We start from the raw sequence: 55,324 nt of genomic DNA, 5'->3' as shown, positions 1-55,324 counted from the left end.
TCGTCTCGCCGAAGCCGTCGGTCCCGTAGAGGTCGCGGAGATACGGCCAGAGGTGGTCGTACTCGCGGATGAGCCTGTGGTTGCACATGAAGTGGGTGTGGTAGACCTCGTCGAAGCGGACCAGCGTGGTGTACATCGCGATATCGGCCTCGGTGAGGCGGTCACCGACGAGATAGCGCTGGTCGGCGAGCACGTCGTCCCAGTAGTCGAGAGCGTCGAACAGTTCGGTCACGGCCTCGTCGTAGGCCGCCTGCGTGTCGGCAAAGCCGGTCCGATAGACGCCGTTGTTGATGGGTTCGTAGATGTCGTCGAGGGCATCGTCGATGTCGTCACGGAGGTCCACGGGCGCGAGGTCGACGCCGTTGCCCAACTCCGCGAAGGCCGTCGTCAGGTTCCGTATGACCTCGCGGGACTCGTTGTTGACGATGGTTCCCTCTTGGCGGTCCCACAGCACGGGCACCGTCACCCGGCCCGTGTACTCGGGGTCGGCCTCGACGTAGACCTCCCGGAGGTAGTCGGCGCCGTGGATGGAGTCGGTGGTACACCCCGCCTTCTCGGGCGTGAACTGCCAGCCGCCGTCGTCGCGGTAGGGGTCGACCACGTCGACCGAGATGGCGTCTTCGAGACCGAGCAGTTTCCGCGTCACGAGCGTCCGGTGGGCCCACGGACAGGCATAGGAGACGTAGAGGTGATAGCGGCCCGATTCGGCCTCCTCGGGGTCGACCCGGTCACGGAAGCTGGTCGGCTGGCGTTCGAACTCGCCGGCCTCGTTGGTGGGGTCGTAGTCGGTGACCCACTCGCCGTCGATGAACTGGTTGACCATACGGGGTGGAGGCGCTCCCGAGGGATATGCCTGCGGTCGGCGGCCGTCGTTTGCCGACAGCGACGACCCCGATGCCTCCCGGGGGCGTCGACGCGAGGGAACGGGAGCCTTTTACGATGCCGTCGCCGAACTTCAGCCATGACTGACGCGGAGATTCCGGAGTCACATCCCCGCTACGAGTCGCTCATCACGCGACACCGCATCGAGGAGGGGGTCGACCTCGGCATCACCTCCCGGCAGGGACTCATCGCACAGGGCCGCGGCGAGGCCTTCGACTACCTGCTCGGCGAGGAGACGCTGCCGAGCGCCGACGACGCCGAGCGAGCGGCGGCCGCCCACCTCTTGGCGGCCGACCACGCCGTCCTCTCGGTCAACGGCAACGCCGCCGCGCTGGCGCCCGGCGAACTGGTCGAACTCGCCGAGGTGACGGGCGCGGACCTCGAAGTCAACCTCTTCAACCGCACCGAGGAGCGCATGGAGCGAATCGTCGAACACCTCCGCGAGCACGGCGCCGAGGAGGTCAAGGGCCTGCAAGCCGACGGCCGGATTCCCGGCCTCGACCACGAGCGCGCGAAAGTCGACGCCGACGGCATCGGCAGCGCCGACGTCGTCCTCGTCCCGCTGGAGGACGGCGACCGCGCCGAGGCACTGGCCGAGATGGGCAAGACCGAACTCGTCGTCGACCTCAATCCGATGTCCCGGTCGGCGCAGTCGGCGACCGTCCCCATCATCGACAACCTGATTCGAGCGGTTCCGAACATCACCGAGCACGCCCGCCAGTTGGCCGACGCCAGCGACGAGGAACTCGACGCCATCATCGAATCGTTCGACGCCGACGCCGCCCTCGCGGCCGCCGAACGCGCGATTCGCGAGATGGGCGAGGAAGCCGGAAGCATCGACGACTGATACGCCCGCTTATCGACGCTCGAACTCGGAGAAAGTTTCACTATCGGTCCGAACGGGGTGCCGACCGTAACGCTCGGCCTCCGTCTCCGGTTTTCGCTCCTCGTCCGAACCGTCTTCGCCCTCTGTATCCTCGGGACGCTGACGCTGGTTTTGAGCCTCATCATCAGCGTCTTCGGTGCTTTCTTCGGCTTCATCGTGTGGGGGTGGCTCTTCCGAATCTACGAGTTCGTCCTCACGATGCCGCGCGTGTCGGCGATGACGCCGGTGCCGTCGACGGCCGTCGCACCGCTGGCGTTGCTCGTTCTCGTCGGCATCGTCTACGGCTGGGAGCAGATCGCCCGCTATACGAGCGCCGACACGCTCCTGCCGCCGACCGACCCGGCGTCGGCGACCCTCTCGGTCGTCGCGCTCGGAAGCCTCTATCTCCTCGTCGTCGAGGGTATCATCGCCATCGGCGTCGCGCTCTCGGCGGCGCTGTCGGCGCTGGACAGTCTGCTCGTCGTCTTCCTCGTGGGGGCGGCCCTCGCCGTCGTCGGTACCGTCGGCGAGGTGCGCCAGGAGATCGGCAGTCTCCGCGAGAACCTGCTCGATGAGACGGTTCTGGCCGAAGACGCTGCCCCCGAGGTCGAGCGGACCACCCACCGCCTCGCCCAACTCGCGGACGTGCCGCCCCCGGAGGTACGCGTCGCCGAGACCGACCGGCCGGAATCCTTTACCATCGGGACGGGCACGAGCGCCGTCGTCGTCGTCTCCCGCGGCCTCGTCGAGGCGCTCGAGGAGGCGGAACTGGAGGCCGTCCTCGCCCACGAGGTGAGCCACCTCGCGAATCAGGACAGCCGCATCATGGGCGCGGCGCTGGCGCCCGTGCTGGCGGCCGACGACTGGATCGACCAGAACCCGAGCGACTACGACGTCGGCGACTGGCTCTGGAACGCCCTCTTCCGCGGGCTGAAGTGGTTCGGCCAGCTGGGGGTCGCCGTCTTCTCCCGCGGCCGAGAGTTGAGCGCCGACACCGCTGGAGCCGCGCTCACCGGGTCGCCCGCGGCGCTGTCGAGTGCCCTCCGGCGGCTTGACGAGGAGCGACGGACGCCGGAGACCGACCTCCGGGCGTGGGAGGATTCGGTCACGGCCATCGACATCCTGCCGCCCTCCGAACGCGAGGGGGCGACCGGGCCGTTCCGCACCCATCCGTCGACCGACGCGCGCATCGAGCGCCTCCGGCGGATGGCCGCGGAGACCGAGCGGGAGTGAGCGACCGCGGTTCACGGCGGCCGCCGAATCGGCGTTGTGTGGACTCTGACGGCCGCGAATCGCCCGCCGTCTTGCGCGTGTCTGACGTAGTGTTTTGTGTGTTGAGACGGAACGAAACCCTATGGCTAGCCTCACGGAGGTCTACGAGGGAGGAAACGGGGCCAGCCTCCGGCGGCTGTATGCCGGTGTCGCGCTGTTTGGGGTCGGCGCGGTACTGCTCGTTGCCGGCATCGTCATCGCAGCCACCGAACTGTCCCAATCGCTCGGCCTCGACCTGTTCGAGGCGCGGAACTACGCGGGGGTCCTGGGTGGCCTCGGACTTCCAGCGCTGCTGCTCGGTACGATAATCGTCCTGCCGCGGGCCGAACGCCACGTCAGGGTCGGCGCCGCCGCGGGCGGACTCATCAGTCTCGTCGGCGTCGTGCTGTTCAACGCCGCCTACCCCGTCGACTGGGTCGGCGGCTCCGGCAACACCTCGATGACACTCGTCGTCGCGGGCGTCTACTTCACCGGCGCACTCGTCACGAGTTGGAGCCTCTTCGCGTCGGTCGCGAGCTTCAAGGCCCGCAACGACCCCGGCGGCACCGTCAAACTCGAAATCACGAAAGGCGGCGAGACGAAAATCGTCGAAGTCGAGGGCGACGACCTTCGGGGTACGCTCGGCGGCATCGGCCTGCTCGGGGCCGACCCCGACGGCGAAGTGGAGACACAGACCAACCGCGATTCGGCCGGCGGCTCACAGGGGTCCTCCGATTCGGCGGCCGGTTCGGCTGGGTCCCGAAGCCGTTCGGGAACCGATTCTCAGTCGTCGGGCCGGGCCGCAAACCCCGGCTTCGGCGACGACCTGAGCGTTACCGACGGCGGCGCGACGACCGACGACGCCGAGTTCCTCGACGAGAGGCCCGCCAGCGCGCCCTCGCCGGACGACCGCTACTGCGGCAACTGCGGACACTTCCGCTACGTCCGCACCGACGAGGGGATGGTCCCCTACTGCGGCCTCCACGGCGAAGCGATGGACGACATGGAGGCCTGCGAGGAGTGGTCGCCGAACACCCAATCCTAACCGAGCGCCTTCTTCATCCGTTCGTAGTGGCTCCCCTTCCAGAACACCTGTCCACACGCCCGACAGCGCCAGCAGTCGGTTTCGGCGGGGTCCGGCGCGTAATCGGGCGTATCGGCGCCTGCCGGCACCGAATCGAGGCGGCCGTTACACCGTCCACAGCGTGACGGCTCCGCGTCGGCTTCCAGTTCGACGCCCGCCTCGCGGAGTTCCGCCAACTGGTCCTCGACGGGCTTCGCCGACAGCAGGATGGATTCGTCGGCCTGTGCGGCCAACTGCACGTCTCGGGTGAGGAGGATTCTGTCTTCTGCCTCTGCGAGTTCGAGAATCAGGTCGTCCGCCTCGATACCTCGGTCACCGGCATAGGCCGTATCGTACCCCGCGAGTCGGAGATAGACGGCCAGTTTGCCGAGCATCACGTCGAGGAGGAAGGCGTCCGTTTCGGGTCGAACGCCGGCTTCGATTTGCTCGGTTTCGTCCGATTCGTTTCCGGTGGTCATTTCGGAACGACCACTTCTGACAGCACCGCAGTCACCCCGGAAGCCCTCGGAGGGATGGCGGTCGCTGAGAAGGATATCCTCCCTTCGGTCGGATAGGGCCTTCTCAGCGACTCCACTTCGTCGCCATCTCCCCTCGCCCTTCCATTCCACCAGGGGAGAGGTATCTCGTTCGAGCTATGCAGCAAGAAGAGCGCCCCCGTCACAGTCCGAGGAAGTCCCGAAGCCCCTCGACGTCCCGGCAGTTGAGCACGTCGTCGGGTTCACACCAGCCGCGGCGGGCGGTGTGGACGCCGAAGCGCATGTACTCGAAGGCGCCGGGGCGGTGGGCGTCGGTGTTGACGGAGATGGTCGCTCCGGCCTCGATTGCGGCCTTGGCGTTGCTCGACCGGAGGTCGAGCCGGCGCGGGTCCGAATTGATTTCGAGGGCCGTCCCGTTGTCGGCGGCGGCTTCGGCGACCCGGTCGATGTCGATGTCGTGGCCGGGGCGCTGGTTGAGCATCCGACCCGTGGGGTGGCCGATGATGTCGACCTCCGGGTGTTCGATGGCCGCCACGAGGCGGTCGGTGCCGTCGCCGTCGAGGCCGCTGTGCGGCGAGGCGACGACGCAGTCCAGTTCCGCCAGCACGTCGTCGCCGACCGAGATGCCTCCGTCCTCGTCGATGTTGGCCTCGACGCCCGCGAACACCTCGATATCGGTCTCCTCGGCGACGGCGCGAATCGCCTCCATCTGGTCGAGCAGTTCCTCGTCGGAGAGGCCGACGCCGCCGACCATCCCGGGGCCGGTGGCGTGGTCGCCGACGGAGACGTAGTCGTGGCCGAACTCGGCGGCGGCCTCGACCATCCGCTCGATGGACTCGTCGCCATCGGAGTAGTTCGTGTGGAAGTGGAGGTCGCCGTTGATGTCCTCGCCCGTCAGGAGGTCCGGCAGGGAGCCGTCGGCGGCGGCTTCGACCTCACCGCGGTTCTCGCGGAGTTCCGGCGGCATCCAGTCCATATCGACGGCGGCGTAGACCTCCTCTTCGGTTTCGCCGGCGACGCGCTCGCCGACGCGCTGGCCCGAATCCGGGTCCTCCACGCCCGAGACACCGTCGGACGAGTCCGACGAGCCGTCCGAACCGAGTTCGGAGATGTCGAAGACGCCGTACTCGTTGACCTTCAGGTCCATGTCGATAGCCCGGTTACGGACCGCGATGTTGTGGTCCTTGCTGCCCGTGAAATACTGGAGGGCGGCGCCGAACTCCTCGGGCACGACGACCCGGAGGTCGACGCGGAGGCCGTTGGAGCGGACGCTGGCCTTGTTCGTGCCGGCCTCGATGACCTCGTCGGTCTCCTCCCACCCTTCGAAGGCGTCGATGACGGCCTCGAAGTCCTCGCTGGCAGCCAGTGCGTCCACGTCGCCGATGGTCGGCCGCCACCGGCGGATGGAGCCGGCGACGTCGACGCGGTCGACCGCATCGACGCCCTCGAAGAACGCCGTGACGCGGTCGGCGACGGGGCGGGCCTCACCGAGCAGGCTCCGCTCGCGGGACTCGCGGGCGAAGGGGATGTTCTGGACGATGTTCTCCTCGGTTTTCGGGCCGAAGCCCTTGACCTCCTGAATCTCGCCGGCCTCGGCGGCGGCTTCGAGGTCGTCGAGCGTCTCGATTCCCAGCGCGTCGTAGAGGGCGGCGACGGTCTTCGGGCCGACCCCTTCGACCGCCGTCAGGGCGTCCATCTCGACGGGCATCTCCTCGCGGAGTTCCTCCAGTTCCTCGATGTGGCCGGTCTCGATGAACTCCGCCGTCTTCGAGGCGATGGCGTCGCCAACGTCGTCGATTTCCTTGAGGGCCTCCTTGCCGCCCTCCTCGTAGAGGGTCTCGACGGCGACGGTGTGGCCGCGGATGCTGTCGGCCGCACGCCGGTAGATGTTCGGCTTGTAGTCGACGTCGCGGGCTTCGAGGTGGTCGGCCATCGCTTCGAGTTCGGCGGCGACTTCTGCGTTCTTGCTCATGGTCTGTTAGGGGCCGCGAACCTGCGGTCCGTCGTCGTCGTGACCCAGCGCCTGCTTCAGGAAGTTCATCCACCGCTTCTGGTCCATCGCTTCCTGTCTATCGGCTTCGGCCTGCACGTCCTCGTGGCCGAGGTTCTCGAGGGCTTCGAGCGCCCGGTCGATGCCGATGATGCCCTCGGCGATTTCCTCGCCTTCCTCGAAGGAAATGTCGCCGTCCTCGATTTTCTGGCGGCGCTGGAGGCGCTCGCGGCGGAGGTTCTTCTTGGCCTGCTCGACGCGGTCGCGCTCGCCGGGCGGCACCGTCTCGCGGCGCTTGATTTCGAAGACGAACTCCTGTAGCTCCACCTCCTCGCCCTGCACGTCGATGCGCTCGGGGATGTCCACGCCGACTGTCGAACTCTCGCGGTCGACGCGTTCGAGGAGTTGTTTGCGCTGGTACTCCTGCACACCTCGTATTCCGGGTTGGAACGATATATAAGGACCGACGGCCCGCTTATTCGGCCCCGGATTCGTCGCCGAACCGCTCGGCCGCCGTCTCGAAGGACAACTCCTCGTGTTCCTTCGAGCGGCGGCCCTCCGCCGCGGCGATGGCCTCGGGGTCCGGCGAGGCGTCGTCGTCGATGCGTGCCCACGAGTCGTGAATCTTCGCGTGACACCACCGACAGAGATACACCGTAATCTCGTGGGCCAACTCCCGGCGGTCGTCGTCGGGGTATTCGAGGTGGTGTTCCTCCAGCAGGGGCCGCTCGTCGTCGTGGGCGAGTCGGCGTTCCTCGATGCCACAGCGGATGCACTCCTTCGAGCGCTGGCGGGCCCGGAAATGCGGGCAGTCGTCCCAGTCCCATTCCCCGTCAGGGTCGGCTGCCGGACACCGCAAATCGTCCTCGTGGCGCTCGCGGGCGAACTCCGAATCGTGGTGGCCGTGTTCGGCCGCGTAGCGACACCGGCCGTCGTCGGTGAGGTAATCGCACCGCTCGACGACCTCGTAGGGGTCGTCGACGCCGACCGACGTTCCCTGCGGCGTCTTCTCCATATCGGGCGTGAGGCGTCGCGGGATTTCAACGCTTGCGCTCAGGGTGGCTTTTTATCCGTCGCCGTCACAGCAAGCGACGTGCGCGTCGTACACGAGGTCGACGGCGAGAAGCGAACGCTGGCCAGCGACGTCGAACTCGCCGACGGACTCCTCTCCCAGGGTCTCGGCCTGATGTTCCGGCGGTCGATTCCCGACGACTACGCGCTGGTGTTTCCCTTCTCGAAGCCCCGGCAGCGCGGCCTCCACATGGTCTGTGTCCCCTTCGATATCGATACGGTGTGGCTGGTCGACGACGAGGTCCAGCAGGTGAAACGGCTCTCGGCGTGGACGGGCCACGGACGGGCGCGGGCCGATACCGTCATCGAGATGCCGGCGGACGCCGCCGCTGGCGTCGAAACGGGCGATAGAGTCCGCATCGAGGGCCATGACCGCGCTTGAGCGGTTCGGATGCCAATCCTGCGGAAACCCGCACCTTAATCAACACCCATCCCATTGTGGGAGATACAGCCATGCCGAACTCCACCCCGGCAGAGGATAGAGTAAGTCGCCGCAAGGCGGCTGGTCGAGAAATTCGACCGCTCGTCTAATACAGAGGATTCTACCGTGACTCGCTTATTCGAGGACCATCCCACAGCGATGGCTCTCTCAGACCGTGAGGTACAGTTTCTGGATACCACGCTCCGCGACGGCGAACAGGCCCCCGGCATCTCCCTGTCGCCCGAGGAGAAGGCGGAGATCGCCCGCGCGCTCGATGCGGCCAACGTCTCGGTCATCGAGGCCGGCAGCGCCTGCACCGGGCCGGGCGAACGGGAGACCATCGCCCGCGTCACCGACCTCGACCTCGACGCGCGCGTGACGAGTTTCGCCCGCGGGGTCCGCAACGACATCGACCTCGCCTTGGACTGCGGCGTCGACGGCGTCAACCTCGTCGTGCCCGCCAGCGACCGCCACGTCGAGGAGAAACTCGACACCACCCACGAGGATGTCGTCGACACGACCGTCGACCTCGTGGAATACGCCAAGGACCACGGCCTCTGGGTCGAGGTCCTCGGTGAGGATGGCTCCCGCGCCGACATCGACTTTCTGGAGGAACTCATGGGTGCGGCCATCGATTCGGGCGCCGACCGCGTCTGTGCGCCCGACACCGTCGGCCACGCCACGCCCGACCGGATGTTCGAGATATACGACCGCCTCTCCGACCTCGGCCCGACGTCGATGCACACCCACGACGACCTCGGGCTTGCGGTCACGAACACGCTGGCGGGCCTCGCCGCCGGCGCCGACCTCGTCCACGGCACCATCAACGGCATCGGCGAACGGGCCGGCAACGTCGCCATCGAGGAGGTCGCCATGGCGCTGGACCACGGCTACGGCGTCGAGACCCTCGATACCGAGATGCTCTACGAACTCGGCCAACTCGTCTCCTCGGCGACGGACGTGCCGCTGCCGCCGAACAAGGCCGTCATCGGCGAGAACGCCTTCACCCACGAGTCCGGCATCCACACCGACGGTACCCTCAAGGACGACGCCATGTACGAGCCCTACCCGCCCGAGAAGGTGGGCCGCGAACGGCGCCTCGTCCTCGGGAAACACGCCGGTCGCGCCGGCGTCGAGGCAGGCCTCCGGGAACACGACGTCGAGGTCACCGACGACGAACTCGGCGAAATCGTCGCCCGCGTCAAGGAACTGGGCGACCGCGGCAAGCGCGTCACCGACGCCGACCTCCTGACCATCGCCGAGGAGGTCCAGGGTCGCGAACGCGACCGCCGCGTCGAACTGGTCGACCTCACCGCCGCCTCCGGCAGCGGGACGCCCACGGCGTCGGTCCGACTGGAAGTCGACGGCGCGGAACGGGTCGCCTCCGGGACCGGCTCCGGCCCCGTCGACGCCGCCATCGCTGCGGTCCGCTCGGCGCTCGGGTCGGCTGCCAACGCGCAACTCGATTCCTACCACGTCGACGCCATCACCGGCGGCACCGACGCCGTCGTCACCGTGGAAGTCGAGATGACCCGCGGCGACCGCTCGGTCACCGTCGCCGCCTCCGATTCGGACATCACCACCGCCTCCGTCCGCGCGATGGTCGACGCGCTGGACCGGCTGGTTGCCAACGAGGAGACGCCCGTCTTGGCCGACGACTGAAACCCACTCGTAGCCCGCTTTTTGTACGCTCGGCGGATGTCACGCGTGCTTCTTCGACTCGGTTGAACTACTCGAGAGTCTTCAGCAAACCACGAGTTGCCCGTTTCAGTCGCCGGAAACCCCCTCGACCTCTCCGGCGTTCGTTACCTCTATCCCACCTGAGAGTTCCGTATTCGGATAGGGCATGTCGATTCCTTCGCTATCGAAGCGCTGCTTGACCGCTTCGAGGAACTGTGCGCGTATCGCCCCGTAGCTACTCTCGGTCGGGTCGATCCAGATTCGCCCCTGGAGTACGACAGCCGAGTCACCGAGTCCCGTGACGGGCGCGGTGGGCGCCGGCTTCTCGAGAACGCCGTCGATTCGTGTCCCCTCGTCGATGATGGCGTCCCGTGCCTGCTCGATGTCGTCGCCGTATCCGATACCGAAGTCGACCGACACCCGGCGTTGGTCGTTCTCCACGTTATTGATTACCGCCGCGCTGGCGAGGTCGCTGTTCGGAACGGTGACCAGTTGGTTGTCGAACGTGTCCAGTCTCGTCACCCGCAGTTGGATGTCCCGAACCACGCCGCTGTTCCCGTCCCACTCGACCCAGTCGCCGACCGTGAACGGTTCATCCTGAATGATGAACACGCCGGCGACGAAGTTGGCGATGAGGTCCTGGGCGGCGAAACCGACCGCGAGCGCGAGCGCACCGCCGAGGGTGGCAAACGCCGCCAGGACGACGCCGAAGCCCGCCACCGTCGCGGCCAGCGCCACCGCCACGACGGCGACGATTACGACGGTCGTACTGACCACCAACCCGACGAGCGCCTCATCGAAGCCCCGTTGCCTGAGACTGCGTTTCACCGCTCGGGTCACGAAATACTTCCCGAGCAGGTAGATGACGACGAACACGACGACGAACAACACGACCGTGGTGGCCGCACTCACCAGTGCCGGGACGTACTGTTGTGGGTCGAGGGAGATTCCTTGTTGAAGTGGTATCATGCCACACGATGGTTTCTCCCGATGGCGGCTTAAAAATTCGCCACGTCAGGGCCTCGACGCAGGAACGAACCCGGTCGACGACTGAGGGTCTCGACAGGGCCGCTTCTTTATAAATGAAATAAATCAGAGACGTTGTTCAGACCGGCCGAGTTACGGCCACAGCCCGCGTGCGTCGTGGGCCTTCGAGAGCCGTTCGAGGGCGACGACGTAGGCGGCGTCCCGCCACGTCGCATCGGGGTGGTGCTCGTAGGCGTCCTCGACGGCGGCCCACGCCTTCTCCATCTCGGCGTTCAGTTCGCTGTTGACCTTCTCCAGCGACCACGAGCGGCGGTTGATGTCCTGGAGCCACTCGAAGTACGAGACGGTGACGCCGCCGGCGTTGGCGAGGATGTCCGGGATGACCGGGATGTCCCGGTCGGCGAGGACGGTGTCGGCGGCGAAGGTCGTCGGGCCGTTGGCGCCCTCGACGATGATGTCGGCCCGGATGCCGTTGACGTTCTCCTCGGTGATGGCGTTCCCGATGGCACAGGGTGCGAGCACGTCGACGTCGAGTTCGAGCAGTTCGTCGTTGGTGATGAGTTCGCCGTCCTGCTTCGTGACGGCCTCGGGTTCCTCCTCGTGGGTCGGGATGGCCTCGATATCGAGGCCGTCGGGGTCGTAGATGGCGCCGTTGACGTCGCTGACGGCGACGACGTCGGCGCCCCAGTCGTCCAGCAGGCGGGCGGCGTTGGCGCCGACGCTGCCGAAGCCCTGAACGGCGACGGTCGCCTCGTCGAGGGGCTTGTCGTAGTAGTCCAGCGCCTGCCGGGTGGCGATGGCGACGCTGCGACCCGGTGCCTCGTCGCGGCCGTAGCTCCCGCCGATGACCGGTGGTTTGCCGGTGACGACGCCGGGCTGGGTTTCGCCTTCCTGCATCGAGTAGGCGTCCATGATCCACGCCATCGTCTGGGCGTCGGTGCCCATGTCGGGCGCGGGGATGTCGGTGTTCGGGCCGATGACGTCCCGGAGTTCCTCGGTGAAGCGGCGCGTGAGCCGTTCCTTCTCGTCGGTCGAGAGGTCCTTGGGGTCGACGACGATGCCGCCCTTCGCGCCGCCGAAGGGGAGGTCCATGACGGCGCATTTCCACGTCATCCACATCGACAGCCCGATGGATTCCTCGCGGGTGACGTCGGGGTGGAACCGCAGGCCGCCCTTGTGGGGGCCGCGAACGCTGTTGTGCTGGGCGCGATAGCCCGTGTAGGTCTCGACGGTGCCGTCGTCGCGCTCGATGGGGACCGTTACCTCGTGGACGGCGGAGGGGTCTTCGAGCCGCTCGACGGTGTTCGGGTCGATGTCGACGAACGCCGCGGCCCGACGGAGCTGGCGGCGAGCGACCGCGAGCGCCGAGTCCGGCTCCGTCTGTGTGGGACTGTCGACTGTATTGGGGGAGGACGTGTTCGATGACATTGATGACTCCGTATACCCTCTGCAACGGCCCGACGCCTAAAGTATTAATTGTAAAAGGTGATTAATTCACAAGGTGGGTGATAATATGTCTGATTCGGATGTTCATCACGGTTGCCGACCCCTGGCATCGGTTCGGCTTCCGGGCAGTATCCATCCGAGGCACATCTCCGTAGCGCGCTAGCACGTCTTTCAGACGCTTTTTACGGGTTGGCCCGATACGGACACCCAATGACGCGAATCGTCGTGGTCGACAACCACGGGCAGTTCACCCATCTCGAACACCGCGCGCTGCGTGACCTCGGCATCGACACCGACCTCATCGACAACGACACCGCCCCCGAGGACGTCGACGCCGACGGCATCGTCCTCTCCGGCGGCCCCGACATGGACCGGGTCGGCAACTCCCGCGAGTATCTGGACCTCGACGTCCCCGTCTTCGGCATCTGTCTCGGCATGCAACTCATCGCCGACGAACTCGGCGGCCGGGTCGACTCGGGCGAGTACGGCGGCTACGCCGACGTGACCGTCGATATCGTGGACGACGAGGACCCCCTCGTCGGGTCGCTCGCTCCCAACACCCGCGTGTGGGCCAGCCACGCCGACGAGGTCAAGGAGGTCCCCGAGGGCTTCGTCCGCACCGCGAAAAGCGACGTCTGCGGCGTCGAAGCCATGAGCGACACCGACCGCGACCTCTACGGCGTCCAGTGGCACCCCGAGGTCGCCCACACCGAACAGGGCGACGAGGTCTTCGAGAACTTCGTCGACATCTGCGAGAACTGAGTCTCAGACGATTTCGGCCACCCGCTCGCAGTAGCGGTCGGCGAACGCGTCCGCTTTCTCCGCATCGAACGCCGACTGCGTGTAGCGAAAGCCGAGATGCATCTCCTCGCCGACGGTGGCGGCGCCGATGCTGACCGGCGTCGGGAGCCAGCACGGCGCCGTAAACCACGTCGATTCGGGCGTCTCACCCGAGAGGGCGGGCAACGGCTCCGGTAGCCGGCCGAGATTCGACAGGACGGCCGTATCGAGCAGTCGCCCACCGACACCATCGAGCAGTCTCGGCAGGCGTTTCTTGAGCGACAGCGGTATCGCACCGGGAACGAGGTTGAGCCACTCCAGATAGCCGAGGTACCGCTGTTCGGCCTTTATCTCCCGCGTCTGGTCGATTATCCGGCCGAGCGCCGTCTCCGCATCCTGTCGGTCGACTGCGTCGGTCGCGACGCTCTCGAAGAAGGTGTAGAAGCCGACCCCCTCGTAGAACCACTCGCGCGGGCGGAGGTTCACCGGCATCATGACGCTCAACCTCTCCGCCGGAGCGCCGAAATCGCGGTTCCAGCGGTCGAGCGTCAGATGCATCGCCGCGAGCAGGTGGTCGTTGACCGAGGCGTCGTCGCCCTCGCCGAGTGCGTCGACGACCCCGTCGTCGAGTCGGCGGTGGCGATACCGCCAGCTGGCCACTCCGGGTGCGCCGGCCCCCGGCAACCGCGATGGCGGGTCGAGCAGGTAGCCGAGACGCTGCGCCGTCTTCCCGAGCAACCGTACCCGGCGGCGATAGGACTCGGGCCGGAACCCGTCCAGCACGTCGCGGGATTCGCCGAACGCGAATCGGCTCGGGTTGGGTTCCTCCCCTCGGTAGGCGGTACAGATGGCCTGCAGGATTCGGTAGGCGCCCACGCCGTCCATGGGGACGTGGCTCGAACAGACCCACAGCAGGTCGCCCCTCTCGCCTCCACCTCGGACGACGAGCAGGCGCAACGGGGGTGACGTCGAGAGGTCGATGCCGTCGCCGTAGAACCGCTGGCGGAGCGCGTCGAGGTCGACGTCGCTCGCTTCCGCCACCTCGATGGGGACCGGCGCCTCGTCCGGAACCTCCCAGTCGTAGTCGGTCCCCTCTTTTCCACCCGGACGCCGACGGGCCTTGGCAATCGGATGGATGGCGTAGGCGGTTCGGACGGCCTCCCGGAGCCGCGTCCGGTCGATCCGCTCGCTCGTTGCGACCTCGATTTGAATGTTCCACGGCGTGTACATCCGCTCGACGTGGAACACCGCCTCTTCGAGGCGCGTGAACGGCGCTCGCTTCACGCCCGGCCTCCCGTGGCCCGCGTCGCCGTCAGCATATGCGAATCCGACGCGCGCACGTCGGAAAAACGCTCCCGCCGATGGGCGTCGATTCGGCGGTCGTGCGCCCGGCACGGGGGACCGGAACTCGGTTTAATGCCGCTGGCGCGCCAATCGTCTCCATGGACGAATTCGACTTTCTGGTCATCGGGTCCGGGTCGGGACTGGACGTGGCGAACGTCGCCGTCAATCAGGACCAATCGGTCGCCGTCGTCGAGAAGGGACCGCTCGGCGGCACCTGTCTCAACCGCGGCTGTATCCCCTCGAAGATGCTGCTGTACCACGCGGAGGTCCTGGAGACCGTCGAGCGCGCCGAGGAGTTCGGCATCCACGCAGACGTCGAGGGCGTCGACTTCGCCGAAATCGTCCGCGAGGTCAACGAGGACGTCTCGGGCGACGCCGACTCCATTCGACGCGGCCTCGAATCGTCGCCGCGACACGAACTCTACGACGGCGAGGCGCGCTTCGTCGACGACCGCACGGTCGAGATATCCGGGGGCGAGGACGACGGCGCGAAACTCCGCGCGGAGACGGTCCTCATCGCCGCCGGCACCCGGCCTTCGATTCCGCCCATCGACGGTATCGAGTCGGTCGACTACCTCACGAGTACCGAAGCACTTCAACTGGAGGAACCGCCCGAGCATCTGGTCATCGTCGGCGGCGGCTACATCGCGGCGGAACTGGGCCACTTCTTCGGCACCTTCGGCAGCGACGTGAGCATCGTCGGCCGACGCCCGAACCTCCTGCCGGAGGCCGACGAGGAGGTCGGCGAGGCCTTCACCGACCGCTATGCGGAGCGGTTCGACGTCTACACGGGCTACGAGGCGGTCGCCGCCGAGGAGGCCGACGGCGAGGTGACCGTCGAGGCGCGGCCGTATCCCGAGGCGTCGACGGTCCGGACTGCCGGCGGCGACGCTGTGGCCCCCGCCGACGCCGACCGCGTCGAGGTCACCGGCGACACGCTGCTTGTCGCGGCGGGGCGCCGCCCCAACTCGGGCACGCTGAATCTCGATGCGACGGGCGTCGAGACCGACGCGGGGGGCTTCATCGAGACCGACGAGTACCTCCGGACCGACGCCGAGGGCGTCTGGGCGCTCGGCGACATCGTCGGCGAGTACCTCCTGAAACACAGCGCGAACCACGAGGCCAGCGCGGTCGCACGCAACGTCTTCGGGGGCGAGATGGAAGCCGTCGATTACACCGCGATGCCCTTCGCGGTCTTCGCCTCGCCGGAGGTCGCCGGCGTCGGTTTGCGCGAGGGGGCCCTCCGGGCGGACGACGTCGACTACGCGGTCCGGACCTACCCCTACGAGGAGACGGCCCGCGGGAGCGCGATGCACGCCGAGGGGTTCGTGAAGGTGCTCATCGACCTCGACGGCGAGATTATCGGCTGTCACATCATCGGCCCCGAGGCCTCGAACCTCATCGAGGAGGTCGTCGTGGCGATGAAAGCCGGGACCGGTACCGTACAGGACATCCGCGAGTCGATTCATATCCATCCCGCCCTCTCGGAGGTCGTCCAGCGGGCCTTCTCCGGGCGGTTCAGCCGACCCGAGCATCTCCACGACCACGATCACTGACCGGCGGAAATCGGCGGCTTTCGGTAGTCTGCGGCGTCGGCACACGAGCGAGGCGCCCTTTTGCCCACGCCACGCATCCGTTCGTCCGTAATGACGAAAACAGCAATCCTGATTCTGGCGGGGACGGACGGACACGAGAACTCCGGTCGCATCTTCAACGCGCTGGAGGCTGCCAAGGAGTTCATCGAGGCCGGCGACGAGGTCGAGGTAATCTTCGACGGCGCCGCGACCCAGTGGGTCGAACTGCTCGAAGACCCCGACCACGATTACCACGAACTCTACTCGGCGGTCAATGACAACATCGGCGTCTGTGACTTCTGTTCCGGCGCCTTCGGTGCCGAGGAGGCCGTCGACGACTCCGGACTCGTCGTCCTCGACGAATACGACGGCCACCCGAGCATGAAGTAGCTCGTCGACGACGGCTACGAAGTCATCACGTTCTAGCGGCCATTCTATAACAGGTGCGCGCCGGCGGGATGGACGCCACACCGCTCGGCGTCGTAGCCGGCATCGCTGAGGCCGCTGCCGAGCGCGAAGGCCGTCTCGCCGAGCATCGCCATCGAAGCCTCGCCGCCTTCGTCCGCCACGTCCTGAATCGCCCGCCGGAGTTGCGGCGTCAGCAGGTCGGCCTCGCGGGCGAAGCGCCGGGAGGCGTGCATGAACGTCTCCAGCGTCGGCTCGGCGACGAGTTGGGAGAGCGCCTGCTTGCCGGCGGCGGTCAGTTCCGCGGTGTCGCCACCGATGACCTCCTCGGTGGGGAGTTCGCCGAAGGTGACGTACTCGATATCGCGGCGGGCGGGAATCCCGTCCATCGTGCCGTACTGTGGTGCGCCGGGGTCGAGCCGGATGGGGAAGCCGCCGCGGGCCTGCCCGACCACGTCGCCGAGGCCGGTGCCCGCCTGTACCTCCGCGCCGTGGGCGATGGTGACGAGTTCGTTCTCCGAGAGGCCGCGGTCGAAGGCGTCGTTGGCCGCCAGCGCCGTCCCCAAGGCGAGCGCGCCGGAGACGCCGAACCCGGAACCGAGCGGCAGGTCGGTCTCGGCGACGACGCGCGCGTCCGTCCGGAGCGCGCCCAGTACCCGGTCGACCGCCTCGATGTCGAGTCCCTCGCCGTTGAGTTCGAGGCCGTCGCCGGGTTCGACCCGGACCGTCACACCCTCCGCGAGCGCGATGCCGGCGCCCCGTGACCCGGCTTTCGTCGGGTCTTCGTCGGGGTGGGCGCTGAAAAAGCCCGTGATGTGGCCGGGAACGAACGCGCGTGCCGACTGGGTCATGTCACGGCCTCCGGGGGCCGCCGATTTAAGCCTTCTTCGACGCCTCGGCCGGGATGTAGGGTGTCTGCGGTCCCGTCCGGAAGATAAACCGTTTTGATGCGGGTGGTGAAATACAATGGATAGTGACTAGCCGTGCCTGATGCAACCCCCGAGACGGATGCAAGCGGTGCGGTGCTCGTTCCCGTCGGCCAGTCGGTCACGCTACGGCAGACGGTCGGCTACGCCGTCGACGTCGCGCTGGAGGCCGACGACCCGCGCCTCCACTTCGTCGCGCCGGTCGCGTGGCACGACATCGGCGATGTCGGTGCCGACGTCTACGCCGAGACCGAGGCGTTCCTCGAACGGGTCGAGGTCTGGGCCCGCGAGGACGCCGGCGACGCTTCGATAACCATCGAAACGTCGCTCATCGGGACCGACGAGTACCTGTTCAGCCCGGACGATTACGCCCGCGTCATCGCGGGCTACGCCGCTGACCACGATCTCTCGGAGGTCGTCGTCGACCCCGAATACAGCCCCGGCGGTAACCTCCCGCTGTTGCGCCCGATGGAGGTCGACCTCGTCAGACGGGGCCTGACCGTTCAGGAAGCGCTGGTCGACCGGCAGACCCGCCGCGCGCGACTGACCCGTCCCGGCGGCCTCATGCAGTTCGGCATCCTCTTCGTGGTCGCCTTTGCCTTCTATCAGCTACTCGGCGGCTTCAAGATCGCCAGCGGCGACAGCTACGACCTCTACTACGAACTCGTGACCGGCGCGCTCTCGGCCGGCATCGTCGCGGGCGCGCTCCACCGCATCTCGCTTTCCGAGCGACCGAGGGTGGGTCGCCTCCTCAAACAGAGCGTCCGCCTCGTGCTCTACGTGCCGTATCTGCTCTACGAAATCGTCGTGGCGAACATCGCCATCACCTACATCATCCTCCATCCGAAGATGCCAATCGAACCCCGAATGACCCGCGTTCGCGCGGCGGTCGGCGACAGCGTCGCGCTGACGACGCTGGCCAACAGCATCACGCTCACGCCCGGGACGCTCACCGTCCAGTCCGACGGACAGGACCTCTACGTCCACGCGCTGTTCGAAAGCGCCCGGGAGGGCCTCTTCGACGGCGCGCTCGAACGCGCCGTTCGCTTCGCCTTCTACGGCCGGTCGTCGGCCGCCATCGCCTCGCCGCGCGAACGGGACGACTGCGAGATACTCCAGCACCCCGAGGAGGAAGCCGACGAAGCGGCGGCTGACGACGCCGAGGAGGGCGATAGCTGAATGCTCGAAACCGCCTTCCTCGCGACGGCGGCGGCGCTGGTCGTCCTCGCCATCGTCGTCCTCTACCGTGCGGTCAAGGGGCCGACGATGCAGGACCGCGTCGTCGCGGTCAACGTCCTCGGCACGAACACCGTCGTCATCCTCGCGTTGCTCGCGGTGGCGCTGGACACCGAGTCGTTCCTCGATATCGCGCTGGTCTACGCCCTGCTGAACTTCCTGATGGCCATCGCCATCTCCAAGTTCACCGTCAAGCGAGGTGACGTGATATGAACGACATCCGACTGGGCGTCATCGTCGCGCTGCTCGCGGGCGGCGTCTTCTTCACGTTCGTCTCCGCCGTGGGCGTCATCCGACTGCCCGACGTCTACTCGCGGGCCCACACCGCCTCCCAGACGGACACCCTCGGCGCCGGCCTCGTCGTCGGCGCCGTCGTCCTTGCGTACGGCTTCGAGACGGAGGTCATCAAGGCGGTCCTCCTGCTGGTGTTCATCTTCATCACGAACCCGACGGCGGCCCACGCCGTCGCGCGGGCGGCCTACGAGGAGGGCATCGAACCGTGGACGGAGGGGGACGAGCGCCGATGAGTCTCGTCGGCTTCGCCCTCGCCGGGTTCGTCATCGTGACCGCCGTCGCGACCGCCCTGCTGCGGGACACGCTGGCGGCCATCATCGTCTTCGCCGCCTACAGCCTCGGGATGGCGCTGTTCTACTCGCTTCTACTCGCGCCGGACGTCGGCCTCACGGAGGCCGCCATCGGCGCCGGCGTGACGACCATCCTGTTGCTTCTGACCATCGCCAAGACCTCCCGGCCGGCCGAGGGGGTCGTCCTCGCGGACATCAACTGGCCCGCCGCGACGGTGTCGGTCGGGCTGGCGGCGGTGCTGCTGTTCGTGGTCGGCACCATCCCCGCCGAGAACTTCCTCGGCGGGGTCACGCCCGTCACCGGCGCGGCCGGCACGCCCGGCGAGTCGGTGTCGGCGTACTATCTGGCGGCGGCCTACACGGACACCGGCGTCCACAACACGGTGACGGCCGTCCTCGCGGCCTACCGTGGCTTCGACACCTTCGGCGAGGCGGTCGTCGTCTTCTCGGCCGGCGTCGCCGTTCTCGTCGTCCTACGCAAGGAGGTGTTCGCATGAGCCAACAGGACCCCGAGGCACCCTACACGGAAAGCGAGATAATCATGACTGCCGTCCGGGTGGTGACCCCGTTCATCCTCACCTACGGCCTCTTCATGACCTTCCACGGCGCGGACACGCCGGGCGGCGGCTTCCAGGGCGGCGCCCTGGTCGGCGTCGTCGTCCTCATGCTCGCGTTCGCCTTCGGCGCGGAACCGACCCGCGAGTGGGTCGGCAACGACGCCATCACCGGCCTCGCCGCGGGCGGCGTCGTCGTCTTCGTGGGCGTCGGCCTCGGCGCGCTCGCGTACGGCGGCCAGTTCCTCGAATACGGCCGCTACGCGCCGCTTCTCGGCGAGAAGGCCACCAAGTACGGCATGGAGGCCATCGAGATCGGCGGCGTCGCCGCCATCGTCTCGGGCGTCATCATGGGGCTGTTCTTCCTGACGGCCGCCGGCTTCAATGGGGGTGAGGAGGCGTGATTCCCGAGATGCCCCTGTTCGTCGACGCGTTGACGACCCGGTACGCCTACGCCACCTTCGCGGTCCTGCTTTCGGTCGGCCTCTACATGATGATCGCCAGTCCGAACCTCGTCAAGAAGATAATCGGCCTGAACCTCTTTCAGAGCGCCATATTCCTGTTCTTCGTGGCGATGGCCTACGTACAGGGCGGGTCGGTTCCCGTCATCCCCTCGGAGGGCGGTGCGGTCGGCGAGTACGCCAGCCCCCTGCCACAGGTCATCGTGCTGACCGCCATCGTCGTCGGCGTCAGCCTGACCGCGGTCGCGCTGGCGCTCATCATCCGCATCTACTCGGCGTACGGCACGCTCGACGAGGACACCATCCGGGAGGTGGCCGATGAGTAACATCGAACTGCCGCTGCTCATCGCGGTCCCCATCCTGCTGTCGACGCTGCCGCTACTGTTGGGCCTGCGATTCGAGAAGGTCGGCTGGCCCATCGCGGTCATCGGCGCCCTCGTCAACGCCGGCCTCGTCGCCACCGTCGGCCAGCGTGTCGCCACCGAGGGCCGTCTCGTCCACAGCCTCGGCGGCTATCCGCGCCAGTACGGCATCGAACTGGTCGCCGACCAGTTCTCGGTCGTCGTCGCCGCCCTCATCGTCGTCGTCACGCTCGTCGTCCTCGGCTACGCCCGGACGGCGGGCCCGCGACGCAACAGCTTCTATAGCATCTTCCTGCTGCTGTTCGGCGGTCTGCTCGGCGTCTCGCTGACCGGCGACGTGTTCAACCTGTTCGTCTTCCTCGAGATTACGGGGCTGGCGACCTACGCGCTGGTCGCCTCGGACCGCTCGCCGGACGCGGCGCTGGCCTCCCTGAAGTACCTCATCGTCGGGACCGCCGGCGCCTCGCTGTATCTGGTCGGCGTCGGCTTCCTGCTGGTGGCGACGGGCACGCTGAACATGGTCGAACTCTCGGTGGCCATCGCCGACTTCGCGGGCTACCGCAACCCGCTTATCGTCGCCGCCTTCGCGTTCATCGCCGTCGGCCTCTCGGTCAAGGCCGCGGTCTTCCCGCTGCATACGTGGATGCCCGATGCCTACGCCGAATCGCCCGATACCGTCACCGCCTACATCTCCGGGCTGGTGTCGACGGTCGGCGCCTATGCCATCGCCCGCCTCATCTACACCGTCTTCACGCCCGCCTTCTTCGAGGCGGTGCCGCTGGCCCGCCGCGCCCTCGTGGCCGCGGGGACGGTCAGCATCCTCGCCGGTTCGATACTCGCCGTCATGCAGTCCGACGTGAAACGGATGTTCGCCTACTCCTCGGTCGCCCAGTTCGGGATGATAATCGCCGCCTTCGGCCTCGCGACCGAGCAGGCGCTTATCGGCGCCGTCATCCATCTGGTCGGCCACGGAATCATGAAGACCGGCCTGTTCCTCGCCGTCGGCGTGCTGTCGAGCGCCTACGGCGTCCGCGCCGTCTCGAAGTACGCCAACCTCGGCTACCGCTCGCCGGTCACCGTCGCCGCGATGGGCATCCTCTTGCTCTCGCTGGTCGGAATCCCGCCATCTATCGGGTTCCTCGGCAAGTGGTACATCGCCTGGGGCGCCGTCGAAGCCGGCACGCCAATCGTCGCGGGCGTCATCTTCCTCAGCACGCTGCTGACGCTGCTGTACGCCGCACGCCTGCTGGAGACGCTCTACTTCCGACCGGCCGAGGGCGTCGAGGGCGCCGTCGCCGCCGACGCGTCGCTGCGCTCGGATGGCGGCGCCGACATCGCCGACGCTGACCCCTCGGTGTCCTTCGGTACGGTTCTCGCGGCCGTCGTGATGGCCGTCCTCGCCGTCGGCCTCGGATTCGCCGCACCGACCCTCGAGACGTTCCTCGAACCCTTCCTGGAGGCTGTTCTATGATAGACGACCCACGTCCCCTGTTCGCCGTGTTGGTGTCGCTCGTCGCGATGTTCGGCATCTTCGCCGCCCATCGCCGGCCGAATGTCCGTGAAGCCGTGACCATCGTCGCCGCCGTCACGAAGTTCGGCATCGTCGCCTCGATGGTGCCCGGCGTGCTGGACGGCGAAACCTACGTCTTCTCGGCCGGTGCCTTCGTCGCGGGCATCGAGTTCGTCCTCCGGGCCGACCCGCTGGGGACGCTCTTCGCGATGCTCGCCAGCCTGCTGTGGATAATCACCTCCTTCTACAGCATCGGCTACATGCGCGGCCTCGAGGAGCACGGCCAGACCCGATATTTCGCCTCCTTCGCGGCTTCGCTGGCGGCGACGATGGGCATCGCCTTCGCCGGCAACCTCGTCACTATCTTCGTCTTCTATGAGTTGCTCTCGGTGGCGACCTACCCGCTGGTCGCCCACGACGAGACCGACGAGGCCCGCTCGGCCGGCCGCAAGTACCTCGCCTACACCATGTTCGGCGGCGGCGTCCTCGTGCTGGCGGGGACGGTCATGGTCTACTGGCTGACGACGATGGTCGGCACCGGGACGGTGACCTTCACCGCCGGCGGCATCGAGCAACTGGCGACGATGGCCAACGAGGACGAGACGCTCGTCCAGATAGCCTACCTCCTGCTCGCGGTCGGCTTCGGCGTCAAGGCCGGCCTGATGCCGCTGCACCAGTGGCTCCCCGTCGCGATGGTCGCGCCGACGCCCGTCTCCGGCCTGCTGCACGCCGTCGCGGTCGTCAAATCGGGCGCCTTCGGCGTCGCGCGGGTGACCCTCCACGTCTTCGGCCCCGAGGTGGCCTACCAGATCGGGATGGGGCTGGTCATTTCCTCGCTCGCCGCGTTCACCCTGCTTGCGGCCTCCTTCATCGCGCTCCGGAAGGACCACCTCAAACAGCGGCTGGCCTATTCGACGGTCTCACAGCTCAGCTACATCGTCCTCGGGCTGGGTATCTTCGGCTGGCACGGCCTCGTCGGCGCGCTGTTGCACATCCCCGCCCACGCGTTCATGAAGCTCACCCTGTTCTTCTGTGCGGGGGCCATCCACGTCGAGACCCACACCGACCACATCTCGAAGATGGCCGGAATTGGCAAGCGGATGCCCGTAACCCTGGGTGCGTTCGCGCTCGCGGCCGCGGGGATGGCCGGCATCCCGCTTTTCGCCGGCTTCGTCTCGAAGTACTACATGGTCATCGGCGGCGTCGAGATGGGGCTGGCTTTCACGCCGGTCGGCTACTATCTCGCCGGCGCGCTGCTCGTCTCGGGCGTCCTCAACATCGCCTACTTCTGGCCGGTCGTCTACATGGCCTTCTTCGAGGCCGAGGACGACCACGACGCCAAGCCGCTGGTCGATTTCGCACCCGGCGGCGAACGGCGGTCGATTCTGGCCGAAACCGACGGAGGGGCGCCTATCGACGACGCCGAAGACGCCGAAGACGACGAAGATGACGAAGACGAACGCGACATCGACGTCGACCCCGCGGACCTCCAGCCTGACTTCTCCGGCGAGTCGGTCGAACGCGACTACAGCCAGCCCGCACCGCGCGTCGAGGGTGAATACGCCGTCGACCAGAACCCCAGCGACCACTCGGTACCCGAGGACGAGGACGCGGAGGCAGATGCCGACCCCACGGCCGACGAGACCGTCGATGGTCACGAGTCGGACGTCCACGAACACCAGGACCACCATCACCACGAGGGGCCGCCGGCCGGCGGCTGGCAGCGCCTCTCGCCGCGTGAAGCCCTCCTCGGACGGGAGACGACGTGGTTCATGCTCGGACCCATCCTCGCGGCGGTGACCGGCGCCATCGTTCTCGGTGTCGTCCCCTCCGAGGCCGTCTTCCTCGACCTCATCGAGGTCATCGTCGATGGCGTCCTCCAGGGCACGGAGGTGGCACGATGATAGAGTCCATCCCGCCGTTCGCGTACGTCCTGCTTGCGGCCTTCGCGGTCGCCGTCCTCCCGCGACTGCCGGGGCATCTCGTCGCCGCTGCCTCGACTGCGGCGGTCGGCGTGCAGGCGCTCCTGCTGGAGAACGGGACGTTCATCGACACCCGATTCCTCGGCTTCGATGTCGTCTTCCTCAACGTCGACGACCCCGCCCGCCTTGTTGCGGTCGCCGTCTCCATCCTCGCGACCGCCGCCGTGGTCTACGCCTACGAGACCGAGGCGACGCCCGTCCAGACGGCCTTCGCGATGAGCTACGTCGCCAGCACCGTCGGCGCCGTCTTCGCCGGCGACTGGCTGACGCTACTCTTCTTCTGGGAACTGATGGCCGTCACCTCGACGCTGCTTGTCTGGCACTACGGCGGCGAGGCGGTCCGGGCCGGCTACCGCTACGCGCTGTATCACGGCACCGGCGGCACCATCCTGCTGGCGGCGGTCGTCGTCCACTTCGTCGAGGTCGGGTCGTTCCGCTACGACGCGACGGTCGGCATCGCCGAGGCCGCCGTCCCGCTGGCGGCTATCGGCATCGGCATCAACTGCGGGTTCATCTTCCTGCACTCGTGGCTGCCCGATACCTACCCGCGACCGCACGTCGCGGCCTCGGTCTTCCTGTCGGTGTTCACCACGAAAATCGCCGCCTACACCATGTACCGGGCGTTCCCGGAGGGCGCGATGTGGCTCGCCTATCTCGGCGGCGCGATGGCCGTCTACGGCGCCTTCTTCGCGCTGCTGCAGTACGACCCCCGGCGCCTGCTGTCCTACCACATCCAGGCGCAGGTCGGCTACATCCTCGCGGGCATCGGTCTCGGCACCGAAGTCGCCATCGCCGGCGGCCTCGCCCACCTGTTCAACAACATCCTTTATAAGGCACTGCTGTTCATGGCGGTCGGCGTCGTCGTCTACCGCACCGGCGAGGAGAACATCAAGAACCTTGGCGGCCTCTGGAACGTGATGCCGCTGGCCTTCCTCGCGTACCTGCTCGGGGCGGTCTCCATTACGGCCGTCCCCGGCACCAACGGCTTCGTCTCGAAGGGGATGATTCTCGACGAGGCCCACCACATCCACAACCTCGAGTTCGGCATCGAGGGCTTCGCCTACGGCGACGCCCTCTGGTGGCTCCTCCTCCTCGGGGCTGTCGGGACGTTCATGTCCTTCATCAAGTTGGGCTACTACATGTTCTTCCACGGCGACAACACCGCCGAACCGGCCGACGCCACGCCCGGCCAGACCGTCGCGATGCTCACCGTCGGCGGCTTCTGTCTGCTCTTCGGCCTCATGCCCGGCCTGCTCTTCGAGTTGCTGCCGTTCACCGACCTGCTCGTCGAGGAACTCCACCCCTACAGCACGGGCCACCTTACCGAGGGCATCGTCCTGCTGGTCGTCGGCTTCGTCGGCTTCTTCAGCCTCAAGGGGCCGCTGGCCCGCATCGCGTGGCTCCCGGACGTCGACCGCGTCGTCTTCCCCGCCGGCTTCTATCTGGGCCGGTGGCTGACGTGGGGCGTCACCGAACTGTGGGCCGCCGTCGACCGCGTCGTGATGGCGACCGCGGGCGCCTCGATGCGGGTCGGCGCCGACCCCGGCCGCTACGCCTACCGCACCGCCGAGCGCGTTCCCGGCGTCGACGCCGCCGAACTCCCCGAGGGCCGCGAGGAGGGAACCCTCCGCCTCCGGGCCTCCGCCGGAACGAGCGTCTTCCTGCTGACCTTCGCCCTGCTGGTCGGGCTGACCGCGCTCGTCTTCCTGTAGCCGAGTGCGGCCCCCGACTCGGCGGTATCCGGGAAGCAAAGCGTCTTTTGAACGGGAATCGAACGTCCAGTAATGCATCTCTTTACGCCGTTCGAGGTCCGGAACGTGACCGCACGGAACCGCGTGATGGTCTCGCCGATGTGTCAGTACTCCTGTGACACCGACGGCCTCGCCACCGACTGGCATCAGGTCCACCTCGGCAGTCGGGCATCCGGCGGCGCCGGCATCGTCATGGCCGAGGCGACGGCGGTCACGCCCCGGGGCCGCATCTCGCCCCACGACCTCGGCATCTGGAGCAACGACCACGCCGAAGCCCTCGAATCGACCACCGAATTCATCAAATCACAGGGCGCGACGCCGGCCATCCAGTTGGCTCACGCCGGACGGAAGGCCTCGACCGAACGCCCCGGCGACGGCGGCGGGCCGGTCCACGACGACCGCGGCTGGACGCCCGTCGGGCCCACCGAAACGCCGTGGCCCCACGACGAACCTCTCGAAACGGAACGCCTCGATACCGATGGCATCGCGCGAATCGTCGACGCCTTCGTCGACGCTGCCCTTCGCTCTCTCGACGCCGGCTTCGAGATTCTCGAAATCCACGCCGCCCACGGCTACCTCCTCCACGAGTTCCTCTCGCCCGTGACGAACACCCGTGAGGACCAGTACGGCGGCAGTTTCGAGAACCGGACGCGCCTGCTCCGGGAGGTCGTCGCGGGCGTCCGCAACGAGGTTCCCGAGGGAACGCCGCTTTTCGTCCGCATCTCGGCGACCGACTGGCTCCCGGACCGCGACTCGTGGACGGTCGGCGATTCAGCCCGTCTCGCGCGGGACCTCGAACCGCTCGGCGTCGACCTCATCGACGTGAGTGCCGGCGCGATTCACCCCGACCAACAGATTCCCGAGACTGGCCCGCACTTTCAGGTACCCTACGCCGAGCGAGTCGGCGAAAGCGGCATGCCGGTTGGCGCCGTCGGCAAGATTACGACACCCGAGGGCGCCGACGCCATCATCGGAAACGACCGTGCCGACCTCGCCGTCATCGGGCGCGAACACCTCCGGGACCCCTACTTCGCGATTCGAGCGGCCCAAGAGTTGGGGCACGAAGCACCCATCCCGCGGCAGTATTACCGCGGGTTCAACTAACCGTCAGCATACGGCGCGCGAAGCGCGCCGTTTCCCCGGACGCGAACGAAGTGAGCGTCCGGTAGCGCGCGACGACTACCGCGGCGCCGTCAGGCGCCGCGACAGGAGGAGCGCGCGCATATTTTCCCCACGTTTTTGCCGCGGAGGCGGGTTCGGCGCCTTGCGCGCCGAATCGCCGGAGCGTGCAAAAAGTGGGTTTAGAAGAGAGAGAGGTCTCCGGTCACCTTGTCGACGACGTTCTCGGGGCCGGGACCGACGGCCAGCGCCGTGACGGTGCCGGGTTCCAGTTGTGTGTGGCCGGCATCGCGGACGAGCGCGTAGGGGAGGCCCTCGCGACGGGCCGTGTCGGCCAGTTCCTGTAGCTGGCTCTCGCTCTTTCCTTTAAGTACGATTTTCTTCTGGCCGCCGGATTTCCACGACGATTGCGTGCTCGAATCGGCGTCCTCGTAGGCCTGCAGCGAGGCGTGTGCGACCTGTGCGGCGAGTTTGCCCTTCCCCATCCCGATGTCGGTGCGGGCGACGATGGCCTGTTTCATATCGAGGCGTGGGGCCGAGAGGGACAAAAGCAGGCCGGTTGGCGGGCACGCGGCCGTGGGCTTTTATATGGGGCGGCCAGCAAACCGCATCCGATGGCCCTCCACGCCCTCCGGGACCTGCTCGTGTCCCCGAGAGACTTCTTCGAATCGCGCCGCCCGGAATCGCTCGCGTTGCCCGCCGTCGGCGCCATCCTGCTGGTGGCGGTCGTCACCGCGGTCGGCCTGTGGGCGGTGATGCAACTCGCGCTCGTCGACCTCCCGCCCGAGGGGCGCCGCGCGTTCCGGCGCGTGTTCGGGACGGTCCTCGTCGTCCTCCCCATCGTCATGCTCGTCAGTTGGGCGATTCTCGCCGGCGTCGTCCACCTCCTCGTCCGCGGCGACGCCACCGAGGCGACCTACGGTAGGACCTTCGGGGTCGTCGGCATCGCCGCGCTTCTGGAGATTCCCGCGACGATAATCGGCTTCGTGCGGGCCTACATGCTGTTCGCGTCGGTGTCGTTCTCGGACCCCCAGACCGCCCAGCGGCAACTCGAGGCGGCGGCGAGCGGCGAGGACTCGCTCGTGTTGCTCGTCTGGATCGCCGTGACGCTCTGGAAGGGCTACGTCTGGCGGGAGGGACTGGTCGGCGCCTACGACCTCCCGACCGACCGTGCGACGCTCGCCGCGGCCGCCGCCGTCGGCATCTCGCTTCTCATGGTCCTCTTCGGTTAGCCCGCATCGTTGACCTTTAAGCCCCTGAGGCCCCCCTCTCCGGGCATGATACTCTCCGATGCGGACATCCGCCGTCGCCTGACCGACGGCGACCTCGTCGTCGAACCCCTCGACGACCCCGAGTTGCAGATTCAACCGGCCAGCATCGACCTCCGACTCGGCCGGGAGTTCCTCGAGTTCCAGCGCACCAACATCCCCTGTATCCACCCCAACAGCGAACAGGAGGTCGACGAGTACGTCGACGAGACCTACGTCGAGGAGGGCGAGGACTTCATCCTCCATCCCGGCGACTTCGTGCTGGGAACGACCAAGGAGCGCGTCGAGATTCCGGCGGACCTCATCGCCCACGTCGAGGGCCGCTCGTCGCTGGGCCGCCTCGCCGTCGTCGTCCACGCGACTGCGGGCCTCTGTGACCCGGGCTACGAGGGCCAGATAACGCTCGAACTCTCGAATCTCGGCACCGCGCCGGTCGCGCTGACCCCCGAGATGCGCATCTCGCAGTTGACCTTCACCGAACTGAAAAACCCCGCCGAACGCCCCTACGGCGCCGAGCGCGGGTCGAAATATCAGGGACAGGCCGGGCCGCAGGCCTCCCGCATCCAGTCGGACGAGGAGTTCGGCGGCGAGCAACTGGACCGATGAAGTTCATCGAGGAAGTCGTCGTCGAGGAGTTCCTCCCGACGTTCCGGGCGATGCTGGCCGGCGAGTTGCGCGACCGGGACCGCACCCAAAGCGAGGTCGCCGAACTGCTCGGTATCAGCCAAAGTGCCGTCTCGAAGTACGCCCACGGCGAGGTGGAGACGAACGACGCCATCGCGGCGGACGACCGCGTTATCGAACTGGTCGACCGACTGGCCGACGGCCTCGTCTCGGGCGATATGACGCGCGTGCAGGCACTCGTCGAGACGGAGGTCCTCATCCGGAAACTGGAGCGGGGCGACCTGCTGGCGCGCCTTCACGAGGAGTCGTTCCCGCCGCTTGCCGACCACGAGGGCGCCCTCGACATCCACGACCCCGAAAGCGAGTTGCGGACCGCCGAACGCGTCCGGTCGTCGGTCCGCCGCGGCGTCCGGACCCTCGAAACCATCAGCGGATTCGCGGCCCTGATTCCGGCGGTCGGGTCGAACCTCGTTGAAGCGCTTCCCGAGGCCGAAACCATCGACGACGTCGCCGCGGTTCCGGGGCGTATCCTGGACATCAAGGGACAGGCGACGGTGCCGAGCGACCCCGAATTCGGCGTCTCCGAACACGTCGCCTCGGTCCTGCTGGCGGCCCGTGCGGCCGGCCACGACGCCCGCGCGGCACTGAACGTCCGCTACGACGAGGGCCTCGTCGAGAAGATGAACGCGGCGGGCTACGAGACCGTCGAGTTCGACGCCGAGGCGGACGTCGAGACGGCGATTGCGGACGCGCTCGCTGCCGATACCGACGCGGACGTCCTATATCAGACCGGCGGGTTCGGCGTCGAACCGGTCTGTTACATCCTCGGCGCCGACGCCTCGGCCGTCGTCGGGACCATCCGCGATATTGTCTGATGAGCGTCGCCGAGTTCTATGGCCGCTGGCCCGACTACTATGACCGCATCGCGACGGCACCCGGCGTCGGCCGCTGGCGTCGTGCGACCGCCGAGGCCGTCGCCTCGCCCGGCGATACGGTCGTCGAGATGGGCTGTGGAACCGGCGCGAACCTGCCGTATCTCCGCGAACAGGTCGGCCCCGACGGTCGGGTCGTCGGCCTCGACATCACCCCAGAACTGCTCGACCGGGCGCGGCAACGCGCTGTGGAATACGACAACGTCGAGGTGCTACGGGCCGACGCCACACGACCACCCTTTGGTGATGCCGGCACCGGTGCCGGGACCGACATCGACGCCATCGTCGGGACGTTCGTCTGTGGGATGTTCGAGGACCCGACGTCGGTCGTCGATGACTGGTGTGACATCGTCGGCAGTGGCGGCCGTATCGCGCTGCTCGATGCGACTGCGACCGAGGAGCCGCTGGGTCGGCCGCTGAACCCGCTTTTCAGAATCTTCACCGCCGTTGGAGCGCCCGGAACGACCGCGTGGGACGTGGCTCGGGCGCCGTTCGGCGGCGTCGATAGCGCCCTCTCCGAGCGGGTGGCCGCCTCGCGGCGCGCTCTCGCCGACCGGACCGTCGAACGGCGCTACGAGACGTTCGCGCTCGGCTTCGTCGGTCTGCTCTCCGGCCGGGTTCGCTAAGGTTTTCGGCCGCGCGGTCCATCGAACGGTATGCAACGACGCGTGCTCGCCGGCGCGGCGGCGACGTGGTCCGTCTTCGTCGGTGCCGCCGTCGCCGATTTCTTCCTCGACGGCGAGTTCGCGCCAGTCGTCTTTCTGTCCGGCCTCGCCGGGGGATTGGTCGCGGGCCTGCTGTCGAAAACCTCGGGTCACGTCGGCGCGGGCGTGCGTGCCGGCGGGTACGGCGCCGCGGTGGGCTTTCTCGCCTTCCTCGTGGTCGGCGTCGTGCAGTCGGCCGTCAGCGGCGACCTCGGCGTGCTTCTGCTCGGCTTCCGGACGCTGCTTATCGCGTTGCTTCTGGTGCCGGTGCAGGCGCTGTTGGGCGCGATGATGGCGCCGCTGGGTGTTCGGATTCGAGGCGCCCTGGGCCGCGAGACGGCGTTTCTCGACTAGACGCTGCCGTCCGGTCGCGGGAGCGCGCGCTGTTCGCGCGACGGGACGAGGAAGTTCCCGCGGTCCTTGACGAAGATGTACCGGAGGATGCCGTTGTTGACCCGCTGGCGGATGGCGGGCGTCTCGCTGACGACGTCGGCGGCGTTCATCGCCTCGCGGATCTCCTCGAAGGTGGAGATTTCCTGCTGGAGGCTCGGGAAGTGGAGGCTGGCGACGCCGGAGTCGGTGGATTCGACGTGGCGGCGGACCGTGCGGATGTTGCCCTCCTCGTCGCGGTTGGCCGCGGCCATCTTCTGGGCGTGGCCGATGGCGCCGTGGTCGTTGGCTTCCTCGATGAGGTTCTCGAAGTCCTCGGGAACGACGCCGCTGTCGTCGCCGACGTTGGCGCCGACGCCCTCGATGTCGCCAACCTTCCGGGTGCTGAACAGCTTCTTGACCATGCTGTCGTGGTCGTTGTCGCCGTACCAGCGGTCGAGGCGCTGCTGGAGCGTGACGACGTGTTTCGTGGTCCCGCCGGCGAAGGGGCCGTCGTCGATGGTGACGTACGCCTCGGTGGCCTGATTGCCCCGAAAACCGGCGTTGAATCCCATGAACAGTTTGGCCGCCTCGGGCACGTCGGCGTCTTCGGGGATGCCGTCGACCTCGTCGGCGCGCTCGGCGGGCATCCCCTCGCCGATGAAGCCGGTCCGGCGGTCCTCGACGGTGCCGGGGAAGGCGACGGCCTCGATGCCGTTTGCGGTCTCGCCGTCGCCGAAGAGCGCCTCCTCGGCCTCCAGTACCACGTCGGCGCGGTCCGAGGCGAGATGCAGCAGCGCGTCCTGCGTGTGGAAGTCGGGGTCCTCGAAATCCGAGAGTCGGCGGGGCGCCGGGAGGTCGACACTCTCGGGCGTGGTCCCGTAGCGCTCGAAGTAGGCCGGCGTGTAGCCGACCGAGTACAGCAGGCCGGCCGACGAGCGCTCGTAGGCGCGGTCGAGAAGCGACAGCGCGTCCTCGACTCGCTGTCGGGTCTCGTCGCTCGGTTCGCCCGACTCGTCGAGGTCGACGTAGAGGAACGTGTGGTGACGCGGCAGGACGGGATTGCCGTGCTCGTCGGTGGCCATCGACTCCCGCCACGCGTGCTGGCGGGCGGGAAGCGTCGAGGGGTCGTCGACGCCCTCGGGGACCGGTTCGTCGGTCATATCGAGGCAGGCCGAAAGCCCCGCGGTGCCGCCGACGGCGACGGCGGCCTTCAGGAACCGGCGGCGGGTCGGTGTGTACCGACGTGTCATTGGCCGGCCGTAGGGTGCCGAGGAGAATGTGGGTTTTGGTCCGCGCGTCGAATCGAAGCGACACGTCGCGCCCCCGATTTAGCCGTACCGTGTGGCGTGGGCCTCACAGAACGCCGGTTCCTCCAGTTGTGCCGCGAGCAGTTCGGGCTGGCGGTGGGCATTATAAAGGCGACAGCCGGAGTCCTCGCAGAAGGCCTCGCCGGTGTCGAGATAGTGGTAGGCCGCCAGCAGGTACCCCTTGAGGGCGTCGGTCGTCCGGGGGTCGTCGGCGACGAGGAAGTCGCCCTCGACCTCGTTTTCGAGGACCTCCCGCGGGGGCGTCCCACCGGACAGCAACGCGTGTTCCTGCTTGGCCTTATAATAGGCCTCGGGCTTGGCTGGCGCCTCGTAGAGGCCGGGCACCGAGACGATGGCCGGTTGGCCGAGGACGGCCACGCGCTTGTGCCAGCGGCCGTCGTGGTCGCCCCACGTGCCGACGACGCGGTCCAGCAGGACGACGTGGAGGTGGTCGAGCGGGCAGTTCAGCCGTTTTCGGAGGGCGTCCTGCACCGCCAGCCCGTCGTAGATGACGCCGCCGGCCCGCTCGGGCGATTCGAGGGCGCGTTCCTCGTAGCGGAGGATGCCGGTCATCGCGTTGCCCGTCTCGCGCTCGTAGGGTGAGACGACGCGGGCCTCGGCGAACTCCCGTGCTAGCGCTTCGTCGCCGATGTAGTCCAGTAGTCGGTCTTCGACGGCTACCTCAGCGTCGATACGCCGTGCTAACCACTCGCCGAGTTCGTCGGCGTCGGCTTCCGTCGCCGGTGCGCGATAGAGCGTGATTCGGTCGGGCATAGGGCAGTCGACTTATAAGCGGAGCATCCGCCGAGTGGGGCCTTCGAAGAAGGTCCCCGAGGCGGTTCCCGCTGGCGAGGCGCGGAGCGCCGAGCCAGCGTAGCGCGCACGGACTGAGAGCGCCCGGAGGGCGCTCGAAGGAGTACGCGCGCATATTTTCCCCACGTTTTTGCCGAGAACCGGGGTCGCGCCCCTCGCGGGCGCGACCCGCGTTCTCGTGCAAAAAGTGGCTAGTCGTCCGCGGGTTCCGGACTCCGTGTCGTCAGTTCCACCTCGGGGGCGTCGACGTCGAGTTCGTCCAGCGCGACCTGTGCGGCGCGCTTGCCGGAAACGAGCATGGCGCCGAATGTGGGGCCCATGCGCGGGAGGCCGTAGGTGGTCGCGGTGGCCATGCCGGTGACGACGAGGCCGTCGTGGGCGAGTCCGGTGTGTTCGACGACGGCGTCCTCGCTTTCGCCGACCCACATGGAGTCGTGGCCCGGCGAGTCGTGGCCGGGGGCGCCGTAGGAGTCGTCGCCGGTGGCGTCCATGCCGGTGTTGTGTTCCTCGGCGTGTTCGATTCCGGGGGCGTCGAGGACGCCGCGCTCCTGGAGTTTGGAGACGGCGACGGCGTCGTGGCCCGTCGCGTCGATGACGAGGTCGGCCTCGACGGCGATGGGGTCGACACAGGTAATCTCTCGCGGCAGGGCGTGGACCGGCGTCCAGTTCATGACGATGCCGCCGACCTTGTGGTCCTCGCGGATGACGATGTCGGTAAACTCCGTCATGTTCTGCATCTTCGCGCCGGCGTCGCAGGCGGCCTTGATGAGGCCGGAACAGGCCTCGGGTCCGTTAGCGACGTAGAGCTCCTCGGTATCGCGGGATTCCTTGTAGTCGACGTCGAGGTCTTCGAGGACCTCCTGTGCGGGGTCGCGGACGGTGACCTTGTTCATCAGGAAGCCGCCGAGCCAGAAGCCGCCGCCGAGGTAGTTGTTCTTCTCGACGACCATCGTCTGGACGCCGCGCTCGGAGAGTTCCTTGGCGGCCATCAGCCCGGAGGGGCCGCCGCCGACGATGATGACGTCGGAATCGGAGAAGTCCATGAACTCCTCGGTCCATTCCTGACCGATTGCTCGCGTTACTTCGGCTTCGCCCGCGTTCGAGAACTGGCTGAATTCGCTCATACTACTAGGTGGTATCGACTGCGAATACTAAGCCGTTTGGGTCGACGGTGGGTACGTTCCAAGCGTCTATCGAGCCTCAGAGAAGCGCCAACACCTGCGCGAGCAGGGCGATTCCGGAACCGGCGCCGAACAGCGCGACGTTGGCGCGGGGGTTCGCGGCGGGTATCACGTCGAAGGAGTGGTGCCACCCCGAAAGCGGCGCGAAGGGCCGGACGCCCATCGGCGTGATGCTGTCGGCCAGCAGATGCGAGGAAAGGGAGACGGCGGTCGCGGTGGCGAGAACTGTCGCTAGCGACGACGTAGCGCCGAAACGTTCGCCGGCCGCGACCCCGAGGCCCGCCGCCAGCAGCGAACAGGCGGCGACGAACCAGACGGTATGGGTCGGCCCGCGGTGCGGAATCGACAGCAACTCGTCGATGTCGGGCAGCGACGAGAGACTCACGGCGACGGCCGTGCCGACGGCGGCGAGCATCGGGTCACCGTTCGCGGTCAGCAGGGCGGCGACGGGGCCGTAACAGCACAGCGCCGCGCCGACGTGGCCCAGTCGATGCATACCGGTAGTTCGGCCCGAGCGCTATCAATCCCTCGCGACCTCTACGCCCACGACTCGTTCGTAAGGATTAGGATGGGATGCCGCAAACACCGACGTATGAGCGACAACGGCGACGAGAAAGCAGAAGACGAAGGGCCCGCGGTCGAACTCGGCGAGGGCGAGGCCGTCGAGGGTGCGCCGCTGGCACGGGTCGCCTCCCGACTCCACTACGCCATCGAAAAGAGCGAAGTCGAGCGCCGCGAGGGCGACACCACGATTCGGACGTCCGACGGTCCCCGCGACCTCGGTGACGTCCTCGCGGAGTCCGACGAGGTCTACTTCGATACCCGCCAGTCCTTCGAGAAGGCCGTCCGCGAGGTCGTCGGGACGGGCCCGGTTCCGACCGGGGAGTAGCGCGGGTCGGAGCGAGCGGAATGAGCGAGCCCCGCGGCACAACGCGGGTCGGAGCGCCTCTACCGTCGGTCGACGATGGCGATGTCGGTATCGACGTCCGGCAGTTGCTCGAAGGTCGGCGGTGAGATGAGCCGGGAGGCCCGGCTTCGGTCGCGGCTCGACCCGATGATGATGAGGTCGTTCGTACGCTCGGCTCGGTGCAGGAACTGACCGAAGGGGGCGTTCACGACGCGGGTCTCGATTCTGCCGTTCGCGGTTTCGACGAGGTTCGCGAGCATCTCGTCGGCGGACCGGCGCTGCGTCTCGGAATCGATAGCGCGAGCGACGCTGACGCGGCCCTCCGAGCCAACTAGCCGGAGCGCGAAGTCGATCATCGCGTGGGCGGTGTCGCTCGCCCGTCGGACCGGCACCACGACCTGTCGCCACTCCGTCCGGCCGTCGTAGGTCTGGTGGACGAGCACGTCGACGTCGGCGTCCATGAGCCCAGTGATGAACGGGGCCAGCGTGTCGCCGTCGGTTTCGTAGGGAAGCGCCACTAGGTCGCAGTTCGTCTCGGCCGCAGTCTGCCGTATCGTCTCGCCGAGCGTCGGCCCCTCGGAGACGACCACGACCTGACAGGGTACGTCGAGGGTCGTCTCGATGCGGTCGCCCAGCGCCTCCAGTTCCGCGGCGACGGCGGCGGTCGCCGCGCCGGCTCTGGCCTCGTCGGAGGCGGTTCCGTCTCCCCCGTCGGTGGTGTCGCCGTCCTCGGTTACGTCCTCGCTGGCGATGTCGAGGAGGACGACCTTGCCGGCGTCGTGGGCGGCGGCGAGACGCGCGCCGAGCATCGCGGTGGCCTCCGGGTGCTCGCCGCGCATCGGGACGAGCACGCGGTCGTCGACCTTCGTCGACCGGTAGAGGTAGCGGGCGCGCCGCTCGTAGAAGTAGTTCCGCCAGACGGAGAAGACGACGGCGACGATACTCGAGGAGACGAAGACGCTGACGACGAAGGCGGTCTGTCGGCCGGGGTCGACGAGCAGGCCCAAAAGCGCCACCGCGAAGGCCGTCGCCTCCTCGATGTCGAGGGCCCACGTCAGCGCGCCCGTCAGGAAGACGGCGAAGGCCGCTCCCGGCGCGTCGACCTCGATGGCGCCCGGCGGCGCGGCCGGGTAGACGAGGTGGACGGCGACCAGTATCGCGGCCCACGAACAGAGCGCCCCCGCGGTCAGTCCCGCAACGAACCGGAACGGCGAGGCGTACTTGCTCTCGGGGTTCGAAAACAGGGCGTACGTCCCGGCCGCAAGCGGTGGGAACACGAAGAAGGACAGCGCGTCGAGGCGGTTCGAGAGGTAGGTCAAAAGCGCGACCAGCGTCGGCACGAAGACGAGCATCGAGACGTGGACGATGATGTTCGTCTCCTCGAGTCGGCGGAAGAACATGCGGACGGGCCGTCGGTGGCCGAAAAACGGGAGTCGGCGTAATCGCCGCCTGAACCGTTCGCGGAGCGACTCCAGCATACTCCACCGTCACCGCAGAGAGGCCTTAAACCCCCGGCGAACGCCCCTGTCGGCGGACCGCTCTAGTCGCCGAGCAAGCGCCGGAAGACGCCGCGCTCCGAGAGCGACTTATAAAGATAGGCGCAGGGAAGCGCTAGCGAGACGACGGACAGCAGCGCGAGGAACAGCGCTGGCCCGGTAAGCAGGTCGGCAAACGAGGCGAGCATCCTACTGGACGTCGGGCAGGGCGACCTCTTTCCCGTCTCGGGACGTCATCGCTCGACCTCCGGGAGGTCTACGACATCCCCGTCCGCGTAGACGGTCGGCTCCCGAAGCACGCCGTCCATGTGGATGGGGGCGTCGTTGTCGCCGCCGATGCCCGCGTCGTCGCCCAGCGCGATGTGGACGGTGCCGCCGGCCTTCTCGTCCAGTAGCGTGCTGCCGATGAGTTCGGTCACGCCGATGTTGGTGCCGATGCCGAGTTCGGCCATGTTGTAGGCGTTTTGCCCCACCTGCTCGGCGGCCTCCTCGACGTCCGCGCGGATGGCGTCGTCGGAGATGTCGGTGATGTAGCCGTCCTCGACCTCGAAGGTGACCGTCTGGTCCTCGTCGAGCAGGCCGTGGGGGCGGATGGTGCCGTCGACGACGTAGGTGCCGTCGGCGTTCTCGGGACTGACGAAGACCTCACCGGCCGGCAGGTTCGAGAAGTCGCCGTCCTCGTGGACGATGCCGGTGTCGTCGTTCCAAACGCGGTCGCCCAACTCGAAGGTGATGTCGGTGCCCTGCGGCGAGGTGACCCGCATCTCGTCGGCGCCCTCGACCTGTTCGAGCATGGCCTCGCATTCGGCGGCGATGTCGTCGTAATCGGCGTCGAGGCCGGTCGTGAATACCTCCTCGGTGATGCCGGGCAGCGTCGCGCCGCGGGCGCCGGCCTCCGTTGCGTCCGACCGCGCGCGGGTGTGGCTGAGGCTCTTGGAGGTGGGCGCGAGGAAGACGTCGGCGGACTTCAGCGCCGCGGCCACGGGCGCGGGCGGTTCGGCGCCGTGCTGTGGCCCCGGCGGATAGCGGACGATGACCGCCTCCTCGGTGGCTTCGAGGGCGGCGTCGTAGAGCGCCTCGCCGATGGGTTCGCGGCGGTCGTCGGTGACGACGACACAGGTCTCGTCGGACTGGACGTTCAGACATTGCCCGACGGCGGTTTCGGCGGCCGCGGCGACCGCTTCCGGGTCCTCGATATCGAACGGCTCGGAATCGCTCATATGCCGACCTGTGGCCGAGACGACGAAAAGCGTTGGCTTCGCGGATTACGACGAGTCCCGGAGCTTGAACTTCTGGACCTTCCCGCTGGGGTTCTTCGGGAGTTCCTCGACGAACTCGTACTCGCGTGGGCGCTTGAAGTCGGCGAGGTCGTCGCTGTCGCGGACGAACGCATCCAGCGTCTCGGCGTCCGTCTCGCCGACGACGTAGGCGACGACGCGCTCGCCCCACTCGGGGTCCGGTTCGCCGACGACCGCCGCCTCGACGACGTCCGGATGCGAAAAGAGGACGTCCTCGACCTCCGTCGGGTAGACGTTCTCACCGCCGGTGATTATCATGTCGTCCTTCCGGTCGACGACGTAGAGGTAGCCGTCCGCATCGAGATAGCCGAGGTCCCCGGAGTAGTACCACTCGACGCCGCCCTCCTCGCGGAGCGACTCGGCGGTCGCCTCCGGGCGGTTCCAGTACTCCCGCATCGTACACGGGCCGGCGAGCAGTATCTCGCCGATCTCCCCCTGTTCGACCTCCGCGTTCGGCGGCCCGTCGGGTTCGACGACCCGGAGGTCGTGGTTCAACGCCGGCTTGCCCGCCGACCCCTGTTTCGGGATCTGCTCGTCGGGGTGCTGGAACACGCCACAGGGGCCGATTTCGGTCATGCCGTAGGCCTGCAGGTAGTCGTCGCAGAACTGCTCCATGCAGGCGTCCAGCACCTCCTTCGGCATCGGCGAGGCGCCGTACAGCCCTAGCCGGAGCGAGGAGGTGTCGGCATCGACCTCCTCGGCGGCGTGGGCCAGCCCGTTCCACGCCGTCGGCGCGGCGAACATCACCGACACGTCGTGTCTCTCGATGTCCTGCAGGACGGCGACGGGGTCGAACTCGTGGTGGACGACGCTCTTTGCGCCCACCTGAATCCGGGGGAACAGCGCGGCGTGTAGCTCCGCGCAGTGATACAGCGGCAGCGCCGACAGCCCCACGTCGTCCTTCCGGAGGCCGCTTTCGGCGACGCAGATGAGATTGTGTTCGACCATGTCGCGGTGCTCGTGGACGACGCCCTTCGGTCGCCCCGTCGTCCCCGAGGTGTAGATGAACGCGTAGACGTCGTCCTCCTCGACGACGGTGTCGGGCGTCTCCGCCGGAGCAACCTCGATGATGGCGTCGAAATCGCGGGTGTCCTCGGGGGCGTCCTCCTCGATGTAGACGTACTCCTCGACGGTCTCGAGGTTCGGCCGGGCGTTCTCGACGGCCTCGCGGGTGTCGGACTCGTAGATGAGGACCGTCGATTCGGCGTCGTTGCAGATGAACTCGACCTCGCCGGCCGGCAGGCGGTAGTTCAGCGGGTTGAACACCGCGCCGAGTTTCGCACAGGCGAACACCGTACAGACGATCTCAGAGCCGTTGTACAGCATCGTCGAGACGCGGTCGCCCTTCTCGACGCCGAGGTCGGCGAGGGCGTTCGCCAGCCGGTCGGCACGCTCGTCGAGTTCCGCGAACGTGTAGCGGCGATCCCGCCGTGGATACACCAGCGCCTCCTTGTCGGGGTACTTCTCGGCTGTGAGCTCCAGCGTATCCGCTATCGTGGGATGCATACCCATCCCACATCGGCCGGGCAGTTAATCGTTCGGCCGCCAGCGACGCGGAGAGAAACCGTTATTCCCGTCGCAGTCGACCCTCCGATATGAGCATTCAGGTCGCGGTCAACGGCTACGGCACCATCGGCAAGCGGGTCGCCGACGCGGTCGAACTCCAGCCCGACATGGAGCTTATCGGCGTCGCCAAGACCAGCCCGAACCACGAGGCGGAACTCGCCGTCGAGAACGACTACCCCCTCTATGCCGCCATCGAGGAGCGCGTCGAACTCTTCGAGGAGGCGGGCATCGACCTCGCGGGCAGCGTCGAGGAACTGGTCGACGCCGCGGACATCGTCGTCGACGCCTGTCCGTCGGGCATCGGCGCCGAGAACAAGTCGATGTACGAGGAATACGACACGCCCGCCCTCTATCAGGGCGGCGAGGACGCCGACCTCGTCGACACCTCGTTCAACGCCCGGAGCAACTTCGAGGACGCCAGCGACGCCGACCACGTCCGCGTCGTCTCCTGTAACACGACCGGTCTCTCCCGACTGCTGGCGCCGCTGCAGGAGGAGTACGGCGTCGAGAAGGCTCGCGTCACCTTGGTCCGCCGTGGCGGCGACCCCCCACAGTCCGGCCGCGGCCCCATCAACGACATCCTGCCGAACCCCGTCTCCCTGCCCTCCCACCACGGCCCCGACGTCAACACCATCTTCCCGGACCTCGCCATCGACACGCTCGGCCTGAAGGTCCCGGCCACGCTGATGCACACCCACTCGGTCAACGTCACGCTCGAAGACGTCCCGAGCGAGGAGGAGGTCAAAGAGTTGCTCGGCTCCCAGAGCCGGACCTTCCTCGTCCCGCCGAAGTACGGCATCGACGGCGCCGGCAAGCTCAAGGAGTTCGCCATGGACCGCGGCCGCCCCCGCGCCGACATCTGGGAGAACTGCATCTGGGAGGAATCGGTCAGCATCGAGGACGACGACCTCTACCTGTTCCAGGCTATTCATCAGGAGTCGGACGTCGTCCCCGAGAACGTCGACGCGATTCGCGCGGTGCTCGGGACGGCGGATGCCGAGGAGTCCATCGAGCGCACGAACGAGACGATGGGCGTCGGGTTCTAGAGACGAGTCCTTCGACTGGTTTTGGCGTTTATTTATAAATAAAGCGTGACAGCTCTAGTGCTTCATTCATAAATGGAGCGTGGGAATCGCCCGGCTATAACCGTCCACGAAGCCCTCTGCCGGCTGGCGCTCACGGCTTCCTTCGTTCGCCGTTCGCGCTCCGAGGGTCTCGCTCCCTGTGGTCGCTCCGACCTTCGCGTGCGGTCGCTACGCGAGATATCCTCGCTCGCGTTGCTCGCTCGGATAGGGCCCGTTTAGCGACTCCCCTTCGGCGCCAGCCGACTTCGCCCTTCGATTCCACCAGGGGACCGCAACCGCACCACGCCACTAACCTCCCCAACCGACTCCCTCACGGCTCGCTTCGCTCGCCGCTCGGTCGTCCCTCGCGCGCTGGCTGGCCCGCCCCCCGCTCACTATCGTTCGCGGGGACGGCCAGCGCGCGCCTATTTATAAGACGAACTCGATAATCCCTGTACTGTTTATAAATCCTCGCGCGGTTGCCGTTCGATGACGCGCCCGTCGACGTCCTCGGGCTGTGTACCGACGCCGTCGGGCCAGCCGGTCGGTCGCGCTGCGGTCGGTTCGGCGGCCTCGCGCTTGAGGACCATCGGGGTCCGTTCCAGCGATAACACGAGTTCGTCGTCCTGATTGTAGGCCCGCAGTTCCGTGGTTACGATGCCGACGTGGTCGCGCGACTCGCTCTCGCGCTTCGAGAGGACCTCGCTTTCGGCGAAGATGGTGTCGCCGTGGAAGACCGGCGCGTGGTGGCGCACCCGGTCGTAGCCGAGGTTGGCGGTCGCGTTCGCGGAGATGTCGGTGACGCTCATCCCCACCGCCAAGGCGATGACGTAGAGGCCGTCGACGAGGCGCTCGCCGAACTCGGTTTCGGCGGCGTAGGCCTCGTTGAAGTGCATCGGATTGACGTTCATCGTCAGGTTCGTCAGCCAGACGTTGTCCGTCTCGGTGACCGTCCGGCCGTAGGGGTGTTTATAAACGTCCCCAACCTGAAAGTCCTCGAAGTAGCGGCCCTGCCAGCCGGCGACGAGGCGGCGCTGTTCGGCATCCGATGCGTCGTGGTCGGCAAGGGGTGTGTCGTCAGCGTCGTCGCTCATGTCCCCTACTGACGAGCGAATCGGGCAAAAAGACCACTCACGAGTCCAGCAGTCGCTCGTAGACCGGCCACCCGGAATCGCCCTCCGGTGGGTCGGTCGGGTCGCCATCGACGAGGACGCCCGCCCCCGCTTCGACCGACCCGACGTGGGCGACGGGCGTCCCTCGGTCTTCCAGTGCCGACAGCACGGCGTCGGTCTCGGCGGGGTCGACGGCGATGACGAGCGTCCCGGCCGTCGAGGCCCGCCACGGGTCCATCGACAGCGCCTCGCTCAACGGCTCGACGCCCGGCCGCATCGGCACGGCGTCGCCGTCGACGGTCAGGCGGACGCCCGCGCTCTCGGCGACCTCGTGGAGCGCACCGAGCAGGCCGCCCTCGGTGGCGTCGTGCATCGCGGTGACGTTGCCGGCGGCCGCGGCGGTGAGGGCGTCCCTGACGGTACCGGTCTCGTCGAGGCGCTTTCGGGCGGTTGCGAGGGTCTCCTCCGGCAGGTCGATTTTGTCACCGAACAGCGTCGCGAACAGCCCAGTGACCTCGACGGCCGGGCCTTTCGTCACGAGCAGGTCGTCGCCGGGGCGGGCGCCGTCCGGGCGGACGATGTCGTCGCGGTCGCCGACGCCCATCGCCGTCGCCGCACCGACCCATGGGAACGAACACCCCTCGTAGCGGGCGGTGTGGCCGGTGACGATGGAGACACCCAGGTCGCGGCATTCGGCGTCGATGGCGCCCCAGATGCGGCTGAACTCCTCGTCGGTGATTTCGGGCGGCAGCGAGAAGGAGATGGTGAGATGCGAGGGCGGAATCCCCGAGACGGCGACGTCGGAGAGGACGATTCCGACCGCGAACTCCCCGGCCCGCTCGAAGCCGAGTTCGGGGAGGATAGAGATGGGGTCGGTCGCCGTCACGACGGCGCTGTCGTCGATTTCGACGACGCCGAAATCGACGCCGTGGGTCGGTCCCAAGGCGACGTCCTCGCGGTCGGCGCCGAGACGGGTGGCGATGTGGTCCTCGAAGAAGGCCCGCGATATCTTCCCGGTCCGTGGCATGGGTGGTGGTCGGCCGGCGACGGCTTGGGCGTGTCGCTCCGGCCCGCCGTTTTCGCCCGACTTCCGTCTCGAAACGTCTGTGGACTTTATGTTTGGTCTGGTCGATTCCGACACATGACACGCGAAACGGGCGGGCCCTCGGTCCCCGACCGCCCGGACGACGGGGACGAGGCCACCGCCGAGCGGTTCGTCGCTCGACCCGACCCCGAAGACATCACCCTGCTCGTGGTCGACGACGAGCGCAACCTGTTGTCCATCGTCGCCTCGCGCCTGCAGGAGCGCTTCGATTCCCTCGAAGTCGTCACTGCCAAACACGGCACGGAGGCGCTCGAACTGCTCGACTCGAAGGCCGTCGACTGCGTCATCAGCGACTACAAGATGCCCGGCATGGACGGCCTCGAATTCCTCGAGAAGTGCCGCGACGTCGAACCGGGTATCCCCTTCATCCTCTTTACCTCGGAGGGCTCGAAGGACGTCGCGATGGAGGCCATCGACGCGGGCGTCACCGACTACCTCCGGAAGAACCTGAGCGACGAGGGCTTCGCCCTGCTGGCCAATCGCATCCAGAACGCCGTCGTCCAGTATCGCACCCGCACACTCGCCCGCGAGGCCGAACGGCACGTCCAGCGGGTCCACGACCACGTCGCCGACGCCTATCTCGGCCTCGACGATGGGTGGCATATCGCCTCCGTCGACGAACGCGGCGCGGACCTGCTGGGCGGCGCCCGCGAGGCCCTCGTCGGCGAACGGCTCTGGGAGGTCGTCCCCGAACTGGTCGACTCGCCGCTCCAGTCGGCCTTCGAGGAGGCCGTCGAGACCGGCGAGACGGCCACCTTCCGGATGTCCCACGAGGGTCTGGGCGCCCACTTCGAGGTCCACGCCGTCCCCTCACCGGACGGCCTGTCGGCGTACTTCCGGGACGTCACCGACCGCACCGAGCAGGGAGTGACGCTCGATTCGGTCGCCGACCTCGCGGTCGACCTCCGGGAGACGACCGACGCGCTCGGAGCGGCCACCGACCGCGCGGTCGGGGCCTGCGACTGTGAGGAGGTTCACGCCGTCGCCGGCGAACACGACGACCTCTCGGAACTCGTCGACGAACTCGAATCGACCGTCGACGGCGAGGAGAGATAGGCTACGTCCCGCCGAACGGCTCCCAGCCAAGCCCCTCCACGACCACGAACTCGACCGCGTTGACGACGTAGTGGGCGACGACTACCACGAGCAGACTGTTCGTGAGGACGAAGACCGCCGCCAGCGCGAAGCCCAGCAGGCCGGTCACGACGACGCCCACCCCGCCCTGTGCGCCGTGGCCGGCGGCGAAGGCGACCGATGAAAGCAGGGCCAACAGCCACGGCGAGACGCCAAAGCCGACCGCGAAGGCGCCGACGAGCGCGCCCCGAAACAGCAACTCCTCGAAGCCGGCGATGAGCGGCAGGACACCGCCGAGCAGGAGCACCCATCCCCGCGCCGTCTCGGGTGCGAGCATCTCCCGCAGTTCCTCGCTCGGGTCGGCATCGAAGATATCGACCAGTCCGGCCGCCAGCGTGTTCGCCAGCGCGAGGCCGACGCCGACGGCGATACCGATGCCGACGCCGAAAAGGCCCGAACCGAGCGGGTCGGCGGTGATACCGAACGCCGAGGCGGGCACCGCCGTCAGCAACGCGCCGCCGACGAGCAACGCCGCAAAGAGGCCGTGGGAGACGGCGACGTTGGCGATCAGCGCCGTCGTCGAAAGCTCCGGCCCGCCGTCCAGCGTCGTCTCGGCGGGCGTCTTCCGGCGCGGTTCCGGCGCGGCCCCCGCGTCGAGGTGGTCGGCGCCGTCCGGCAGGCGGTCCAGCCACTGCTGTTCCTCGCGGGTGACGTAGCGGCCGCCGACGACCGACTGTGAGGCGCGCGCCAAAAGAAGCAGCAATACGAGAACGGTGAGCGTGATGCCAGCGAAGGCGGCCCACCGGGTCACGCCTTACTGGGGGGAGGGGCTGCTGGTGCCGCCGACCTCGCGCTGTTCGAGCGCGGAGCCGGTGATGTTCTTGAGGCGGTCGATGAGCGAGTCCTTCTCGGGTTCGCCGGCGAGCGCCACGTCCAGCACCTCGGAGATGTGCGAGACCGGGATGATCTCGATCTGGTCCTTGTACTCGTCTTCGATCATCACGTCCTGCTCGTTGGCCTTCGGGATGATGACCGTATCGAGGCCGGCCTTCGCCGCGGCCTCGATCTTGTGGGTGACGCCGCCGACCGGCAGGACGTCACCGCGAACCGACAGCGAGCCGGTCATGGCCATGTCCTGTCGGACGGGGATGTCCTCCAGCGCCGAGATGACGGCCGTCGCGACCGTAATCGAGGCGGAGTCGCCGTCGACGCCGCCCTCGCCGGTCTGGACGAACTGGATGTGGATGTCCTTCTCGGAGATGTTCTCGTCGCTGAACTTCTTGATAATCGCCGAGACGTTCGAGACGGCCTCCTGGGCCATCTCCTTCAGTTGGCCGGTGGCGATGACCTCGCCGGGCCCCTGCGAGGGGGCGACCTCGGCCATGACGGGGAGGACGATACCGGAGTCCTCGCCCATCACCGCGAGGCCGTTGACGCGGCCGACCACGTCGCCCTCGCTGACGGTGAGTTCGTAGTCCTTCCGGCGCTCGATGTAGTCGTCGGCGAGCTGCTGTTCGATGGAGCGCGAGCGGGCCTTCGCCTGCAGGACGTCCTCGCGTTCGGTGAACTCCTTGTCCTCGGCGCGGGCGATGTCGCCGGCGACGCGAACGAGGCCACCGACGTCACGGAACTCCAGCGTGAGGTGGCCCTTGCGGCCCGCACGGCGGCGGGATTCGAGGATGACTTCCTCGATGGCTTCGTCGGTAAACGCCGGGAGACGGCCGTCGTTGTCGACCTCTTGGGCGACGAACCGGGCGTACTTCCGGCGCATCTCCGGGGTGTCCTCGATGGTGTCGTCCATGTACACCTCGTACCCGTAGCCCTTGATACGGCTCCGGAGCGCGGGGTGCATGTTCTCCATCGCGTCGAGGTTCCCGGCGGCGACCATGACGAAGTCGGTCGGGACGGGTTCGGTCTGGACCATCGCACCCGAGGAGCGCTCGGACTGGCCCGTGATCGAGAACTCGCCCTCCTGAATCGCCGTCATCAGTTTCTGCTGGCTGCGGATGTCGAGGGTGTTCATCTCGTCGATGAACAGCACGCCCTTGTTGGCTTTGTGGATGGCGCCAGCCTCGACGCGGTCGTGGCTGGGCGTCTCCATGCCGCCGGACTGGAAGGGGTCGTGGCGGACGTCGCCGAGCAGTGCGCCGGCGTGGGCGCCGGTCGCGTCCTCGAACGGCGCGACCTGCTGGTCGGCGTTGTTGACGAGCAGGTTCGGCACCATCGCGTCGCTGCCGCGGCTCATGTACTTGAACGCGAGGTAGATGATACCGGCGGCGATGATGCCGAGCAGGAGTTGCTGCGCGATGAGGATGGCGTAGCCGAACACGACGGCGATGATGATCCACATCAGGAAGCTCCGCATCTGGTTGCGCTTGCGGGCCTCCTCCTTGTGGGCATCGACGATTTGCTCGCCCTTGCCCGCGGGGACGGTGCGGACCTTCGGCTCGTTGCCGTCGTCCGGGTTGTGGTAGACCAGCACGTCCTGCAGTTCCTCCTTGGGGAGGAGCTGGCTCATCGCCTTGGCGAGCATCGACTTCCCGGTCCCGGGAGAGCCGATCATCATCACGTGGCGGCGCTGTTTGGCCGCCTTCAGGACGATATCGCGAGCGTGGTCCTGCCCGATGACCTGGTCGACGAGGCGGTCGGGCACCTCGATGTCCTCGCTCGAATCTATCTGGAGGCCGCCGAGGAGGTTGTCCTCCTCGTCTTCGTCGATCTCGATGTCTCCTTCGACCTCGACGTCGCTGCCGAGGTCGGAGCCATCGAGCAGCTCCTCGTCGTCGTCGAGCTGCTCACTTGCGCCCTCCTGAGCCGGCGCAATCGGTTCCTCGGGCGGGTCCCGAGGCGCCTCTTCGCCCGGCTCTTCGGTCGGGGTCCGACGCTCGTCGGCGTCGGCATCTTCGTCTGTTTCGTTGCTCATAGAACCGTTGCTATTACCGAAAACCAAGGGTCGTCAACTGATATACTTTCTCCCCTCGTCACGCTCTGCCCCTGCTGAAAACCGCGGTACTGGGCCGGTATACGGCGGTATGCGGTTCCGACCGTCCGGGACTCGTCGGGTTTATAAAATCGGACTCCGAGACCCCTCACATGACCCGGGGGTTCTACATCGGCCGTTTCCAGCCGTTCCACGAGGGCCACCATGCGATGGTCGAACGCATCGGCGAGGAGGTCGACGAACTCGTCGTCGGCATCGGGAGCGCCGACCAGTCGCATACCGCCCGCAACCCGTTCACCGCGGGCGAACGCATCATGATGATTACCAAGACGCTGGCGGACCTCGATATCATCACCTACGCCGTCCCCATCGAGGACCTCAACCGCAATTCGGTGTGGGTCAGCCACGTCCAGTCGATGAGCCCTCGATTCGAGGTCGCCTTCTCGAACAACCCGCTCGTCGTCCGCCTTTTCGAGGAGGCGGGCATCGAAGTCCGACAATCCCCCATGTATCGCCGCGAGGAGTTCGAGGGCACCGAGGTCCGCCAGCGCATCGCCGACGACGGCGACTGGGAGCAACTCGTCCCCGACGCCGTCGCCGAGGTCATCGACGAAATCGACGGGGCTGAACGCATCCAGCAGATATCTGCCAGCGACGCCAACGGCCCCGATGTCGACGACACCGACATGAACGGGGGGCCATCCGCGGACTAGATGATCACGCTCACCTCCGATTTCGGCACGCCCTACCCCGCGGCGATGAAAGGCGTCATCCTCAAGCGCTGTGACGCCCGGTTGGTCGACGTCGCCCACGACCTCCCCCGGCAGGACGTCCGCTCGGCGGCCTTCTGGCTCACGCAGGTCCTCCCCGAGTTTCCGCCGGCGGTCCACCTCGCCGTCGTCGACCCCGGCGTCGGCACCGACCGCAATGCGCTGGTCATCCGCGCCGGCGACCACCTGCTGGTCGGCCCCGACAACGGCGTCCTCCTGCCGCCGGCCCGCGAACTCGCCAGCGGCGGCAACGGCGACGACTACGAGACCGACATCGACGCCTACGAACTCGAAATCGAGGACCCACGGAGTTCCACGTTCCACGGCCGGGACGTCTTCGCGCCCGCCGCCGCGGCCGTCCACGAGGCCGGCATCGACCGCCTCCCCGAGGTCGACGGCGTCACGCCGGCCGAGGACGTCGTCGACCTCCGGCTTCCCGACCCCGAACTCGGCGACGACGGCGCGACCGGCGACGTCCTCGCTATCGACGACTTCGGCAACACGATTACGAACGTTCCCGGCGACGTGCTCGACGGCCACGACACGGTTCACATCGACGGCGAGGAAGTCCCCGTCGTGGCATCCTATGCCCACGCCGAGGTCGGCCAGCGCGTCGCCACCGTCGGCAGCCACGAGAAGGTGGAGTTCGCGGTCAATCAGGGCCGCGGCGACGACGCCTTCGGCCTGTCGGTCGGCGATTCGGTCCGGGTGGACTGGGCGTAGGGCGGCCGCTCGTAGTCGTCGCTGACGCGAGCAAGTGAGTTCTCGATAAATAAAGCAAAACCAGCGAGACGCTTTCCATCTCGCTGGCTTCCAACGGCTTCGCCTACGGGCTCAGACGTTGTCGGTCTCGCGGGAACAGCACGGCTTCCCGGATGTTCGAGAGGTCGAGCATCGTCATGAGGAGCCGTTCGGCGCCGAGACCCCAGCCGGCGTGCGGCGGCATGCCGTATTTGAACATCTCGGTGTAGTACTCGAAGGCCTCGGGGTCGAGGCCCTGCTGTTCGAAGCCCTCGATGAGCTGCTCTTCGCGGTGTTCACGCTGGCCGCCGGAGACGAGTTCCATCCGCGGGTGCATCATGTCGAAGCCGGTCGACAGCTCCGTGTCGTCGTCGTTGTCCATGATGTAGAACGGCTTGATCTCGCTGGGCCAGTCGGTGATGAAGTAGTGGCCGCCGACGTCGTCCCCGAGGGCCTTCTCGCCCTCGGTCGGCAGGTCGTCGCCCCAGACGAGTTGCTCGTCGAGTTCGCCGGTGGCGTTGATGCGCTCGATGGCCTCCTCGTACGAGATACGCGGGAACGGCGTCTCGGGCGCCTCGAACTCGTCGGCGATGCCGAGGGCTTCGAGCTGCTTTTCGCAGTTCTCCTCGACGGCCGCGTAGGCGGCGGTGACGACCTGTTCGCAGACGTCCATCGCGTCGTGGTGGTCACAGAAGGCGCCCTCGAAGTCGATGGAGGTCGCCTCGTTGAGGTGCCGCGGCGTGTTGTGTTCCTCGGCGCGGAAGATGGGGCCGATCTCGAAGACGCGTTCGAGGTTCGAGCCCGCGATGAGCTGCTTGAACAGCTGTGGGCTCTGGTTCATGAACGCTTCCTCGCCGAAGTAGGTGATGGGGAAGAGTTCGGTGCCGCCCTCGGTGCCCGTGGCGACGATTTTCGGCGTGTTGATTTCGGTGGCGTCGGCGTCGCGGAAGGCCTCCCGAACGGCGCGGAGGACCTCGGCGCGAATCTCGAAGATGGCCTGACCCTCCTCGCGGCGGAGGTCCAGCGTCCGGTTGTCGAGGCGGGTCGAGAGTTCGGCTTCGACCTTCCCCGAGGGGTCCAGCGGCAGTTCGGTGTCGGCCTCGGCGATAATCCCGACCGATTCGGGGACGATTTCGACGCCGGTCGGGGCGCGGTCTTCCTCCTCGACGGCGCCCGTCACGGAGACGACCGACTCGCGGGAGGCGTTCAGTCCCGTCTCGACCAGTTCGTCGTCCATCTCGTCTTTCTCGAATTTGACCTGGATGCGACCCGTCGTATCGCGCAGAATGAGAAACGCGATGCCGCCGAGGTCGCGGACTTCGTGGACCCAGCCGGCGACGGTGGCGTCCGTCCCGGGCTCGGCGTCCGCCGTGTACGTTCGGTTCTCCATACCCCGGATTCTCGTCGGCGCGACTTAAACGCGGCTTTTCGTCGCGGAGACCGCGAACGCCGGCTGCTATCGGAGCGCGTCCTCGACGAGTCGCGCGTTGGCCCGGCGCAGTCGTTCGGAAACCGCCTGATTCGACACGCCCAGTTCGTCGGCGAGTTCGCCTGTGGATATCCCCCGCGGCACCTCGAAGTAGCCGCGCTCGTAGGCGAGTTCGAGCGTCTCGCGCTGTTCGTCGGTCAACGTCGGCCCGTCGCCGTCGCGCTGGCCCGAATCGTAGAGCCGCTCCAGCCGGAACGTGATGTCGTTGTCCTGCAGATACGCCCGATACTCCGAGAGGGCTTCTCGGTTCGGATACCGAGTTCGTGCGTGCCACCAGCCGTCCTCGTAGTAGGCTTTGAGCCGCTCGCCGCCCACCTCGACCCACTTCGGGTAGGTCATGACGGCCCTTCCGGCGGCGGTTTGGACTCGGTAGAGGCACTCGCCGTCGATTTCGCGTACCCGCTCGAACTCCGCGACCGACGGGTCCGCCACGAGGGCGCTATCGAACGCCTCGATGTCCGGCGCCGACGCCCACACGAACACGATGGGCCGTTCCGGGTCCGTCGCGTAGGCCCGCTCGATGCGCAGGGTCGCCTCCGGGACGGCCTCGATAGAATCCGCGAGTGCGAGATTGTCGGGGGAGACGGCGTACTCCGCGATAACACTCATCGTCTGGCGATTCGTCGGCGACTGCTTATAAACGCACAGGTATTATTTCAGCGATTTATTCGACACGAACGAACTGGGTGCTCCCTTACTCGCCGTCGACCTTGGCGTCCTTGGCTCCCCGGACCGTCTCGGCGACCGCGTCGGCGCCCTCATCGTGGACGAGGTCGCCGACGATGACGGTGTCGGCGTGGCTGGCCATTTCGTAGGCGGACTCGTAATCGCCGATGCCGCCGCCGTAGAAGACCGTCGCGTCGTCGACGGCGTCGGTCGCGGCCTGTACGACCTCGGGGTCGCCGTAGGTGCCCGAATACTCGATGTAGACGATCTCCTGGCCGAGCATCTGCTCGGCGACCTCGGCGTAGGCGGCCACGTCGTCGGCCCCGAGGTCGCAGTCGGCCTCGGTGTACTCGGCCACCGACGCCTCGGGGTTCATGATGACGTAGGCCTCGGTGAAGGTGCGACTCCAGTCGATGTCGTCGTCGAGGCGGACCCACTCCTTGTGGGCACCGACCGTCCAGAAGACGTCGCCGGCGTTGAGGACGACGGGGACGAGATAGCCGTCGAGCTCGTCGCGGTGGACGACCGAGGCGACGTTCGACGGCTCGATGTAGATGGGGATGTCGTAGGCACCGGCGGCCTCGACGGCACGGGCCATCTTCGCTTCGGTCATGCCGGTCGTTCCGCCGATTTCGAGGGCGTCGGTCCCCGTCGCACAGACGTCCTCGAAGGTCTCTCCCTCCGCGAGCGTCTTGTCGGGGTCGATTTTGACGATGTGGTCCCACTCGGCCCAGGGAGCGCTCATACCCTCTCGAAGCCCGGGCCCGACTAAAACCGCTTCGACTCGACGTTTTTCCGCGTCGGGTCGCGCGAAGCGCGAGGACGCTCTACGCACGGCGGTGAAGCCGCCGTTCGCACGGGCAGCGGGACCGACATCTAACCATGGTTGAAAATGTAGGTAAAACGCCCTGATTCGCCCGGCGTATACTTACCAAACGGAGTACGATCTCTCGGATTACTCTGGTATTATAGTCTTGTTTCGCGTGAATACTATTCGGTCGTCTCGATAGGTGATTCGCATTGAGGCATCGTAGATACTCTTCGTTAGGTAGGGTGAGTTATTCGAGGGAGATGTATCATATACTTCTGGATTGCAGCTAACGTCTGGGTCGACAATACAGGTAAGAGTATCAAGAACCGACCCTATCAGCCCGTCGTCTTCGTACTCCTCATTGACCCGGGTTTCAAATTCTTCTTCTTCAATATCTGCCATGAATTCGTAGGAGCCGTTAATCCGGTCTGCTCCGACATAGAATATATCGTTTCGTTCGTTCCCGAATGCGGCTTCCAATTCTGGACAAGCGACCGTCTCACCGTTCTCTCCTATAAGTTCTCCCGCCGTATACCGAATCGTTACCGAATCGCCCGGTGCACTACAAACACCTTGTAGAACCTCGTCATCACCCTCTTTTTTGGTGACAACCGCTGCCACGGATGCGTTATCGACGTCATCTACGAGATATATACGCCACATCTCGTCTTCATCCGCGTTCCGTCTGGTTTGAACGGCGAATTCATCACCTCCTGTTAATACCCAATCGACACCATCGATTAGCGGGTCTACAAACCCATCGCGGGTCTCGTCCAATGAATCCCGTTTGGCGGTCATCGTATACCCTCTTGTACTCACGTTACTCGCGACCAACCACGTCGTTCGGTCTTCGATACCCAATGGGTCGATAGTAATATCGGTAATCGCGTCAGCAATATCGGGATCTCCCGGCATGAAACCGTCCGTCTCTCTTTGAACTACTCTGGTCCCATTCGTCATCGCCAAAAGCTCGAAAGACCGACTCTGGCCTTCAATCGCGTTCGCGGAGGCGCGGTTTGAACCCCATGTAGTAGCGTTAGCTTTGATTATGGAACGCCGGTCCGCATAACCGGCCGTCTCGCTGTGGTAGTTCGCCATCGCCATCGACTCGGCGAGCCGCTCTTGGGTCACCTCGTCTTCCGATAGCGGTGCCGTCGAGCTTCCCACCTCCCGCGTCGAGAGGTTCTCCGTGTAGATGGCGCTGTTCAGGACCAGCGCTAACCCGACGAAGACGACCGCCAGCATCAGGGCCGTGATTATCAGTATCTGGCCGCGGCTGTGCGGTCCCTCGGCGTCGATCATGCGTCCACCAGTGCGTGTGTCATTCCCACCCTGATAAAAACCTGCGGATGGATCAGTCCCTGAAATGACCGTTAGTCAGCCGTAGCGCCGGCGTTCGCCTCGGCTTGCCACTCGCGGATGCGGTCCTCCGAGACGCCCTGTACCTCGCCGGCGACCGCGGCGGCGTCGACCGTCCGGAGGTCGTCCAGCGATTCGACGCCGGCGGCGGCGAGTTTCTCCGCGGTCTTGGCGCCGATGCCGTCGAGGTCCTCGATCTCCGAGGCGGCCTGTCGCTCCTGATATTCGGCGTAGTTGCAGATGGGACAGCCGAGTTCCCACGGGTCGTCGTCGTCCTCGCCGTCGGCGATTTCGAGATGCGGCAGGTCGTGTTCCTCACAGCGTTCGGGGGTCACGATGACGTCGCCGCGGCGCGGCAACGGCAGGGAGTACTCGCAGTCGGGATACCGGGTACAGCCGACCAGCCGCGAACCCGAGCGGAGCTGTTTGATGGCCAGTTCGCCGCCGTGTTCCTCGCCGCATTCGGGACACGCGCCGATGATCTCGTCTTCGGCCTCGTCGGCCTCCTCGGCCTTGCAGCGGGGACAGCCGTGGACGAACGTGTTGCGGCCCGCCAGCATCTTGACGTGCCGGAGGTCGTGTTCGTCGCACGTCTCGTCGAGGACGGTCGGTTCGCCCTGATTCGGCAGGGGGAGGGTGTACTCGCAGTCGGGGAAGCCGTCACAGCCGACGAAGTACGAGCCCCGACGCGAGCGGCGGACGAGCAGGTCCTCGCCGCATTCCGGGCATGGCCCCAGCGTCTTGTCGGCCTTCATCGAATCCCGGAGGTGTTCGCCGATTTCCTCCCGAGAGTCGTGGAGTTCCTCGAAGATTTTCCCCAGCATCTCGCGGGATTCGGCGGTCACCTCGTCGTAGTTCTTCTCGCCTTCGGCGATGGCGCGCATGTCCGCCTCCAGTTGCGCAGTCATCTCCTCGTCGACGATGCGGTCGGCGAAGGCCTCGGCGGCCTCGACGACGGCCATCGCGAGTTTGGTGGGTCGCGGTGGGTCGCCCTCGATGTAGCCGCGGTCGTAGAGCTTTTGGAGGGTATTGTGCCGGGTCGCCTTCGTCCCGAGGCCGAGGTCCTCCATGGTCTCGATGAGCCGCGACTGGCCGCGGCGACGGGGTGGTTGGGTCTGTTTGGCTTCCAGTTCGACATCGTCAATTCCGAGCGGTTCGCCCTCCTCGACGTCGGGGACGATGTTCTCGGAACTGGAGGCGTAGGGGTAGACGTCGAGGTAGCCGGCTTCCAGCAGGCGCTTGCCGTTGGCCTTCAGCAGCGCGCCGTCGGCGTCGGCGACGACCTTGAGGTGTTCCCATTTGGCGGCCTCGGCGACGGTCGCGAAGAAGCGCCGGACGACGAGTTCGTAGACCTCCCACTCGTCGTCCGAGAGGTCCTGCTTGCCCGGAACCTCGCCGGTCGGGTGAATCGGCGGGTGGTCGGTCGTCTCCTCGTCGCCCGAGGTGGGCTCGATGTCCTCGGCGTCCAGCAGTTCCTCGGCGTCGTCGCCGAATGGGTGGTGGCCGACGAAGTCCTCCAGCAGTTCCTCGGGGTCGAGGTCGTCGGGGTAGACGGTGTTGTCCGTCCGCGGGTAGGTGATGTAGCCGGCGGTGTAGAGTTCCTCGGCGACGCTCATGGCCTTCTGGGCCGAGAGGCCGAGCGACCCCGCCGCGCGGATGTACTGGGTGGTGTTGAACGGCTCCGGCGGGTCGTCGGTTCGGGTGCGGCGGCGGACCGAATCGACGACGGCCTCGCCGGCACCCTGCAGGCGCTCGAAGGCCTCGTCGGCGGCGTCTTCGTCCCAGACGCGCTCCTGTTCCTTGCCGTCTTCCGTGTAGAAGTACTGGGCCTCGAAGGTCGTCTCGTCCTTCCGGAGGTCGGCGAACAGTTCCCAGTAGTCGTCGGGGTCGAAGGCCTGAATCTCGCGTTCGCGCTCGACGATGAGCCGCAGGGTCGGCGACTGCACTCGACCGACCGAGATGAAGTCGTCGCCGAGCTGTTTCGCGGACAGCGAGAGGAACCGCGTCAGGGCGGCGCCCCACAGCAGGTCGATGACCTGCCGGGCCTCGCCGGCCGCGGCGAGGTCGAAGTCCAGTTCGTCGGGATTTGCGAAGGCGTTCTTGACCTCGTTTTCCGTGATCGAGGAGAAGCGGACTCGCTGGATGGGGATATCCGCGACATCGTCGATGAGTTCGTAGGCCTCCTTGCCGATGAGTTCGCCCTCGCGGTCGTAGTCGGTCGCGATGACTGCCTCGTCGGCGTCCCTGGCCAACTGCTGGAGGGTGCGGACGATGTTCTCCTGTGTCGGCGTCTTCACGACGTCGGCATCCACGAGTTCGACCGGTTGGACGTCCCGCCAGTCCGAGTACTCGGCGGGAAAGTCCACGCCGACGACGTGGCCGGAGAGGCCGACACACCGCTTGTCGCCCCAGCGATACACGTTGACGCCGTTGCGCCGCTCGGCGGACGCGCCGCCGTCGGAGAGTATCTCCGCGATGCGACGGGCGGCGTTGTCCTTCTCGGTGACGATGAGTTCCACGTTGGGACAGTCTACGCCGACACCCGTTTTCAACCTTTCGTCGCAAACGCCACAAAACCACGGTAGGGCGCGCCTGCGGGCGTATGAGCGCGTTCGAGCGAGCGCCCGCGCGCACGGTGGTGGACCCACCTCGTTACGGTCACGCCGTCGGCTTTCGGCACCCTCTTGGCTGCCCAGTCCCGAGCGCGTGTATGGACGAGCCTACCGCTCGGAAATTCCGCTTTCTGACCCTGCAGGTCGTCGGCGCGGTCGCCGTCGTCCACTTCGTCGTCGGCGCCTCGGAACTCGCCCGCTTCCGGAAGGCGGGCATCCTCGGGCAGTACCTCTTCGGCGGGGAACTTTTCGTCCAGCCGGACCCGGTGCTGTTCGTCGTCTCGTCGGTCGCGATACTCGCCGGTATCGGCGCCGTTTCGACCGGGTATCTCGATTTCCGCCGCGCTTACGTCCTCGGGATGGCCGCGATG

Annotated in this window: 56 protein-coding genes (2 of these 56 running past the window's edge); 29 read left to right on the top strand and 27 right to left on the bottom strand. The window is 67.1% G+C overall.

From position 1 onward, the window contains the following. On the bottom strand, positions 1-823 hold the 5' portion of the coding sequence (locus U5914_RS13050; protein ID WP_336136211.1) for a glutathione S-transferase family protein. The gene continues 140 nt to the left of window position 1, outside the view; the window shows 823 of its 963 coding nt (coding positions 1-823); the start codon lies at positions 821-823; the stop codon falls past the left edge of the window. 138 nt (positions 824-961) lie between these two features. Here U5914_RS13050 and U5914_RS13045 point away from each other — a divergent pair, with 138 nt between their 5' ends. From U5914_RS13045 to U5914_RS13035, 3 genes are all read left to right on the top strand, one after another. Continuing rightward, positions 962-1,729 carry a 4-phosphopantoate--beta-alanine ligase gene (locus U5914_RS13045; RefSeq protein ID WP_336136210.1) on the top strand — a complete coding sequence of 256 codons (768 nt, stop codon included), beginning with the start codon at positions 962-964 and terminating at the stop codon, positions 1,727-1,729. Positions 1,730-1,786: 57 nt separating this feature from the next. After that, a complete protein-coding gene (locus tag U5914_RS13040) occupies positions 1,787-2,980 on the top strand; it encodes a M48 family metallopeptidase (RefSeq protein ID WP_336136209.1) in 1,194 nt (397 codons plus the stop codon). 121 nt (positions 2,981-3,101) lie between these two features. Further along, complete coding sequence (locus U5914_RS13035) at positions 3,102-4,043, top strand: cell division protein CdpA domain-containing protein (RefSeq protein ID WP_336136208.1); 942 nt, start codon at positions 3,102-3,104, stop codon at positions 4,041-4,043. Here the strand turns inward: U5914_RS13035 and U5914_RS13030 are convergent. The 4 genes from U5914_RS13030 to U5914_RS13015 form a co-directional block, all read right to left on the bottom strand. Then, positions 4,040-4,540, bottom strand: coding sequence for a Mut7-C RNAse domain-containing protein (locus U5914_RS13030; protein ID WP_336136207.1), 501 nt, complete (start codon positions 4,538-4,540; stop codon positions 4,040-4,042). The genes U5914_RS13035 and U5914_RS13030 overlap by 4 nt on opposite strands. Positions 4,541-4,739: 199 nt before the next feature. Next, entirely contained in the window at positions 4,740-6,530 is a 1,791-nt protein-coding gene (locus tag U5914_RS13025) for a helix-hairpin-helix domain-containing protein (RefSeq protein WP_336136206.1), read from the bottom strand. Between the two features lie 6 nt (positions 6,531-6,536). Then, entirely contained in the window at positions 6,537-6,977 is a 441-nt protein-coding gene (locus U5914_RS13020) for a DUF5788 family protein (protein WP_336136205.1), read from the bottom strand. 46 nt (positions 6,978-7,023) lie between these two features. Beyond that, on the bottom strand, positions 7,024-7,563 hold the full coding sequence (locus U5914_RS13015; protein ID WP_336136204.1) for a DUF7097 family protein: 540 nt from the start codon (positions 7,561-7,563) through the stop codon (positions 7,024-7,026). A gap of 78 nt (positions 7,564-7,641) precedes the next feature. Between U5914_RS13015 and U5914_RS13010 the strand changes: the two genes are divergently transcribed. Then, positions 7,642-8,001 (top strand): DUF192 domain-containing protein, encoded by a 360-nt coding sequence (locus tag U5914_RS13010; protein ID WP_336136203.1) that lies wholly within the window; start codon positions 7,642-7,644, stop codon positions 7,999-8,001. Between the two features lie 198 nt (positions 8,002-8,199). Then, complete coding sequence (locus tag U5914_RS13005; RefSeq protein WP_336136202.1) at positions 8,200-9,702, top strand: (R)-citramalate synthase; 1,503 nt, start codon at positions 8,200-8,202, stop codon at positions 9,700-9,702. Between the two features lie 105 nt (positions 9,703-9,807). Here the strand turns inward: U5914_RS13005 and U5914_RS13000 are convergent, their stop codons facing one another. Both U5914_RS13000 and gdhB read right to left on the bottom strand, forming a co-directional pair. After that, a complete protein-coding gene (locus U5914_RS13000) occupies positions 9,808-10,689 on the bottom strand; it encodes a mechanosensitive ion channel family protein (RefSeq protein WP_336136201.1) in 882 nt (293 codons plus the stop codon). 150 nt (positions 10,690-10,839) lie between these two features. Next, positions 10,840-12,135 (bottom strand): glutamate dehydrogenase GdhB, encoded by a 1,296-nt coding sequence (gene gdhB, locus U5914_RS12995; RefSeq protein WP_336136200.1) that lies wholly within the window; start codon positions 12,133-12,135, stop codon positions 10,840-10,842. A gap of 228 nt (positions 12,136-12,363) precedes the next feature. Here gdhB and U5914_RS12990 point away from each other — a divergent pair, with 228 nt between their 5' ends. Then, the gene (locus U5914_RS12990; protein ID WP_336136199.1) at positions 12,364-12,915 is read left to right on the top strand and encodes a GMP synthase subunit A; all 552 of its coding nucleotides are present in this window, start codon (positions 12,364-12,366) and stop codon (positions 12,913-12,915) included. A gap of 3 nt (positions 12,916-12,918) precedes the next feature. On the opposite strand, the gene U5914_RS12985 is transcribed toward U5914_RS12990, so the two are convergent. Continuing rightward, entirely contained in the window at positions 12,919-14,217 is a 1,299-nt protein-coding gene (locus U5914_RS12985) for a condensation domain-containing protein (RefSeq protein ID WP_336136198.1), read from the bottom strand. A 158-nt stretch (positions 14,218-14,375) separates the two neighbouring features. Between U5914_RS12985 and U5914_RS12980 the strand changes: the two genes are divergently transcribed. Continuing rightward, entirely contained in the window at positions 14,376-15,833 is a 1,458-nt protein-coding gene (locus U5914_RS12980) for a dihydrolipoyl dehydrogenase (protein WP_336136197.1), read from the top strand. A gap of 90 nt (positions 15,834-15,923) precedes the next feature. After that, positions 15,924-16,241 (top strand): hypothetical protein, encoded by a 318-nt coding sequence (locus U5914_RS12975; protein WP_336136196.1) that lies wholly within the window; start codon positions 15,924-15,926, stop codon positions 16,239-16,241. A 44-nt stretch (positions 16,242-16,285) separates the two neighbouring features. On the opposite strand, the gene U5914_RS12970 is transcribed toward U5914_RS12975, so the two are convergent. Beyond that, on the bottom strand, positions 16,286-17,107 hold the full coding sequence (locus U5914_RS12970) for a pantoate kinase (protein ID WP_336136195.1): 822 nt from the start codon (positions 17,105-17,107) through the stop codon (positions 16,286-16,288). A gap of 132 nt (positions 17,108-17,239) precedes the next feature. On the opposite strand from U5914_RS12970, the gene U5914_RS12965 reads away from it, so the two are divergent. The 10 genes from U5914_RS12965 to U5914_RS12920 all read left to right on the top strand — a co-directional run bounded on the left by U5914_RS12965 (position 17,240) and on the right by U5914_RS12920 (position 26,726). Further along, complete coding sequence (locus U5914_RS12965; RefSeq protein WP_336136194.1) at positions 17,240-18,361, top strand: monovalent cation/H+ antiporter subunit E; 1,122 nt, start codon at positions 17,240-17,242, stop codon at positions 18,359-18,361. Further along, positions 18,362-18,631 (top strand): cation:proton antiporter, encoded by a 270-nt coding sequence (locus U5914_RS12960; RefSeq protein WP_336136193.1) that lies wholly within the window; start codon positions 18,362-18,364, stop codon positions 18,629-18,631. It abuts the gene before it with no gap. Then, positions 18,628-18,945, top strand: a complete 318-nt coding sequence (mnhG, locus tag U5914_RS12955) for a monovalent cation/H(+) antiporter subunit G (RefSeq protein ID WP_336136192.1) — start codon at positions 18,628-18,630, stop codon at positions 18,943-18,945. The genes U5914_RS12960 and mnhG overlap by 4 nt, the downstream gene beginning before the upstream one ends. After that, positions 18,942-19,499, top strand: a complete 558-nt coding sequence (locus tag U5914_RS12950; protein ID WP_336136191.1) for a DUF4040 domain-containing protein — start codon at positions 18,942-18,944, stop codon at positions 19,497-19,499. Before mnhG ends, U5914_RS12950 begins: the two co-directional genes overlap by 4 nt. After that, a complete protein-coding gene (locus tag U5914_RS12945) occupies positions 19,496-19,960 on the top strand; it encodes an MnhB domain-containing protein (RefSeq protein ID WP_336136190.1) in 465 nt (154 codons plus the stop codon). Before U5914_RS12950 ends, U5914_RS12945 begins: the two co-directional genes overlap by 4 nt. 8 nt (positions 19,961-19,968) lie before the next feature. Beyond that, positions 19,969-20,343: a cation:proton antiporter subunit C gene (locus U5914_RS12940; RefSeq protein ID WP_336136189.1), complete on the top strand. Its 375-nt coding sequence runs from the start codon at positions 19,969-19,971 to the stop codon at positions 20,341-20,343. Continuing rightward, entirely contained in the window at positions 20,336-21,850 is a 1,515-nt protein-coding gene (locus tag U5914_RS12935; RefSeq protein ID WP_336136188.1) for a proton-conducting transporter transmembrane domain-containing protein, read from the top strand. The genes U5914_RS12940 and U5914_RS12935 overlap by 8 nt, the downstream gene beginning before the upstream one ends. Continuing rightward, complete coding sequence (locus tag U5914_RS12930; protein ID WP_336136187.1) at positions 21,847-23,793, top strand: proton-conducting transporter transmembrane domain-containing protein; 1,947 nt, start codon at positions 21,847-21,849, stop codon at positions 23,791-23,793. The genes U5914_RS12935 and U5914_RS12930 overlap by 4 nt, the downstream gene beginning before the upstream one ends. Next, positions 23,790-25,583 (top strand): Na(+)/H(+) antiporter subunit D, encoded by a 1,794-nt coding sequence (locus tag U5914_RS12925; protein WP_336136186.1) that lies wholly within the window; start codon positions 23,790-23,792, stop codon positions 25,581-25,583. The genes U5914_RS12930 and U5914_RS12925 overlap by 4 nt, the downstream gene beginning before the upstream one ends. Before the next feature lie 72 nt (positions 25,584-25,655). Next, the gene (locus tag U5914_RS12920; protein ID WP_336136185.1) at positions 25,656-26,726 is read left to right on the top strand and encodes an NADH:flavin oxidoreductase/NADH oxidase; all 1,071 of its coding nucleotides are present in this window, start codon (positions 25,656-25,658) and stop codon (positions 26,724-26,726) included. A gap of 197 nt (positions 26,727-26,923) precedes the next feature. Here the strand turns inward: U5914_RS12920 and pth2 are convergent, their stop codons facing one another. Next, positions 26,924-27,262: a peptidyl-tRNA hydrolase Pth2 gene (gene pth2 / locus U5914_RS12915; RefSeq protein ID WP_336136184.1), complete on the bottom strand. Its 339-nt coding sequence runs from the start codon at positions 27,260-27,262 to the stop codon at positions 26,924-26,926. A 93-nt stretch (positions 27,263-27,355) separates the two neighbouring features. Between pth2 and U5914_RS12910 the strand changes: the two genes are divergently transcribed. The 5 genes from U5914_RS12910 to U5914_RS12890 are packed head-to-tail and all read left to right on the top strand — an operon-like array spanning position 27,356 to position 30,623. Further along, positions 27,356-27,973, top strand: coding sequence for a YIP1 family protein (locus tag U5914_RS12910; RefSeq protein ID WP_336136183.1), 618 nt, complete (start codon positions 27,356-27,358; stop codon positions 27,971-27,973). A gap of 45 nt (positions 27,974-28,018) precedes the next feature. Beyond that, entirely contained in the window at positions 28,019-28,615 is a 597-nt protein-coding gene (gene dcd / locus U5914_RS12905; RefSeq protein WP_336136182.1) for a dCTP deaminase, read from the top strand. Further along, positions 28,612-29,508 carry a thiamine-phosphate synthase family protein gene (locus U5914_RS12900; protein ID WP_336136181.1) on the top strand — a complete coding sequence of 299 codons (897 nt, stop codon included), beginning with the start codon at positions 28,612-28,614 and terminating at the stop codon, positions 29,506-29,508. The genes dcd and U5914_RS12900 overlap by 4 nt, the downstream gene beginning before the upstream one ends. Then, entirely contained in the window at positions 29,505-30,191 is a 687-nt protein-coding gene (locus tag U5914_RS12895; RefSeq protein ID WP_418766763.1) for a class I SAM-dependent methyltransferase, read from the top strand. The genes U5914_RS12900 and U5914_RS12895 overlap by 4 nt, the downstream gene beginning before the upstream one ends. A 30-nt stretch (positions 30,192-30,221) precedes the next feature. Further along, entirely contained in the window at positions 30,222-30,623 is a 402-nt protein-coding gene (locus U5914_RS12890; RefSeq protein ID WP_336136179.1) for a hypothetical protein, read from the top strand. Here the strand turns inward: U5914_RS12890 and U5914_RS12885 are convergent. The 4 genes from U5914_RS12885 to U5914_RS12870 all read right to left on the bottom strand — a co-directional run bounded on the left by U5914_RS12885 (position 30,620) and on the right by U5914_RS12870 (position 34,438). Then, the gene (locus tag U5914_RS12885) at positions 30,620-31,891 is read right to left on the bottom strand and encodes a DUF7405 family protein (protein ID WP_336136178.1); all 1,272 of its coding nucleotides are present in this window, start codon (positions 31,889-31,891) and stop codon (positions 30,620-30,622) included. The two genes, U5914_RS12890 and U5914_RS12885, sit on opposite strands and share 4 nt — an antisense overlap. Positions 31,892-31,969: 78 nt before the next feature. Next, positions 31,970-32,722, bottom strand: coding sequence for a DUF7001 family protein (locus tag U5914_RS12880; RefSeq protein WP_336136177.1), 753 nt, complete (start codon positions 32,720-32,722; stop codon positions 31,970-31,972). A 230-nt stretch (positions 32,723-32,952) separates the two neighbouring features. Further along, positions 32,953-33,885: a sulfide-dependent adenosine diphosphate thiazole synthase gene (locus U5914_RS12875; RefSeq protein ID WP_336136176.1), complete on the bottom strand. Its 933-nt coding sequence runs from the start codon at positions 33,883-33,885 to the stop codon at positions 32,953-32,955. 76 nt (positions 33,886-33,961) lie between these two features. After that, a complete protein-coding gene (locus tag U5914_RS12870) occupies positions 33,962-34,438 on the bottom strand; it encodes a metal-dependent hydrolase (RefSeq protein ID WP_336136175.1) in 477 nt (158 codons plus the stop codon). A gap of 96 nt (positions 34,439-34,534) precedes the next feature. On the opposite strand from U5914_RS12870, the gene U5914_RS12865 reads away from it, so the two are divergent. Then, the gene (locus U5914_RS12865; protein WP_336136174.1) at positions 34,535-34,831 is read left to right on the top strand and encodes a DUF5789 family protein; all 297 of its coding nucleotides are present in this window, start codon (positions 34,535-34,537) and stop codon (positions 34,829-34,831) included. 59 nt (positions 34,832-34,890) lie between these two features. Here the strand turns inward: U5914_RS12865 and U5914_RS12860 are convergent, their stop codons facing one another. The 4 genes from U5914_RS12860 to U5914_RS12845 form a co-directional block, all read right to left on the bottom strand. Further along, the gene (locus U5914_RS12860; protein WP_336136173.1) at positions 34,891-36,327 is read right to left on the bottom strand and encodes an HPP family protein; all 1,437 of its coding nucleotides are present in this window, start codon (positions 36,325-36,327) and stop codon (positions 34,891-34,893) included. A 62-nt stretch (positions 36,328-36,389) separates the two neighbouring features. Beyond that, complete coding sequence (locus tag U5914_RS12855; protein WP_336136172.1) at positions 36,390-36,533, bottom strand: hypothetical protein; 144 nt, start codon at positions 36,531-36,533, stop codon at positions 36,390-36,392. Positions 36,534-36,578: 45 nt separating this feature from the next. Further along, on the bottom strand, positions 36,579-37,565 hold the full coding sequence (locus tag U5914_RS12850; protein ID WP_336136171.1) for an aminopeptidase: 987 nt from the start codon (positions 37,563-37,565) through the stop codon (positions 36,579-36,581). 45 nt (positions 37,566-37,610) lie between these two features. Continuing rightward, positions 37,611-39,155, bottom strand: coding sequence for a fatty acid--CoA ligase (locus U5914_RS12845; protein WP_418766762.1), 1,545 nt, complete (start codon positions 39,153-39,155; stop codon positions 37,611-37,613). 83 nt (positions 39,156-39,238) lie between these two features. Between U5914_RS12845 and U5914_RS12840 the strand changes: the two genes are divergently transcribed. Next, the gene (locus U5914_RS12840; RefSeq protein ID WP_336136169.1) at positions 39,239-40,255 is read left to right on the top strand and encodes a type II glyceraldehyde-3-phosphate dehydrogenase; all 1,017 of its coding nucleotides are present in this window, start codon (positions 39,239-39,241) and stop codon (positions 40,253-40,255) included. 479 nt (positions 40,256-40,734) lie between these two features. On the opposite strand, the gene U5914_RS12835 is transcribed toward U5914_RS12840, so the two are convergent. Then, positions 40,735-41,367 (bottom strand): MaoC family dehydratase, encoded by a 633-nt coding sequence (locus U5914_RS12835; RefSeq protein WP_336136168.1) that lies wholly within the window; start codon positions 41,365-41,367, stop codon positions 40,735-40,737. A gap of 37 nt (positions 41,368-41,404) precedes the next feature. Then, on the bottom strand, positions 41,405-42,412 hold the full coding sequence (locus tag U5914_RS12830; RefSeq protein WP_336136167.1) for an AIR synthase family protein: 1,008 nt from the start codon (positions 42,410-42,412) through the stop codon (positions 41,405-41,407). Positions 42,413-42,526: 114 nt separating this feature from the next. Between U5914_RS12830 and U5914_RS12825 the strand changes: the two genes are divergently transcribed. After that, positions 42,527-43,546: a response regulator gene (locus U5914_RS12825; protein WP_336136166.1), complete on the top strand. Its 1,020-nt coding sequence runs from the start codon at positions 42,527-42,529 to the stop codon at positions 43,544-43,546. 1 nt (position 43,547) lies between these two features. On the opposite strand, the gene U5914_RS12820 is transcribed toward U5914_RS12825, so the two are convergent. Together U5914_RS12820 and lonB are read right to left on the bottom strand one after the other, a co-directional pair. Next, positions 43,548-44,375 carry a CPBP family glutamic-type intramembrane protease gene (locus tag U5914_RS12820; RefSeq protein ID WP_336136165.1) on the bottom strand — a complete coding sequence of 276 codons (828 nt, stop codon included), beginning with the start codon at positions 44,373-44,375 and terminating at the stop codon, positions 43,548-43,550. A 3-nt stretch (positions 44,376-44,378) separates the two neighbouring features. Further along, positions 44,379-46,487 (bottom strand): ATP-dependent protease LonB, encoded by a 2,109-nt coding sequence (lonB, locus tag U5914_RS12815; RefSeq protein ID WP_336136164.1) that lies wholly within the window; start codon positions 46,485-46,487, stop codon positions 44,379-44,381. Between the two features lie 170 nt (positions 46,488-46,657). Between lonB and U5914_RS12810 the strand changes: the two genes are divergently transcribed. Together U5914_RS12810 and U5914_RS12805 are read left to right on the top strand one after the other, a co-directional pair. Continuing rightward, positions 46,658-47,218, top strand: a complete 561-nt coding sequence (locus U5914_RS12810; RefSeq protein ID WP_336136163.1) for a nicotinamide-nucleotide adenylyltransferase — start codon at positions 46,658-46,660, stop codon at positions 47,216-47,218. Continuing rightward, complete coding sequence (locus U5914_RS12805; RefSeq protein WP_336136162.1) at positions 47,219-47,998, top strand: SAM hydrolase/SAM-dependent halogenase family protein; 780 nt, start codon at positions 47,219-47,221, stop codon at positions 47,996-47,998. Between the two features lie 103 nt (positions 47,999-48,101). Here the strand turns inward: U5914_RS12805 and aspS are convergent, their stop codons facing one another. The 5 genes from aspS to U5914_RS12780 all read right to left on the bottom strand — a co-directional run bounded on the left by aspS (position 48,102) and on the right by U5914_RS12780 (position 54,860). Next, positions 48,102-49,406, bottom strand: a complete 1,305-nt coding sequence (gene aspS, locus U5914_RS12800) for an aspartate--tRNA(Asn) ligase (RefSeq protein ID WP_336136161.1) — start codon at positions 49,404-49,406, stop codon at positions 48,102-48,104. 66 nt (positions 49,407-49,472) lie between these two features. After that, positions 49,473-50,114 carry a helix-turn-helix domain-containing protein gene (locus U5914_RS12795; protein ID WP_336136160.1) on the bottom strand — a complete coding sequence of 214 codons (642 nt, stop codon included), beginning with the start codon at positions 50,112-50,114 and terminating at the stop codon, positions 49,473-49,475. 85 nt (positions 50,115-50,199) lie between these two features. Beyond that, positions 50,200-50,916: a phosphoglycerol geranylgeranyltransferase gene (locus U5914_RS12790; protein ID WP_336136159.1), complete on the bottom strand. Its 717-nt coding sequence runs from the start codon at positions 50,914-50,916 to the stop codon at positions 50,200-50,202. 210 nt (positions 50,917-51,126) lie between these two features. Next, the gene (locus tag U5914_RS12785; protein WP_336136158.1) at positions 51,127-52,284 is read right to left on the bottom strand and encodes a hypothetical protein; all 1,158 of its coding nucleotides are present in this window, start codon (positions 52,282-52,284) and stop codon (positions 51,127-51,129) included. A gap of 71 nt (positions 52,285-52,355) precedes the next feature. Continuing rightward, entirely contained in the window at positions 52,356-54,860 is a 2,505-nt protein-coding gene (locus U5914_RS12780) for a DNA topoisomerase I (protein ID WP_336136157.1), read from the bottom strand. Positions 54,861-55,051: 191 nt separating this feature from the next. Between U5914_RS12780 and U5914_RS12775 the strand changes: the two genes are divergently transcribed. After that, on the top strand, positions 55,052-55,324 hold the 5' end (the start) of the coding sequence (locus U5914_RS12775; protein WP_336136156.1) for a hypothetical protein. 315 nt of this gene lie beyond the right edge of the window; the window shows 273 of its 588 coding nt (coding positions 1-273); the start codon lies at positions 55,052-55,054; its stop codon lies off the right edge, out of view.

The sequence above is a fragment of the Natronomonas amylolytica genome, from assembly GCF_037031205.1.
In the GTDB taxonomy this organism is placed as follows: Archaea; Halobacteriota; Halobacteria; order Halobacteriales; family Haloarculaceae; genus Natronomonas; species Natronomonas amylolytica.
Note: the sequence above shows the minus strand (reverse complement) of the source record. Positions and strands in the feature narration are given on the sequence as shown.

Excerpts from the sequence above, each read along its gene's own strand:
- U5914_RS12990 (WP_336136199.1), top strand. The coding sequence starts at position 12,364 with ATGACGCGAATCGTCGTGGTCGACAACCACGGGCAGTTCACCCATCTC.
- U5914_RS12835 (WP_336136168.1), bottom strand. The coding sequence starts at position 41,367 with ATGAGCGACGACGCTGACGACACACCCCTTGCCGACCACGACGCATCG.
- U5914_RS12930 (WP_336136187.1), top strand. The coding sequence starts at position 21,847 with ATGATAGACGACCCACGTCCCCTGTTCGCCGTGTTGGTGTCGCTCGTC.
- U5914_RS13000 (WP_336136201.1), bottom strand. The coding sequence starts at position 10,689 with ATGATACCACTTCAACAAGGAATCTCCCTCGACCCACAACAGTACGTC.
- lonB (WP_336136164.1), bottom strand. The coding sequence starts at position 46,487 with ATGAGCAACGAAACAGACGAAGATGCCGACGCCGACGAGCGTCGGACC.
- U5914_RS12825 (WP_336136166.1), top strand. The coding sequence starts at position 42,527 with ATGACACGCGAAACGGGCGGGCCCTCGGTCCCCGACCGCCCGGACGAC.
- U5914_RS12900 (WP_336136181.1), top strand. The coding sequence starts at position 28,612 with ATGAAGTTCATCGAGGAAGTCGTCGTCGAGGAGTTCCTCCCGACGTTC.
- U5914_RS12860 (WP_336136173.1), bottom strand. The coding sequence starts at position 36,327 with ATGCTGGAGTCGCTCCGCGAACGGTTCAGGCGGCGATTACGCCGACTC.
- U5914_RS12945 (WP_336136190.1), top strand. The coding sequence starts at position 19,496 with ATGAGCCAACAGGACCCCGAGGCACCCTACACGGAAAGCGAGATAATC.
- U5914_RS12970 (WP_336136195.1), bottom strand. The coding sequence starts at position 17,107 with ATGACCCAGTCGGCACGCGCGTTCGTTCCCGGCCACATCACGGGCTTT.
- U5914_RS12980 (WP_336136197.1), top strand. The coding sequence starts at position 14,376 with ATGGACGAATTCGACTTTCTGGTCATCGGGTCCGGGTCGGGACTGGAC.
- aspS (WP_336136161.1), bottom strand. The coding sequence starts at position 49,406 with ATGGAGAACCGAACGTACACGGCGGACGCCGAGCCCGGGACGGACGCC.
- U5914_RS12885 (WP_336136178.1), bottom strand. The coding sequence starts at position 31,891 with ATGACACGTCGGTACACACCGACCCGCCGCCGGTTCCTGAAGGCCGCC.
- U5914_RS12845 (WP_418766762.1), bottom strand. The coding sequence starts at position 39,155 with ATGGGTATGCATCCCACGATAGCGGATACGCTGGAGCTCACAGCCGAG.
- U5914_RS12785 (WP_336136158.1), bottom strand. The coding sequence starts at position 52,284 with ATGATCGACGCCGAGGGACCGCACAGCCGCGGCCAGATACTGATAATC.
- U5914_RS12960 (WP_336136193.1), top strand. The coding sequence starts at position 18,362 with ATGCTCGAAACCGCCTTCCTCGCGACGGCGGCGGCGCTGGTCGTCCTC.
- U5914_RS12875 (WP_336136176.1), bottom strand. The coding sequence starts at position 33,885 with ATGAGCGAATTCAGCCAGTTCTCGAACGCGGGCGAAGCCGAAGTAACG.
- U5914_RS12890 (WP_336136179.1), top strand. The coding sequence starts at position 30,222 with ATGCAACGACGCGTGCTCGCCGGCGCGGCGGCGACGTGGTCCGTCTTC.
- U5914_RS13015 (WP_336136204.1), bottom strand. The coding sequence starts at position 7,563 with ATGGAGAAGACGCCGCAGGGAACGTCGGTCGGCGTCGACGACCCCTAC.
- U5914_RS12840 (WP_336136169.1), top strand. The coding sequence starts at position 39,239 with ATGAGCATTCAGGTCGCGGTCAACGGCTACGGCACCATCGGCAAGCGG.
- U5914_RS12925 (WP_336136186.1), top strand. The coding sequence starts at position 23,790 with ATGATAGAGTCCATCCCGCCGTTCGCGTACGTCCTGCTTGCGGCCTTC.
- U5914_RS12855 (WP_336136172.1), bottom strand. The coding sequence starts at position 36,533 with ATGCTCGCCTCGTTTGCCGACCTGCTTACCGGGCCAGCGCTGTTCCTC.
- U5914_RS13045 (WP_336136210.1), top strand. The coding sequence starts at position 962 with ATGACTGACGCGGAGATTCCGGAGTCACATCCCCGCTACGAGTCGCTC.
- dcd (WP_336136182.1), top strand. The coding sequence starts at position 28,019 with ATGATACTCTCCGATGCGGACATCCGCCGTCGCCTGACCGACGGCGAC.
- U5914_RS12940 (WP_336136189.1), top strand. The coding sequence starts at position 19,969 with ATGCCCCTGTTCGTCGACGCGTTGACGACCCGGTACGCCTACGCCACC.
- U5914_RS12805 (WP_336136162.1), top strand. The coding sequence starts at position 47,219 with ATGATCACGCTCACCTCCGATTTCGGCACGCCCTACCCCGCGGCGATG.
- U5914_RS12920 (WP_336136185.1), top strand. The coding sequence starts at position 25,656 with ATGCATCTCTTTACGCCGTTCGAGGTCCGGAACGTGACCGCACGGAAC.
- U5914_RS12975 (WP_336136196.1), top strand. The coding sequence starts at position 15,924 with ATGACGAAAACAGCAATCCTGATTCTGGCGGGGACGGACGGACACGAG.
- pth2 (WP_336136184.1), bottom strand. The coding sequence starts at position 27,262 with ATGAAACAGGCCATCGTCGCCCGCACCGACATCGGGATGGGGAAGGGC.
- U5914_RS12865 (WP_336136174.1), top strand. The coding sequence starts at position 34,535 with ATGAGCGACAACGGCGACGAGAAAGCAGAAGACGAAGGGCCCGCGGTC.
- U5914_RS12935 (WP_336136188.1), top strand. The coding sequence starts at position 20,336 with ATGAGTAACATCGAACTGCCGCTGCTCATCGCGGTCCCCATCCTGCTG.
- U5914_RS13005 (WP_336136202.1), top strand. The coding sequence starts at position 8,200 with ATGGCTCTCTCAGACCGTGAGGTACAGTTTCTGGATACCACGCTCCGC.
- U5914_RS13025 (WP_336136206.1), bottom strand. The coding sequence starts at position 6,530 with ATGAGCAAGAACGCAGAAGTCGCCGCCGAACTCGAAGCGATGGCCGAC.
- U5914_RS12870 (WP_336136175.1), bottom strand. The coding sequence starts at position 34,438 with ATGCATCGACTGGGCCACGTCGGCGCGGCGCTGTGCTGTTACGGCCCC.
- U5914_RS13035 (WP_336136208.1), top strand. The coding sequence starts at position 3,102 with ATGGCTAGCCTCACGGAGGTCTACGAGGGAGGAAACGGGGCCAGCCTC.
- U5914_RS12790 (WP_336136159.1), bottom strand. The coding sequence starts at position 50,916 with ATGAGCGCTCCCTGGGCCGAGTGGGACCACATCGTCAAAATCGACCCC.
- mnhG (WP_336136192.1), top strand. The coding sequence starts at position 18,628 with ATGAACGACATCCGACTGGGCGTCATCGTCGCGCTGCTCGCGGGCGGC.
- U5914_RS12810 (WP_336136163.1), top strand. The coding sequence starts at position 46,658 with ATGACCCGGGGGTTCTACATCGGCCGTTTCCAGCCGTTCCACGAGGGC.
- gdhB (WP_336136200.1), bottom strand. The coding sequence starts at position 12,135 with ATGTCATCGAACACGTCCTCCCCCAATACAGTCGACAGTCCCACACAG.
- U5914_RS12880 (WP_336136177.1), bottom strand. The coding sequence starts at position 32,722 with ATGCCCGACCGAATCACGCTCTATCGCGCACCGGCGACGGAAGCCGAC.
- U5914_RS12850 (WP_336136171.1), bottom strand. The coding sequence starts at position 37,565 with ATGAGCGATTCCGAGCCGTTCGATATCGAGGACCCGGAAGCGGTCGCC.
- U5914_RS12830 (WP_336136167.1), bottom strand. The coding sequence starts at position 42,412 with ATGCCACGGACCGGGAAGATATCGCGGGCCTTCTTCGAGGACCACATC.
- U5914_RS12795 (WP_336136160.1), bottom strand. The coding sequence starts at position 50,114 with ATGAGTGTTATCGCGGAGTACGCCGTCTCCCCCGACAATCTCGCACTC.
- U5914_RS13030 (WP_336136207.1), bottom strand. The coding sequence starts at position 4,540 with ATGACCACCGGAAACGAATCGGACGAAACCGAGCAAATCGAAGCCGGC.
- U5914_RS12910 (WP_336136183.1), top strand. The coding sequence starts at position 27,356 with ATGGCCCTCCACGCCCTCCGGGACCTGCTCGTGTCCCCGAGAGACTTC.
- U5914_RS12950 (WP_336136191.1), top strand. The coding sequence starts at position 18,942 with ATGAGTCTCGTCGGCTTCGCCCTCGCCGGGTTCGTCATCGTGACCGCC.